The sequence below is a fragment of the Paenibacillus sp. VTT E-133291 genome, from assembly GCF_002264395.1.
GTDB lineage: Bacteria > Bacillota > Bacilli > Paenibacillales > Paenibacillaceae > Paenibacillus_AQ > Paenibacillus_AQ nitricinens.
Genome location: NZ_NFVA01000035.1, coordinates 1 through 57671, shown reverse-complemented (window position 1 = coordinate 57671; position 57671 = coordinate 1). Strand labels below are relative to the sequence as shown.

At 44.9% G+C, this 57671-nt stretch carries 47 protein-coding genes (1 of these 47 running past the window's edge); 42 read left to right on the top strand and 5 right to left on the bottom strand.

Annotated elements, in window-relative coordinates:
- The 23 genes from CA598_RS15490 to CA598_RS15380 all read left to right on the top strand — a co-directional run.
- Positions 1-208 carry the 3' end of a methylglyoxal synthase gene (locus CA598_RS15490; protein ID WP_042129517.1) on the top strand. It extends 215 nt beyond the left edge of the window, so only the last 208 of its 423 coding nucleotides appear in the window; its start codon lies beyond the left edge, outside the window; the stop codon is at positions 206-208.
- Positions 205-915: a bacillithiol biosynthesis deacetylase BshB1 gene (gene bshB1, locus CA598_RS15485; RefSeq protein ID WP_094877092.1), complete on the top strand. Its 711-nt coding sequence runs from the start codon at positions 205-207 to the stop codon at positions 913-915. The genes CA598_RS15490 and bshB1 overlap by 4 nt, the downstream gene beginning before the upstream one ends.
- A gap of 20 nt (positions 916-935) precedes the next feature.
- Positions 936-2093: an N-acetyl-alpha-D-glucosaminyl L-malate synthase BshA gene (gene bshA / locus CA598_RS15480; RefSeq protein ID WP_094877091.1), complete on the top strand. Its 1158-nt coding sequence runs from the start codon at positions 936-938 to the stop codon at positions 2091-2093.
- A gap of 10 nt (positions 2094-2103) precedes the next feature.
- Positions 2104-3465 carry a CCA tRNA nucleotidyltransferase gene (locus CA598_RS15475; RefSeq protein WP_094877090.1) on the top strand — a complete coding sequence of 454 codons (1362 nt, stop codon included), beginning with the start codon at positions 2104-2106 and terminating at the stop codon, positions 3463-3465.
- Positions 3455-4255 carry a biotin--[acetyl-CoA-carboxylase] ligase gene (locus tag CA598_RS15470; protein WP_094877089.1) on the top strand — a complete coding sequence of 267 codons (801 nt, stop codon included), beginning with the start codon at positions 3455-3457 and terminating at the stop codon, positions 4253-4255. Before CA598_RS15475 ends, CA598_RS15470 begins: the two co-directional genes overlap by 11 nt.
- Positions 4256-4601: 346 nt before the next feature.
- Positions 4602-5468 (top strand): 3-methyl-2-oxobutanoate hydroxymethyltransferase, encoded by an 867-nt coding sequence (gene panB, locus CA598_RS15465; RefSeq protein ID WP_094872550.1) that lies wholly within the window; start codon positions 4602-4604, stop codon positions 5466-5468.
- Position 5469: 1 nt separating this feature from the next.
- Positions 5470-6360, top strand: coding sequence for a pantoate--beta-alanine ligase (panC, locus tag CA598_RS15460; protein ID WP_094877088.1), 891 nt, complete (start codon positions 5470-5472; stop codon positions 6358-6360).
- Complete coding sequence (gene panD / locus CA598_RS15455) at positions 6353-6736, top strand: aspartate 1-decarboxylase (protein ID WP_094872553.1); 384 nt, start codon at positions 6353-6355, stop codon at positions 6734-6736. The genes panC and panD overlap by 8 nt, the downstream gene beginning before the upstream one ends.
- Positions 6737-6847: 111 nt before the next feature.
- Positions 6848-7489, top strand: coding sequence for a tetratricopeptide repeat protein (locus tag CA598_RS15450; RefSeq protein ID WP_042190119.1), 642 nt, complete (start codon positions 6848-6850; stop codon positions 7487-7489).
- A 136-nt stretch (positions 7490-7625) separates the two neighbouring features.
- Positions 7626-10487 (top strand): ATP-dependent DNA helicase DinG, encoded by a 2862-nt coding sequence (dinG, locus tag CA598_RS15445; RefSeq protein ID WP_094877087.1) that lies wholly within the window; start codon positions 7626-7628, stop codon positions 10485-10487.
- Positions 10488-10618: 131 nt separating this feature from the next.
- On the top strand, positions 10619-11272 hold the full coding sequence (locus CA598_RS15440) for a redox-sensing transcriptional repressor Rex (protein ID WP_094872557.1): 654 nt from the start codon (positions 10619-10621) through the stop codon (positions 11270-11272).
- Positions 11259-12560 carry an amidohydrolase gene (locus CA598_RS15435; RefSeq protein ID WP_094872559.1) on the top strand — a complete coding sequence of 434 codons (1302 nt, stop codon included), beginning with the start codon at positions 11259-11261 and terminating at the stop codon, positions 12558-12560. Before CA598_RS15440 ends, CA598_RS15435 begins: the two co-directional genes overlap by 14 nt.
- A 169-nt stretch (positions 12561-12729) precedes the next feature.
- Complete coding sequence (locus CA598_RS15430) at positions 12730-13248, top strand: cell wall elongation regulator TseB-like domain-containing protein (protein ID WP_094872560.1); 519 nt, start codon at positions 12730-12732, stop codon at positions 13246-13248.
- Positions 13249-13653: 405 nt separating this feature from the next.
- Positions 13654-14196: a hypothetical protein gene (locus tag CA598_RS15425; protein WP_094872562.1), complete on the top strand. Its 543-nt coding sequence runs from the start codon at positions 13654-13656 to the stop codon at positions 14194-14196.
- Complete coding sequence (locus CA598_RS15420) at positions 14189-15691, top strand: AAA family ATPase (RefSeq protein WP_094872564.1); 1503 nt, start codon at positions 14189-14191, stop codon at positions 15689-15691. The genes CA598_RS15425 and CA598_RS15420 overlap by 8 nt, the downstream gene beginning before the upstream one ends.
- Before the next feature lie 133 nt (positions 15692-15824).
- Positions 15825-16697: a 3-hydroxyacyl-CoA dehydrogenase family protein gene (locus tag CA598_RS15415; RefSeq protein ID WP_094872565.1), complete on the top strand. Its 873-nt coding sequence runs from the start codon at positions 15825-15827 to the stop codon at positions 16695-16697.
- Complete coding sequence (locus tag CA598_RS15410) at positions 16694-17902, top strand: acetate/propionate family kinase (protein WP_094872567.1); 1209 nt, start codon at positions 16694-16696, stop codon at positions 17900-17902. Before CA598_RS15415 ends, CA598_RS15410 begins: the two co-directional genes overlap by 4 nt.
- Before the next feature lie 21 nt (positions 17903-17923).
- Positions 17924-19222: an asparagine--tRNA ligase gene (gene asnS / locus CA598_RS15405; RefSeq protein WP_094877086.1), complete on the top strand. Its 1299-nt coding sequence runs from the start codon at positions 17924-17926 to the stop codon at positions 19220-19222.
- A gap of 23 nt (positions 19223-19245) precedes the next feature.
- Complete coding sequence (locus tag CA598_RS15400; RefSeq protein ID WP_094877085.1) at positions 19246-19995, top strand: DnaD domain-containing protein; 750 nt, start codon at positions 19246-19248, stop codon at positions 19993-19995.
- A gap of 148 nt (positions 19996-20143) precedes the next feature.
- Complete coding sequence (locus CA598_RS15395) at positions 20144-20677, top strand: RNA polymerase sigma factor (RefSeq protein WP_094872572.1); 534 nt, start codon at positions 20144-20146, stop codon at positions 20675-20677.
- Entirely contained in the window at positions 20674-21162 is a 489-nt protein-coding gene (locus CA598_RS15390) for a hypothetical protein (protein ID WP_094877083.1), read from the top strand. Before CA598_RS15395 ends, CA598_RS15390 begins: the two co-directional genes overlap by 4 nt.
- Before the next feature lie 18 nt (positions 21163-21180).
- Positions 21181-22284 (top strand): hypothetical protein, encoded by a 1104-nt coding sequence (locus CA598_RS15385; protein WP_094877082.1) that lies wholly within the window; start codon positions 21181-21183, stop codon positions 22282-22284.
- Positions 22281-23012, top strand: a complete 732-nt coding sequence (locus CA598_RS15380; RefSeq protein ID WP_094877081.1) for a hypothetical protein — start codon at positions 22281-22283, stop codon at positions 23010-23012. The genes CA598_RS15385 and CA598_RS15380 overlap by 4 nt, the downstream gene beginning before the upstream one ends.
- Before the next feature lie 79 nt (positions 23013-23091).
- Here the strand turns inward: CA598_RS15380 and proC are convergent, their stop codons facing one another.
- The 5 genes from proC to CA598_RS15355 form a co-directional block, all read right to left on the bottom strand.
- Complete coding sequence (gene proC / locus CA598_RS15375) at positions 23092-23961, bottom strand: pyrroline-5-carboxylate reductase (protein ID WP_094872578.1); 870 nt, start codon at positions 23959-23961, stop codon at positions 23092-23094.
- Positions 23962-24010: 49 nt separating this feature from the next.
- The gene (locus tag CA598_RS15370; protein WP_094877080.1) at positions 24011-25258 is read right to left on the bottom strand and encodes a glutamate-5-semialdehyde dehydrogenase; all 1248 of its coding nucleotides are present in this window, start codon (positions 25256-25258) and stop codon (positions 24011-24013) included.
- 36 nt (positions 25259-25294) lie between these two features.
- A complete protein-coding gene (gene proB, locus CA598_RS15365; RefSeq protein ID WP_094877079.1) occupies positions 25295-26398 on the bottom strand; it encodes a glutamate 5-kinase in 1104 nt (367 codons plus the stop codon).
- Positions 26399-27010: 612 nt separating this feature from the next.
- The gene (locus tag CA598_RS15360) at positions 27011-27922 is read right to left on the bottom strand and encodes a LysR family transcriptional regulator (RefSeq protein WP_076284590.1); all 912 of its coding nucleotides are present in this window, start codon (positions 27920-27922) and stop codon (positions 27011-27013) included.
- A 189-nt stretch (positions 27923-28111) separates the two neighbouring features.
- Positions 28112-29461 (bottom strand): FAD-binding oxidoreductase, encoded by a 1350-nt coding sequence (locus CA598_RS15355; protein ID WP_094877078.1) that lies wholly within the window; start codon positions 29459-29461, stop codon positions 28112-28114.
- Between the two features lie 258 nt (positions 29462-29719).
- Here CA598_RS15355 and leuC point away from each other — a divergent pair, with 258 nt between their 5' ends.
- The 19 genes from leuC to CA598_RS15260 form a co-directional block, all read left to right on the top strand.
- Positions 29720-31144 carry a 3-isopropylmalate dehydratase large subunit gene (gene leuC, locus CA598_RS15350; RefSeq protein ID WP_094877077.1) on the top strand — a complete coding sequence of 475 codons (1425 nt, stop codon included), beginning with the start codon at positions 29720-29722 and terminating at the stop codon, positions 31142-31144.
- Positions 31145-31173: 29 nt separating this feature from the next.
- A complete protein-coding gene (gene leuD, locus CA598_RS15345; RefSeq protein ID WP_094872585.1) occupies positions 31174-31776 on the top strand; it encodes a 3-isopropylmalate dehydratase small subunit in 603 nt (200 codons plus the stop codon).
- Between the two features lie 186 nt (positions 31777-31962).
- Positions 31963-33531 (top strand): N-acetylmuramoyl-L-alanine amidase family protein, encoded by a 1569-nt coding sequence (locus CA598_RS15340; protein ID WP_094877076.1) that lies wholly within the window; start codon positions 31963-31965, stop codon positions 33529-33531.
- Between the two features lie 147 nt (positions 33532-33678).
- Entirely contained in the window at positions 33679-35118 is a 1440-nt protein-coding gene (locus CA598_RS15335) for an N-acetylmuramoyl-L-alanine amidase family protein (protein ID WP_094872588.1), read from the top strand.
- A gap of 114 nt (positions 35119-35232) precedes the next feature.
- Positions 35233-35892 carry a GerMN domain-containing protein gene (locus CA598_RS15330; protein ID WP_094877075.1) on the top strand — a complete coding sequence of 220 codons (660 nt, stop codon included), beginning with the start codon at positions 35233-35235 and terminating at the stop codon, positions 35890-35892.
- A gap of 87 nt (positions 35893-35979) precedes the next feature.
- Entirely contained in the window at positions 35980-38712 is a 2733-nt protein-coding gene (locus CA598_RS15325) for an S-layer homology domain-containing protein (RefSeq protein WP_094877074.1), read from the top strand.
- Positions 38713-38931: 219 nt separating this feature from the next.
- Positions 38932-39612 carry an endonuclease III gene (gene nth / locus CA598_RS15320; RefSeq protein ID WP_094872592.1) on the top strand — a complete coding sequence of 227 codons (681 nt, stop codon included), beginning with the start codon at positions 38932-38934 and terminating at the stop codon, positions 39610-39612.
- Between the two features lie 25 nt (positions 39613-39637).
- Complete coding sequence (locus CA598_RS15315) at positions 39638-39904, top strand: hypothetical protein (protein WP_042129455.1); 267 nt, start codon at positions 39638-39640, stop codon at positions 39902-39904.
- Between the two features lie 294 nt (positions 39905-40198).
- The gene (locus CA598_RS15310; RefSeq protein ID WP_094877073.1) at positions 40199-43885 is read left to right on the top strand and encodes a dynamin family protein; all 3687 of its coding nucleotides are present in this window, start codon (positions 40199-40201) and stop codon (positions 43883-43885) included.
- Positions 43886-44034: 149 nt separating this feature from the next.
- Entirely contained in the window at positions 44035-45225 is a 1191-nt protein-coding gene (purT, locus tag CA598_RS15305; protein ID WP_094872595.1) for a formate-dependent phosphoribosylglycinamide formyltransferase, read from the top strand.
- Entirely contained in the window at positions 45215-45679 is a 465-nt protein-coding gene (locus tag CA598_RS15300) for a GNAT family N-acetyltransferase (RefSeq protein WP_256989949.1), read from the top strand. The genes purT and CA598_RS15300 overlap by 11 nt, the downstream gene beginning before the upstream one ends.
- 345 nt (positions 45680-46024) lie before the next feature.
- Positions 46025-47677, top strand: a complete 1653-nt coding sequence (locus CA598_RS15295) for a response regulator (protein ID WP_094877072.1) — start codon at positions 46025-46027, stop codon at positions 47675-47677.
- A 2-nt stretch (positions 47678-47679) separates the two neighbouring features.
- Entirely contained in the window at positions 47680-49509 is a 1830-nt protein-coding gene (locus tag CA598_RS15290; protein WP_094872598.1) for a sensor histidine kinase, read from the top strand.
- Entirely contained in the window at positions 49506-50528 is a 1023-nt protein-coding gene (locus tag CA598_RS15285) for a substrate-binding domain-containing protein (RefSeq protein ID WP_076284597.1), read from the top strand. Before CA598_RS15290 ends, CA598_RS15285 begins: the two co-directional genes overlap by 4 nt.
- A gap of 248 nt (positions 50529-50776) precedes the next feature.
- Complete coding sequence (locus tag CA598_RS15280; RefSeq protein ID WP_094872599.1) at positions 50777-51853, top strand: galactose ABC transporter substrate-binding protein; 1077 nt, start codon at positions 50777-50779, stop codon at positions 51851-51853.
- A 145-nt stretch (positions 51854-51998) separates the two neighbouring features.
- Entirely contained in the window at positions 51999-53510 is a 1512-nt protein-coding gene (locus CA598_RS15275; RefSeq protein ID WP_094872600.1) for a sugar ABC transporter ATP-binding protein, read from the top strand.
- Positions 53511-53562: 52 nt separating this feature from the next.
- The gene (mglC, locus tag CA598_RS15270; protein WP_094872601.1) at positions 53563-54570 is read left to right on the top strand and encodes a galactose/methyl galactoside ABC transporter permease MglC; all 1008 of its coding nucleotides are present in this window, start codon (positions 53563-53565) and stop codon (positions 54568-54570) included.
- A gap of 588 nt (positions 54571-55158) precedes the next feature.
- The gene (locus CA598_RS15265) at positions 55159-57123 is read left to right on the top strand and encodes a WG repeat-containing protein (protein ID WP_094877071.1); all 1965 of its coding nucleotides are present in this window, start codon (positions 55159-55161) and stop codon (positions 57121-57123) included.
- Positions 57124-57380: 257 nt separating this feature from the next.
- Positions 57381-57671 (top strand): hypothetical protein (locus tag CA598_RS15260; protein WP_373455832.1); only part of this gene is annotated, 291 nt, incomplete at its 3' end.

Sequence of the window (57671 nt, the reverse complement as noted above, 5' to 3'; positions counted from 1 at the left end):
ATTGGATCTTATTATTTTCTTGCGCGACCCATTAATGGCACAACCACATGAACCAGATATTACAGCTTTACTTCGTCTATGTGACGTATATGGTATCCCTGTAGCAACGAATATCGCAACAGCTGAGGTGCTTGTGAAGGCGATTGATCGTGGTGACTTTGCTTGGCGAGAACTCGTCCATAAATACAAACCAGGTGTTGATGAATGAAGCTGGACATTCTTGTATTTGGGGCTCATGCGGATGATGCGGAGATCGGAATGGCAGGTACGATTGCGAAGCATACCGCTGCAGGACTAAAAGTAGGTCTGTGCGATTTAACAGCTGCGGAAATGTCCTCGAACGGTACTGTAGAGCTACGCAAGGAAGAGGCACAGCAAGCTGCTGATCTACTTGGCGTGTCTGTGCGGACGAATTTGGGCTTATCTGACAGAGGGCTGTTTATAACAGAAGAGCATGTGGCCGCTGTGACAGCAGAAATTCGCCGGTTTGCTCCTGCGATTGTTTTTGCTCCTTATTGGGAAGATCGTCATCCCGATCATATTGCGTGCAGTAAGCTGGTAGAGGAAGCTGTGTTTAATGCCAAACTACGTAAATACATGTCGGACAAGCCGGCAGTTCCGGCTCCACAGCTGTTTTTTTATTTTATAAATGATCTAGGACGTACGGATCTTATTGTAGATGTTACTAAACAATATAGGCTGAAAGAACAGGCGTTGTCCTGCTATCGCTCCCAGTTCACCAAGCCGCTCGGTGCCGATGCTGTATCCACACCGCTGACAGAAGGTTACATTGAACGTGTCCGTTCCAGAGACATGTTGCTTGGACAGCGGAGACTCATTCCCTATGCGGAAGGGTTTGCAACAAAAGTGCCTTATGCAGTAGATTTGTTTACTGCAGGGGATCAAACTATATAAGGTATAGAAGGGGACGGAATATGGACCGTTTGAAAATAGGCATCACTTGTTATCCGTCTCTTGGCGGCTCAGGCGTAGTAGCGACTGAATTAGGAAAGCTCTTGGCCGAAAAGGGACATGAAGTTCATTTTATTACACACAGCATCCCGTTTCGGTTAGGGAAATTCCAGAAAAATATATTTTACCATGAGGTAGAGGTTAATGATTATTATGTATTCAAATATCCTCCTTATGATTTAGCGCTCGCTACGAAAATGGCTCAGGTTGCCAAAATGCAGAATTTGGATTTATTCCATGTTCATTACGCCGTTCCGCATGCTGTTTGTGCTTTCCTTGCTAAGCAGATGCTTGGTAATGATATAAAAGTTGTGACGACCTTGCATGGTACGGATATCACGGTACTGGGACAAGATGAATCTCTAAAGGATCTAATCCGTCTTGGGATTAATGAAAGTGATGCAGTAACAGCTGTATCGAAGGATCTCATTAGAGAAACTCGAGAAGTGCTGGATATCACGCGCGAGATCGACCTCACTTATAATTTTGTTGACCATCGTGTCTATTACCCACGGGATGTTACGAATTTACGGGATGATTTTGCTTCCCCTGAGGAGAAGATCCTGATGCACATCAGTAACTTCCGCCCAGTTAAAAGGGTAAGTGATGTTGTGGATATCTTTGCTAAAGTGAATCGTGAAATCCCTTCACGTCTGCTGCTTGTTGGCGAAGGGCCAGATCTTCCTAAGATTCAAGCTAAGATCAGTGAAATGGGTCTGGATGATAAAGTCCGCTTCTTAGGAAGACAGGATGAGATTGCTCAAGTTATATCGTTGGCTGATCTTCTTCTGTTACCTTCTGAGAAGGAAAGCTTTGGACTGGTGGCCCTGGAAGCAATGGCATGTGGCGTTCCGACTATAGGTTCTCAAACCGGAGGCATTCCAGAGCTCATAGAACACGGCAAGACAGGATTCATTGCTCCAATTGGGGATACAGATAATATGGCGAAATATGCAATCAAACTCCTTTCGGATGATCGTATGATGGAGCAGTTCAGACAGGCTTGTCTGGAAACGGCCTGCAAAGACTTCTGTAAGGATTCGATTACAAGTCAGTATGAGGATATATATTACCGTGTGCTCGGGCGCAAGGTCCCTAGACTGGATACAGTCAGGGGGTAAGGAGTTAGTAATGAAATGGAAAATGGCGCCATCTGCTATGGCTGTTGCGGCGGAAAATGTAGTTTCTGAGCTAACTCAAAACGGCCATGAGGCATTTTGGGTCGGAGGCTGCATTCGCGATGAGCTATTGGGTAGGCCAGTGCATGATATGGATATTACAACTTCAGCAGTGCCGGAGGAAGTAATTGCCATCTTCGCACGCAGTATTCCAACAGGGCTAGCGCATGGGACGGTCACCGTGCTTCAGGATGGGCATGGATTTGAGGTGACGACATACCGAACTGAAAGCGGCTATGTCGATCACCGTCGTCCGGACCATGTTGAATTTGTTAGCGATGTGAAGGAAGATCTTCGTCGTCGTGATTTTACGATTAACGCGATATGCTGTGGGCTGGGTGGAGATTTGATTGATCCCTTCGGAGGCGAGAAGGATCTAGCTCTCCATGTGATCCGCTGTGTGGGTGATGCAGAGGAACGGTTCGATGAGGATGCGCTTCGTATGCTTCGCTGCATTCGTTTCGCATCGGTGTTAGATTTCTCCATCGCTAAGAACACGTGGAGGGGGCTACTGCGCCAGCGAGATAAGCTGGCGCATATTGCTGTGGAGCGTGTCCGCGCGGAGCTGGACCGCATCATAGAGGGGCCGCATCCTCGGCGCGGCCTTGCTATGCTAGCGCGCTGCGAGCTGCTAGCGCGCGGCAAAGCCCCGTTCCCCTGGACCGGAACCGATATGGCGGCAGCTGCCGCCTTAACGGCCGGGATAGGGGAACTGGAGAGCGCCCACCTGCGGTGGGCGCTTCTCCTCCATGCCCTGAAGCAGTCGGCCCAGGAGGCCGACGAGCTGCTGCGGGCATGGACGTTCTCTGGGACGACGCGCGTAAGCGTCGTCCGGGTGCTGCGGGTCCGCGAAGCTTGGACCGCTGCCCTTGAGGCCGTGCCGCCGGGGGAAGTGGGCGGCACGGATCTACTGCGGCGGCGCTGGATCGCCGCCGTGCTGACCTTCGGCGTAGAAGCCGCCGAAGGTTGGCTCTCGCTGCTGGCGATCTTGCCAGCAGCAGCCCTTCCCGCTGCGAGCTTGCCAGCGGGCTCGAAAGACTCGCGCGCTGTCACTACTCCAGCGGCGCCAGATCTTGTAAATGGTCTGATCTATTTACAAGCTGCAAGAGAGTGGATCGCACAAATGCCGCTGCAGAGCCTCTCAGAGCTTGCTGTTACAGGGAATGAGTTGGCGGAAGCGATTGAGAAACGTCCGGGGCCTTGGCTGGGTAATATGCTTAGTGCTCTGCTGCAAGCGACTGCTGCGGGTGATCTGTTAAACAATAAACGAGAATTGTTGCTTGAAGCAAAAAGGATGGATGGACATGAGCTATGATAAGGCATTGTCTCTAACTGAATTGAAGCAGGAAGCTTCTGATTCGAATTGGATAGACAGCGTTCAGCTCCTGGAGTCTGTCGCATCTACTCAGGAGGAAGCCAAACGATTGGCAGAAAGCGGTGCGCCAGAGGGAACAACCGTAATCGCTGAAGAACAAACCGGAGGTAGAGGCAGAATAGGTAGGAAATGGTACTCACCGCGTGGCAAAGGGATTTGGATGAGTATAGTACTGCGGCCGAATTTACCCCTGTTACAGACCCCTCAGTTAACACTGCTTGCTGGAGTTGCTGTTTGTAAGGCCATTCGCCAGGTAACCGGAGTAGATGCCGGGATTAAATGGCCGAATGATCTGCTTGCGGGCGATCGTAAGATATGCGGGATTTTGCTTGAGTCTTCTCTAAGAGAAGGAGAGCTTCATTATTGCATCGCCGGGATTGGAATTTCTGCGAACATGACTGAAGACGATTATCCTGATCATCTGAAAGAAGTAGCGACCTCCCTGCGAATTCAGCGGGGCGGTGTCCCTGTTGACCGTTCCGAGCTGGTAAGAGCTGTAATGGATGAGCTGGAGAGGCATTACATTCTATACATGAATCAAGGGTTTAAACCTATCAAAGAGCTGTGGGAGTCGATGTCAGTTACTTTGGGGCGCCAAATCGCTCTGAATAGCCCTCAGGGACGCTCTGAAGGAGTTGTAGTAGGTCTGGATGAATTAGGTGGACTACTACTTAAAAATAGTTCTGGAGAGATTTCTAGCGTGTGCTCTGGTGAAATCGAGCTTTTATAAATCCTTTGTGAGTCTTTTCAATATGGCAGGGTGTCATCCCCTGTCATATTTTTTTCGTGTATTTCCGTGTCCTTTTTGTTATACTATGGGGCAGAGGCGGTATCGTTTTGCGAACTGTACTCTTGATTTGATGAACTTATAATGGTTTTATTATTGGAATCACCTTCATAACTGCGTTAGACGGTTACGTTGGATTCTGCTCTGAGCCGTAAGGACCGAGACAGAAGGGACGATCGCGAGTGACTCTTTTTTGCCCTTCGGACCTTTTTAGCAAATTATTGCTAAAGGGTTTTTTTGTTGCGATTTTTACGGGGATGTAATTTCAAAAAGGAGGACGAAGAGAGAAATGGCAAACAAACAAGCACTTAATATTGTGAAAATGAAAAAAATGAAAGCAGATGGGGTGCGGTTAAGTATGTTGACCGCTTATGATTACCCGTCGGCATTACTTGCTGAAGAAGCCGGTATCGACCTTATCCTGGTGGGTGACTCCTTAGGAAACGTGGTACTTGGATATGATACAACTTTACCTGTTACAATTGACGATATGGTTTATCACACTCGTTCAGTAACCCGGGGTGCACAGAATACGTTCATTGTGGCAGATATGCCATTTATGACCTATCACGGAAGTATAGATGAAACTCTGCGTGGTGTGCGCAGACTAATGCAGGAAGGGCGGGCTCATGCCGTCAAAATGGAAGGTGGTCTCGAAATTTGTGAGACAGTCACTGCGGTTGTAGCTGCAGGCGTTCCTGTGCTCGGACATATTGGGCTTACACCACAATCGGTCAATATGATTGGTGGCTACCGTATTCAAGGTAAGGATGCCAAAGATGCAAAACGTCTGATGGATGAGGCTAAAGCGCTTGAAGCCGCCGGTGCTTTTGCAGTGGTACTGGAACTAGTGACTGAAGAAGTAGCACAAGCGATTTCTGAGGCACTGAGCATACCGACCATTGGGATTGGTGCAGGTCGTTATTGTGATGGACAGGTATTGGTTTTCCATGATTTGTTGCGTTATGCCTCACCCTACCGTGAGAAACGTTTTGTCAAAACTTACGCGGATGTGGGTAGTCTGATTCGTGAGGGTATCAGTCAATATGTGAAAGAAGTGAAGGATCGCTCGTACCCAGATGAAGGTCATGTTTTTAAAGCAGATGAAACCGTTCTGGAATCTTTATACGGCGGTGCCGGAAAGGATGGGGAATAAGATGAGAGTCGTCAGAAGCATTAAGCAACTGCGCGAAGCTTTGGAATATATGAGACAAGGTGGGCACACTCCAATTGGGTTTGTTCCAACGATGGGATACCTGCATGAAGGACATGCCAGTCTGCTTCGGCGGGCAGGCGAAATGAGCAACACGGTCGTTATGAGCATATTTGTGAACCCGCTGCAGTTCGGACCGAATGAGGATTATGATTCCTATCCGCGCGATGAAGAGCGTGATTTGGAGCTTGCGGAACGCGAAGGTGTCGATATTGTATTTATCCCCAGTGTGGAAGAAATGTATCCGCAGCCTACCCGGACTACAGTCTCGGTATCTGAGCTTACCACTCGACTCTGTGGGGCATCACGTCCAGGACATTTTAATGGGGTAACGACAGTCGTTAATAAACTATTCAATATTGTGCAGCCTGATTATGCCTTCTTCGGACTAAAGGATGCTCAGCAAGTAGCAGTGCTCCGCCGAATGGTGTCTGATCTAAATATGAATGTTGAAATTGTTCCTTGCCCTATCGTTCGTGAAGGAGATGGACTTGCGCTTAGCTCACGTAACGTATTCCTATCTCCGGAGGAACGTAGCCAGGCTCTGGTGTTATCTCGTTCCCTGCGTGAAACGCGTGAGGCCATCGAAGAAGGAAAGGTAAGAACTATAGCTGAAGTTCGGGATTTGTTGACATCCGTTATTTCTAGCTCACCTTTGGCGGTTATTGATTATGCGGAAATCCTGACCTTTCCTAATCTGGAAGGCTTGCGGAACGAAGTTGTATTAACGGATGTAGATGGGGAAATGATTATAGCGCTTGCCGTGAAGTTTGGCAGAACGCGCTTAATTGACAATAATGTATTTATTCCAAAGGAGGTTGCCGCTCTTGTTTAGACATATGATGAAGTCCAAAATTCACCGCGCGACGGTGACAGAAGCGAATTTGAATTATGTAGGAAGTATTACCATTGATGAGAACTTAATGGAAGCGGCAGATATTCTTGAGAATGAAAAAGTACAGATCGTCGATAACAATAATGGTTCCCGGTTAGAAACTTATGTTATTCCTGGGCCTCGCGGCAGTGGTGTGATCTGTCTGAATGGTGCAGCTGCTCGTCTGGTTCAGCCGGGAGATACAGTAATTATCATTTCGTATGCGATGCTGTCCTCAGAAGAATTGGAGTCGCATAAGCCAACAGTGGTATTCGTGGATGAGAACAACAAACCCGTGAAGCTGGCCGATCACGAACTGCATGCTACAATCGCTTAAAGGATGGACTTACGCCATGTAATGAATGGCAGGGATGAAAGACCCCGATCTCGCAGAAAATGAAGTCAGGCAAGCTGAACTGATTTCATCTTCAGTAAGGGGGGATAGCCCATGTTTCAACATTTGTTTGCTGAAATGAACAAGGTGCTTCAGGAGATCGTTACAGATTACCCTACAGCGGAGGGTGCCCGCCGGAATGAGCTTTTATGCAATTATAATATGCTGCATCGACTTAGCGATAAAGTCATGGATGAATGGCTGGCCTTTGCAGAGAAGCTAAGCCACTTTCGTGAAAGTGTAGATTTTACGACTGTGGTCGAAGAGGAAGTGCCAGAGCAGGAAGCACCCGAGCTGTGCATGGATACTTTTGTCAGAGGTCAGGGGTATTATAAGCTCTTGATGTATGGAAAATGTATTGAGCAGTTTAAGGAAGTTATTGTGCAATATCCGGATAGCCTGGCTGCTCGATTATATTTAGCCATCTCTTACCTTCAAGAAGGGGAAGGGGAGGCTGCTTGGAGTCATCTGAACCATATGCTCGGTTTGATAAGGGAAACCAAGCTCAAAGCCATGGTGTATAATGCTTTAGGCTGTATCCGGGCCTCACAGGAACGTTTCAATGAAGCACAGGAGCTGTTTGGCCTTTCTTTGCAACTTGACCCGGCTCTTCCTGAACCGACTGTGAATTTGGAGGTTTGCCGCCGCCGAGGAGGTAAGCTTCATTTCGGAAATCAGCTTGTTTCATTATTGTAAATTATTACGTTTACGGTTTATTATTCCGCATTTTCATTCAAGCGATGCATCCCCTGAACCAGTGGTGTGCATCGCCTTTTTTCGCAACTTCTGTTATGCTGATTAAGAGTCTCAATTGAAAGGGAATAGAATTATAATGAAATTTGCCGTGCTTGATTTTGAAACAACGGGAACCCAATCCGTGGGTGAAATCATCCAGGTTGGCCTTGCAATTATAGAAGAAGACCGGTCCATCTCCCGGGTATATGGTTCCTACGTCAAGCCCGGAACGCCGATACCTCCTTTTATAACTGGTCTAACGGGGATTACCGACGATGATGTAAAGGATGCACCTGAGCTGGATGAGATGATGATGGAGCTTGTTCCACTCTTGGATGATGTTGTGCTTGTAGGGCATAATGTCGCATTCGACTTCCATTTTTTGCAAAATGCTTTAGACCGATGTGGGTATTTACCATTTCAAGGACGGATTTTAGATACGATTGATTTTCTGAAAATCTGCTTTCCTTCCCTCACATCCTATCAACTAGGATCAGTTAGTGCACATTTTGGTGTGACGCATGAGCGTCCGCATCAGGCAGACAGTGATGCACTCGCAACTGCTCTTGTATTGCTGAAATGTCTGGAGGAGCTCTACGATTTGCCTCTGCTGACGATCCAGAGACTCTGTGAGCTGTTTACGGAAGAGGATAGTGATCTTGGTTGGTATTTCGATGGTCTGCTGCGTGAACGGGAAGCGGAGACGCTTCAGCCCGAAGGTGATCTGACTTTTTATCGTCAATTAGCGCTTGCTGTAGGAGACTGGAACGAATTAGCTCCACCTCGAGACGAGCATGCTGAGAATCCGCTACAGAATTTATCTTTTACAGATTATATGGATGAAGTAACGAAACGACTTAAAGAAACTTTGCCGCAGTATGAAAGCCGAGAAGCTCAGGATATTATGATCAATGAGGTGATGACGGCACTTGCCGAAGACAAACATCTATTGATCGAAGCAGGGACAGGAACCGGCAAATCACTTGGTTATTTGTTGCCTGCCATATACCAAAGCGTTCGCACGAATGAAAAAGTTATGGTCAGCACTCATACTATTAATCTGCAGGATCAATTGCGTGAGCGGGATATTCCTTTATTAACACAGGTAGTTCCATTTCCATTTAAAGCTGCAATTTTTAAGGGCAGAGGGCATTATTTGTGTCTTCGTAAGTTCGAACATAAAATTAATAAAAAAGACTTTGTCAGTCCGAGGGAAGATGCGCTTACTGCGGCTCAGATGATCGTTTGGCTGACGCAAAGCGAATCAGGAGATGACGAAGAGCTCAACTTAAGCGGTCGTGGAGGAGATTTCTGGGAGACGGTGGCTAGCGATACCGATTCTTGTCTGGGGCGCTCCTGTCCTTGGTTCCGTAAGTGTTATTACCATCGGGCAAAGCATGAAGCTGGTATTGCAGACGTAGTCATTACGAACCACTCTAAGCTTTTCGCAGATGTTAAGGCTGGGCACCAGCTACTTCCGGCTTATGAACATCTTGTAATTGATGAGGCCCATCATCTGGAGGACGTGGCTGGCAAGCATTTAGGCATGCATATGAAGCATTTCACGGTGGCACATACACTATCGCGTCTTTATAAGGATAGTCGAAATGGCCAACTTCCTACGCTTCGCCAAATGCTTCAGTCATCAGGCAGTGAGGAAGCTTCTGAATGGAGCGGAGTGATCGATAGAATCTATCCGGACCTGCTTACCATAAAAGAAACCTGGGATCTGCTTAGTGATAAACTATTCAGCCTCTTGCCGGAACGCAGCGATGCAGCAGCGGGAGAAGCTGGCCAGTTAGTCATGCGGCTACTTCCTACCCGTAAACCGAAAGATTGGGATGAATTGGTTGCTTTAGAGAATACTATGAATCTGACATTAAGCGAAATTATCCGTAAAGGTGATAAAATGCTTAATGAAATGCGAGATCAAGAAGGTCAATCTTCCTCAGATAGTCTAGTTACCGATATTAGCGGCTTATTTAAGGATTTAGCTTCAATACGTGAGCAAGTACGGTTTTTTATGGGATTAAACGATGAGAATGTAGTATATTGGCTGGAGGCGAATGGAAATTATCGCAGTAAATCGCTACAGCTGTATGCCGTTCCTGTTGATGTCAGTACTCAGCTTAAGGAGCTGTTTTTCGACAAGAAGAAAAGTATCGTGCTAACTTCGGCGACACTCTCTGTTGATAAATCGTTCCAGTTTATGATTGATAATCTCGGACTTAATGAAGCTGCGGAAGAGGGGGGTCTGATGACATCACTCCTGCCTTCTCCTTTTAAGTATCGGGAGCAGGCGCTGTTAGTTATTCCACGGGATTTCCCTAGTGTGAAGGGCAGTGTGGGCGATGCCCGATTTGTTGATACACTCGTACAATCACTAGCAGAAGCAGCGACTACAACACGCGGGCGGATGCTTGTCCTGTTTACATCTTACAAGATGCTACGCCAGGTTTATGATCCTTTGAAAGAGGCTCTAGCCTCACAAGAGATCACGGTGCTGGGTCAAGGCGTGGAGGGGGGCAGCCGTAGCAAGCTGATCCGCCGTTTTCAGGACAGTGCAGCCTCTGTACTGTTAGGAACAAGCAGTTTTTGGGAGGGTGTTGATATTCCGGGTGAAGCATTAACATGCTTGGCCATCGTGAGGCTCCCGTTTCAACCGCCAAACCATCCCCTAGCGGAAGCGAAGTCTGAGTTATTACAAGCCCAGAAAAAGAATCCGTTCATGAAGTTGTCTGTTCCTCAGGCGGTTATTCGCTTTAAGCAAGGATTTGGAAGGCTGGTGCGGACAGCGCAAGATCGGGGTATTGTTATTGTGTATGACACCAGGGTGATCGAATCTCACTATGGGAAATATTTCCTCTATTCGTTGCCTGGCCCAAAAATGGAGCATATGCTTACGGATCAAATGGTTCCTCGTATAGCGGAGTGGTTGGAAGACGGAGGCGTTTCTTAAAAAGAACGTCATCGATCATATTAATCACTCTACAATGAAGGGCGGTATAAGAATACCGCTCTTCATTGAGACGAGGTACACGAATTAGTATAAGGTTAGTAAAGAATATTACTTACATTAGGAGGTAAATTATGAAATCGGAAAAAATATCAGAAGCCGTTGTTCGCAGACTTCCTGTGTACTTACGTTTCCTAAATGATCTACAGAAACGTGAAATATTAACCGTTTCCTCTCAAGAGCTAGGACAGAAACTTGATTTGAATCCCGCTCAAATTCGCAAAGATTTAGCTTATTTTGGAGATTTCGGCAGAAAAGGTATCGGGTATGACGTAACTTATCTTATTGAGAAAATCCGTCATATTCTGAAGCTGGATCAACAACTGAATGTGGCTTTAGTGGGTGCCGGTAACCTTGGACATGCATTATCTAATTATAATGCTTATTTGAAAGATACTATGAAGATTACCGCTATATTTGATTCCTATGCGCCTAAGGTAGGGCGGAAAATCAACTCACTTACCGTTCAACCGATGGAGGAGCTTGGTCAGACGGTTCGTGAGCAAGGTATTCGAATTGGGATAATTACAGTACCTGATTCAGAAGCGCAGAATGTAGCGGATATTCTCATTGAGTCTGGCATTGAGGCGATTTTAAATTTTGCACCAGTGATTCTAAAAACACCATCGAATATCCGGGTTCATGCTGCTGATTTTACAACAGATTTGCAAAGCCTTGCTTATTATTTGAAGGATGGAAAGGAAGAAAGCAGAAATGAAGAGCAATAAAACGATTATCAAGGGCGGGCGTTTTCTTACTCCGGGAACGGATGAGCCGGTTCTTAGTGGATATATGACTATTGAAGATGATTTGATCACTTACATAGGAAAAGAAGAGCCTTTAATAGAAGACGATGTGCAAGTTGTTGATGGCAGTCGTCTGTTGTTTATGCCAGGTCTGGTAAACACGCATGGCCATGCCGCAATGTCATTGCTTCGTGGTTATGGAGATGACTTAGCGCTTCAGGTGTGGCTTCAGGAGAAGATGTGGCCGATGGAAGAGAAGTTCACCGGAGAAGATGTATACTGGGGAACCTCCTTGTCTGTACTTGAAATGCTGAAAGGTGGCACTACAACCTTCCTGGATATGTATGATCATATGGACCGAGTAGCGGAGGTCGTCGAATTATCAGGTATTCGTTCCGTACTAATGAGAGGCGTAATCGGTCTATGTCCAGAAGAAGTACAAAATCAGAAGCTTGCGGAAGCGGTTTCTTTTGCGCGTAACTGGCATGGTAAGGCTGAAGGTAGAATTACGACAATGATCTCGCCACATGCCCCATATACATGCCCACCAGACTTCTTTGTTAAGTTTGTGCAGGCGGCTCATGATTTGAATTTACCGATGCATACCCATATGTCCGAAACGAAACGCGAAGTGGAGCAGAATGTGGTGGATTACGGACTGCGGCCAGTAGCGCATTTAGAGAAGCTTGGAATGTTCACACGTCCGTCTATAATCGCTCATGGTGTTCATTTGAATGATGAAGAGATCGAGATACTGGCTCGTCATGATGTAGGTGTATCCCATAACCCTGGAAGCAATCTTAAGCTGGCTAGTGGAGTTGCTCGAGTTACGGATCTTCTAAAGGCCGGAGTGAAGGTGTCACTGGGTACAGATGGAGCGGCAAGTAATAATAATTTGGATATGTTTGAAGAAATGCGTCTTGCAGCACTCATCCATAAAGGTGTAAGTGGTGATCCTACGGCTGTTCCGGCTCCGGAAGCTCTACGTATGGCTACGGAGTATGGCGCGAAGTCTATCTTTTTAAATGATGTGGGTAGACTCGCTGTAGGTATGAAAGCTGACTTTATTGCTATTGATATAGACCAGCCGCATTTGCTCCCACACACAGATCTGTTGTCTCACGCTGTTTATTCTGCCAGTGCCAAGGATGTTGAGCATGTATGGGTGAATGGTAAACAGGTTGTTAAACATGGACAATGTGTAACGCTAGATGAGGAAGCCATCCGTCGTAAGGCGCAAGAAGCCTTTGATGGACTGCTTAAACGATAGTCTAAGATCATAACAAATAACTGAAAGGCTGTGACTTTCTGCAATTGCAAAGTTACAGCCTTTTGTGTTTCTGATCATTAGATCATTGAAAGAGATATGAAACTTTGGATAAACACACGGGTGTGTTATATAATCAAAAAAGATATATTACTAGAAAGGGAGCTGTACCTTGAAGAAAAGGAAAAAATGGATCCTCCTGGGGTCAGTTCTGATTCTGCTCCTTCTGTTCGGACTCATCCAGTTCTATGCTTATATTATGAAAGATCAATGGAACGAGCGAGATATCGCTAAGGATGTCGCCAAAACCAGCGCGGGTCTAACAGAGGTAACTAAAGCACAGAAATCCGTGTGGGATGAAAATGCAGTCTACTGGGTCTTAACAGGGAAGAATGAATCCGGGACCGAGTTGATGGTTTGGGTACGCTTTACTGTAGATGGGAAGTTTGCCGAAGGCGCCGACGCAGTATTCGCCGAGGAACTAAGTAAAGGGACCTCTGAAGAAAAAATGCGTAGTCTTATAAAAGCCGATCTCCCGGATATTAGCATTGAACGGTTGTTACCGGGGGTGTATAACGGAGAGTATGCTTGGCAGCTTTTTTATAAACAAAGCGGTCGGTATTATTATCAATTTTATCGGTTCTCAGATGGGGCTCGAATGGGTGAAGGATACAGTTTACCTAGCCGCTAAGTTAAACAAAATTACTTTAGGAGAAACAAGCGGACTATTTATGGTTCGCTTGTTTTTATATAACATATTAGATTGATACACTAAAAGTATACGTAATGTGATATACTATAAGAGTAGTTTTTATATATTGTCGTCAAAACCGCATACGAAAATAGGCCTGTTAATTAGAGATAAAGGCCTGTTTTTGTCGAAATAAATCAATATTTTTAATGAAATGGAAATATTTAAAAAATAAAATTTTAAATATATTCACACTTTTTATCATTTTCGTATATACACCTGTGATATACTACTGTTTGTAATTAGAAGAGTAGTAGTAGAACGTTAGGCTCTGATGAGCATTAACGGCTGTGATTTTGGATCATCCTGTTTATCGTTTTGTCATCTTTGAGAGGAGGACGTTTCTTGAAATTACGTCTTGTACCTGTACTGATAACGTCTCTACTGTCCGCTACGCTATTATTCGGAGGATTCTTTTTATATCGTCAGTTTGCTTTACAGGAACCACTCCAAAAGATAGTATCAGGCTATGAAGGAGTGAATACTTCACATATTAGTATTAACCGTGATGAGGTCACTTTGAAACTTGAATTACAGCCGGGCACGAATTTACGTGATCTGGTATCGTATGTTTCCAAAGAAGGAAAATCAGTGATTGAGGGACGTAAACTTAAACTGGATGTGGAGCAAAACTCCAGTGAATTATTGGATAATTACTGGGATAAAGCGTTGTTCTCTGTAGCTGAAGCGATGGAGAGCCGTAAATATACTCTTATACCTGCTGAACTTGATAGATTGAAAGAGCAGAATACCGACTATAAAGATGTGATAGCAACAACTGAAATCGACGACACAAACGTGTATGTAAGCTTGAGTAACGGGAAAGAAAGCAAATTTATAATTTTACCACGCAAACCTGCGACCTTGGGGGTATGGAATAATGCCTAAATACCTTAAAGAAATTTTAATCGGATTTATTCCTGTACTGTTTATTTTCATGGCTTTTTTAGGTATTAATATATTCCCTATAGTTATAGCAGCTGGGATGCTTACTGCACTACTTATCATTGCTCATTTACGTGGCGGGCTTACGGTGAACGCCGGTGCTGGAAAGAAACGCAAGAAGGAAGGACCTTCAAAACTCACTTTTGAAGAAATTGGTGGGCAAGACAATGCAAAGCAGGAGCTCCGTGAAGCACTCGATTTCTTGATCCGGCATGAGGAAATCAGTAAATTTGGGATTCGTCCTTTGAAAGGGATTCTGCTTACAGGCCCTCCAGGAACAGGTAAGACCCTTATGGCTAGAGCGGCAGCCCATTATACAAACTCAGTATTCGTAGCTGCATCAGGCAGTGAATTTGTGGAAATGTATGTGGGTGTCGGTGCTGGCCGTATTCGTGATTTGTTTAAGGATGCACGTACCCGTGCCGCTAAAGAGAACAAGCAAAGCGCTATTATTTTCATAGACGAAATTGATGTAATTGGCGGTAAGCGTGAAGGTGGGCAGCAGCGTGAATATGATCAGACCTTAAATCAGCTGCTGACTGAAATGGATGGTATTTATAATAATGAGACACCGCGTATTCTGTTGGTAGCTGCAACGAACCGCAAAGAGATGCTGGATTCGGCATTGCTACGTCCTGGACGGTTTGATCGTCATATTCAAGTGGACATGCCTGACAAGAAGGGCCGCAAATCGATTCTGGAATTGCATGCTAAGAATAAACCTCTTCATGAAGAAGTGAGTCTCGATAAAATCGCAGAAGAAGCCTATGGCTTTTCCGGTGCTCAGCTTGAAAGTGTCATGAATGAGGCTGCGATTTATATGATGCGTGAGGACTTGACGAAAGTTGAGCAGCGGCATCTGTCGATGGCAATTGACAAGGTAATGATGGGTGAAAAAACGGATCGAGAAACCAATCACGAAGAGAAAAAGCGGGTCGCCATTCATGAATTGGGACATGCCATTATGGCAGAGCTCCTGCGTCCCGGAAGCGTCAGTCAGGTTACATTGACTCCACGTGGGCAAGCCCTTGGTTATGTGCGGCATAATCCTCAGCAAGAGCAGTATTTGTACACCAAAGATTATTTGGAAGATCAGATTATGATTGCACTTGGTGGAGCGGCGGCTGAAGAGATGTATTATGGCGGACGAAGCACAGGTTCGCGGGGTGACTTTGATCAGGCGCTGAATATTGTGGAAACGATGATGAAGTCAGGTTTAACTTCGCTGGGTATCGCCAAGCTGGAAATGGTTACCACTGAAGAGCTTATGAAGGAAAATAGTAAGATATTGGATGAACTGATGGTTCGTACTCATGAGCACCTTGAAAAGCAACGAAATGTATTTGATTACTCTCTTGACATTTTAATGAAGGAAGAAGTACTCTCTGGAGAGCAATTTCGATGTCAATTTCGTGACAGCGTCCTTTTACCAGCATAAATATTTATGCTGGTTATTTTTTTTTACTTTTCAGGCATGCTAAGATATCATTATATGTCGGGCTTTATAAATTTTTGCGACAGACAAGGTACAATACAAAAGTATAGATACCTGAAAGGATGGAGACTTTTTTATGAATTTCAAAAAAATAGGTGTCATCGGCGGTGGCACAATGGGACAAGGTATTGCTGAAATGTTAGCAGCCAAAGGCCTGGATGTATTGCTGGTGGAGAAAACCGCAGAGAAACTGGACTACTCTTACGAAATGATCGAGACAAGTCTAGATAAGCAACTGGAGAAATGGGCGATCACTCAAGCTGAGAAGAAGTTGATTCTTAGCCGCATTCAAAAAGTGACACATTTCGCGGAGCTTAGCTCTTGTGACATGGTTATCGAAACAATCGTTGAGGATTTGGAAGAAAAGAAAAAGATTTTGAATCAACTGGATCAAGTATGTCCAAACCACATTATTCTTGCCAGCAATACGTCAACACTTAGCTTGACTGAACTTGCAAGTTCTACAATGTATCCGGAACGCGTTATCGGTATGCATTTCATATATCCTGTAGCTAAAGTAGATCTTGTTGAAATTGTACGCGGTCTGAAAACCTCAGATGCTACTTTTGAAGATACAAAAGCCTTTGTTGATGAGATTGTTGAGAAAAAAGGTGTAATGATTTATGAATCCCCAGGATTTGTAACATCACGCCTCATTTGCTTGTTCATCAATGAAGCTATGCATGTGCTGCAAGAAGGCGTTGCCTCTGCACAGGATATTGACGATGCTATGCGTATTGGTTATCAATTCCAATATGGACCGCTTGAAATGGCTGACAGATTCGGCCTGGATTCGGTACTTGCTGCACTCGAAAATATGTTCCGTGAATACGGAGAACTGAAATACCGTCCTTCTACTATTCTTAAAAAGATGGTACGTGCAGGACAACTGGGTATGAAATCAGGAGAAGGCTTCTTCAAGTACGACAAGGATGGTGACCGTGTATGAATATTCTAGTTATTAACTCAGGTAGTTCTTCATTGAAATATCAGCTGTATAACATGACTGATGAATCGGTTTTGGCTAAAGGTCTGGTTGAACGTATTGGAATGGATTCCTCCATTCTGAATCATAAACCGACTGGCAAAGCGGAAGTGACAGAAGTAAGCGAAATTCTGGAACATAATACTGCAATCCGTAAAGTCATTGCCTGTCTTACAGACAAAGAGCATGGTGTTATTGAATCCATTAAAGAAATTGATGCTGTAGGTCACCGTGTAGTACATGGTGGTGAGTTCTTCAAGGCCTCCGCTCTTGTGGATGCTGACGCAAAAACGAAAATTCGTCAATTGTTTGACCTTGCACCACTGCATAACCCGGCAGCAATGATGGGGATTACGGCTTCTGAAGTAAATATGCCGGGTGTACCGCAGGTTGTTGTATTCGATACTGCATTCCACCAAACTATGCCTGAAAAAGCTTATATGTACGCTATTCCTAGAGTACTGTACAATAAATATAAAGTTCGTCGTTATGGCGCACACGGTACATCACACGACTTCGTAAGCAAGGCTGCTGCGGAGTACTTGGAGCGTCCGCTGGAAGATCTGAAGATCATTACTTGTCATATTGGTAACGGCGGTAGTGTAACTGCAGTTCAAGGTGGAGTGTCCGTGGATACTTCCATGGGTATGACCCCTCTGGAAGGTTTGATGATGGGTACTCGTAGTGGTGATCTTGACCCAGCAATTGTCCCTTACGTGATGAACAAGGAAGAATTGTCCGTAGGTGAAGTGAACTCCATGTTGAATAAACATAGTGGTCTCTTAGCCATTTCGGGCGTAAGCAGTGACATGCGTGATATTATTGATGGTATGGAAAAAGGTGAGCCTAATTCCACGCTAGCTTTTGAAATGTATGAGTACCGCTTGCGCAAGTATATCGGTTCATATACGGCTGCGATGAACGGTGTAGATGCGATCATATTTACTGCCGGTGTTGGTGAAAATGCTTCATTGCTTCGTGAGAAACTGCTAAATAACCTTACTTTCTTGGGTATTGAGTTGGATGCTGAAGCTAACAAAGTTCGTTCCGGCGATCCACGTCGTATCTCTACGGTAGATTCTAAGGTACAAGTGCTAGTAGTTCCGACAAACGAAGAACTTGTCATTGCACGTGATACACACCGTATTGTGCAAGGAATTAACGGCTAAATTAGAGGAGAGATTGAAGGCATGGCTAACAAGAGTGTAATTAAGAACGTGAATGAACATGTTGGAGAGAGTGTTGTTATCGGTTGTTGGGTAAACAACAAGCGCTCCAGTGGTAAAATTCAGTTCCTGCAGCTTCGTGATGGTACAGGTTATATTCAGGGAGTTGTAGTGAAATCTGAAGTACCTGAAGAGGTATGGGATGCAGCTAAGAGCCTCACACAAGAAAGTTCTTTGTATGTGACCGGAATTATTCGCGAGGAACCTCGCAGTCAATCAGGTTTTGAAATGACTGTAACTGGAATTGAAGTCCTGCATCTTACAGAGAATTATCCAATTACTCCGAAAGAGCATGGCGTAGATTTCTTGATGGATCACCGTCACCTCTGGCTACGTGCCTCGAAGCAACGGGCTGTTCTGGTAATTCGCGCGGAAATTATTCGTGCAATTCAACAGTTCTTCAACGAGAGTGGATTTACAAAGGTTGATCCTCCGATTCTGACGCCAACGTCAGCAGAAGGAACTACTAACTTGTTCCACACGAAGTACTTCGATGAGGATGCCTATCTAACACAAAGCGGACAGTTGTATATGGAAGCTGCGGCAATGGCCCTGGGCCGTGTCTATTCCTTTGGACCCACTTTCCGTGCGGAGAAATCAAAGACTCGCCGCCACTTAATCGAGTTCTGGATGATCGAGCCAGAAATGGCTTTTACAGATCACGAAGAAAGCTTGAAAGTACAGGAAGAGTTCATTAGCTTCGTAGTGCAATCCGTATTGAAGAATTGCCGTGCAGAGTTGGAAACGGTAGGTCGCGATATTTCCAAACTGGAGAATATTAAAGCCCCATTCCCACGTATTACTTATGACGATGCAATTAAGTTCTTGAACGATAAAGGCTTTGAAGATATCTCTTGGGGCGATGATTTCGGTGCACCTCACGAAACAGCAATCGCAGAAGCATACGATAAACCTGTATTTATCACTCATTACCCTGCTTCTTTCAAAGCGTTCTACATGAAGCCAGATCCAAATCGTCCGGAAGTCGTGCTGTGTGCTGATATGATCGCTCCAGAAGGCTACGGTGAGATTATTGGTGGTTCTCAGCGGATCGATGATCCTGCACTGCTTGAAGAGCGTTATAAAGAGCATAACTTGTCAATGGACTCTTACAAATGGTACATGGATCTGCGTACTTACGGATCAGTACCTCACTCTGGTTTTGGACTTGGACTTGAGCGTACTGTAGCATGGATCTGTGGTCTTGACCATGTACGTGAGACTATTCCATTCCCGCGTACACTGTACCGTCTCTACCCATAATTTATATTTAAAGGGGGACGTTCATGGACGGCAAAGGATGGAGTACCTGGGGCGAAGGCGTCTCCTTCGGTCTGGAGAACGGAATGGCCGTCATACCTTACGCATTACTGAAGTATTACCGGAAGCTCAATTTAAGCGGAAGTGAAGCGATGCTGCTGATACATCTGCTTTCTTTCAGGCAGGTGGAAGGGGTTGATTTCCCTTCTCTTGAGGAGCTTCAGGTTGTAACAGGCCGTAGCATTTCTGTTCTAGCAGGAGAATTGCAGAAGCTTATGAAGGAAGGTTTTATTAGCATCGATGGAGACAACGATGAGCTAAGAGACATCCATTATGAACGCTACAATTTCTCAGGGTTATACGGAAAGCTTGGTGCTTATCTAGCGACAGTTGTTCAAGAACATGAGCAAGATAAGCACGCAGGTGGCTATGCAACGTCGGCACCGCGGGCTGCTTCAGGGGGCGGATTCGGAACGCCTCCCTCATCTCCTTCTCAACTTGGAGCTGAAGAGGAAAGCCGGAATCTGTTCAGTATTTTCGAAAAGGAATTCGGTCGTCCGTTATCTCCGATGGAGTGTGAGACGATATCTAGTTGGGTGGATCAAGACCGGTATCCCGAGGAGCTGATTCTGTTAGCACTGAAGGAATCTGTATTTGCAGGAAAGGTTCATTTCCGTTATATTGATCGAATATTGCTGGAATGGGCCCGTAACCGGGTCAAGAACGCTCAGGATGTTAAGGACTATACACAAAAGTTCCGCAATGGCGGAAGATAGATCATTTTGGAGAGAACCGTATTGCTTTAGCCCATCGCTAAAGTCAGTACGGTTCTTTTTAATATTTTATAAAAAAAGTGCAGGGGTAGTTATAATTGAGAGCGTCTATTGCTGTGGGAAGGAGGGGAGAGTCATTGAAGATGAGTTATTGATCAAGCGAATTTGCCAAGGAGACGAAGAGGCCTTCCGCCAATTTGTGAATACATACAGTCAGCAAATATACAAAGTTACTTATTCTGTATTACGCGATGTCAGGATGGCTGAAGATGCTGCTCAGGAAGCTTTTTTACAGATGTACAAATCTCTCCCTGACTACCGTTATCAAGGCTTGAAGTCATGGATTACACGGATCGCCTTAAATAAGGCAATAGATGCTAAGCGTAAACGAGATCGACTCAGAGAACTACCCGTTGACTATGAGCTTGTACTGAGCCAGACCGCTTCCAACGAGGAGGATGTGTTGTCAGGTGTTATACGCCGTGATCGGATGGATCGGCTGCTGGGTGAAATCAATAGCCTGCCTGAAACTCATCGTGAAATTATGGTGGCTTATTATCTGGAACATAAAAAATATGATCAGATTGCTGCAGAGCAGGGAATTAGCCTGAAGACGGTAGAGTCCAGATTATATAGGGCAAGACAATGGATTCGAAATCATTGGAAGGAGGACGAATGGCTATGATGAAGCATGGAGACGATCCAATCCAACGGGAACAAGCAAAAGCTTATATTGAAGGTCATATGGAAGAGGCGGTGAGAGAAGATTGGGAACAGTTACTGCTGGAAGATGAAGAAAGTCTTACTTCATATATGGAAATGTTGGATGAGCTACAAGAGGAACTGCCTTCATTGGAGAATTCGTCTGCTTTTACAGAGAGAATTATGGGAGCATGGGTTAAACCAATGGCGGAATCTTCAGCATTATTGGAACAAGTGGCGGTTGAAGAAGGTGGACGGCGATATCGCTGGTATGAAAAAACAATCTTTCATTATGCTGTTGCCGCGTCACTTACGCTGTTGATCATGTCCTCTGGCATGTTTGATAAGCTGCACACAGGTCAAATGGAGCTTATGATCCCTAAAAAAGATAATTTACCGTCATTTAGCGAGCAAGTCATACAGGCAACTAGCGGATGGTTGGATCAGCTAATGGGCAACAGAAAGTGATGAGAGGAGAAATGAAACATGCAACAGCAGCGTAGTAATTTAAAGGCCTTTTTTCTTAATTTGATTCCTGGAGCAGGTCATTATTATATCGGAAAACGTCCACAAGGCATTGTTTATCTTCTGTTAAGCTTTGGCATCTTATTTATGTCATTCTTGATAGCTGTGGCTGAAGGCGCTGAGGATATTTTAATAATGGGTGTGATGGGGTTCCTACTTATTGGGACAGTTTCTATGGTGCATCTGGTGGTAAAAATGCTGCAGATGCCTGCTCCGGCGATGGCTCCAGATGGATCGAGGGTTGATTTTATTTCGGTGCCCGTTAAAACTGCGGATAATGAGCGTGTCCATGTAATCTTATTATCGTTCATTCCAGGATTAGGTCATTTTCATATGGGGCTGATGCAGCGAGGGTTATCCTTCCTCATTTCTTTCTTCGGTTTTATGACCGTGATGTTATTCCTGGCTGGAATTACGTCTAGTGACGCTTTTCTTCTCTTGTTTGGCGTATTACCCGTTATCTGGTTGTATTGCATGTTTGATGCGGTTCAGTTAATCCATCGCAAGCAAGCTGGAGAAGAGATGGTAGATCGGACTTTATTCGAAGAGATGGAGGCGGGTCGTGAGGAGGGGCGCCGCAGCAAAGTTTTGGCAACGCTGCTTTCTGCTTTTCCAGGTGCTGGACAAATGTATCTAGGGCTGCAAAAAAGAGGTTTACAGCTCATGCTGCTATTCCTGGGAAGTATTTATGTCATGGATCTACTGCGATTAACATTGCTCTTCTTCCTGATCCCAGTCATTTGGTTCTACAGTTTGTTCGATGGCTTACAGCTTGTCAGCCGACATGGTCGGGAGCCCTTGCAGGATAAGCCAGTTATCGAAGGATTCTTAAATCATCAAGGGTGGCTTGGAGCTGCATTATTGTGTCTAGGATTGTATTACATTGTAGTGAATGTCGCAGTTCCTGCGCTTGATATCAGATTTCCTGAATGGCATTTGGAGTATATAGTCAATGAATATTTCAGAACCATTATCGTATCTGTGCTATTAATTGGCGGTGGTTTGAAGCTGATGGCGGGAAGTAAGAACAATAAAGGGAGAAAAGGGACAGGTGGTCATTCTTGAATAATCCGACTGAATTACAGCAGGGAGTCATTGTTCCAAGCGAGCGTCCAGTCACTGAAGATAAATCAAGACGCTGGCGTGTAGGGACATTATCGATGGGACTGAGCCTTTTATTTCTGGGGGCTTTAATTATGGTCTCGCAGTGGAAGGGAGCGGAAGTGTTTGAGACGACGCTTGCTTGGTGGCCGGTCATTTTTATATTGTTAGGTTTGGAAATAGTGATATACACTTTATGGTTTCGTGGAAAAGGAAAAATGTATTATGACGTGTTAAGTATTCTTTTCGTAGGGTTTATATCTGTATGTTGTCTGATTTTTGCGGGATTTAGTTCCTTAGGATTAACTCAGGAATTTCGCCGTACCGTCTCAGCTGTGGAGGAAAGTTATACATTACCTGATTGGCAGGGAACCGTTCCAGACGGCGTTAGTACCATCATTGTCCAAGCTGCCGAGCCTTACGGGATTAAAGTGGATCAAACGGGTGGGCACGAGCTGAATGTATTTGGAAGTTATTCTACAAATAAAGGGAAGCTAAAAGAAGCACAAGAGCAACAACTGCTTCAGACTAAGCATGTCGGGAATACGCTATACATCATTTTAGGGGAAACTCCTAGAGATTTGCTATTTGATAATTCTAGGAACAACCTTGACGTGACTGTTGGGGCTCCGGCTAATGTTAAAGTGATTGTTCGAGATACTTATGGAAATGTCGTATCGGGCAAATCATAGCCTTAACTTCAAAAAAAGATCGCTTCCTGACCAAGTTGGTCTGGGAAGCGATCTTTTTTGAAAGATAAGGAATTTTAGGTTACGAATGCAGCTCTTTTTCAAGCGCCGCGCCCATTTCGCGGGAACGTTCGGCACATCGGTTGACTGCCGCAATGACAGTTTCAAAGAATTCTCCGTGCTCCAGCACTTCTATTGCTGCTTGTGTAGAGCCATTCGGGGATGTGACCTTCTTACGAAGTGCAGCTGGCTCCTCACCCGTTTGTTGTACCATTCTGGCAGCGCCTAGCACTGTTTGGACAGTTAGCTGTGTGCTTTGTTCAAGCGGCAATCCACCACGGATACCTGCGGCGATCATTGCTTCCATCATGTAATAAATATAGGCAGGTCCACTGCCGGAGATACCTGTCAAGGTTTCCATGCGTTCTTCATCAATGACGGTTGTAAGTCCAACAGCTTCAAAGATGTTGAGTGCAAGGCGTCGGCCTTTCTCATCAACTTCTTTGGAGAAGGCTATGCCAGTGGCACCGAGACCAATGGAACTGGAAGTATTCGGCATTGTACGGACGATAGGTTGCTCTTTGCCAAGCAGTCCTTGCATCGTTCGAATAGACAATCCAGCGATTACAGAGACTATGATCTGATCAGGAGAAAGAAGAGGACCTATTCCTCGTAGCGCTTCTGCAGCGTCTTTTGGTTTCATAGCTAACACGATTACTGGTGAATTCTTTAGATAATCTATTTTTTGCTCAGGATCATTTGTACCCATTACACCGTATCGGCTTCTTAATTCTGCCAGGCGTTCACTACTGCTGCGATTAAGCATAATAACATGATCGGATTTCACGATACTGCGGCTAATCATCCCGCGAACGATGGCTTCTGCCATGGAGCCTGCGCCATAAAATACAATATTATGATTCATAAGTGGAATGGAAGGTTGCTGACACATGGCTAAAATCCTCCTAAAAGTTGTGAGATTGAAAACAGAAGCGTGGACACTAACCCCGAATTTGACCTGTTCCGTAAATCTTATACTTAGTTGAAGTAAGGGCAGGCAGACCCATCGGTCCACGGGCATGTAGTTTCTGTGTACTAATGCCGATCTCTGCACCGAATCCAAATTCAAAGCCATCTGTGAAACGGGTTGAGGCATTGTGATAAACAGCCGATGCATCAATTTCTTGTAAGAAGCGTGCAGCATTTCCTTGATCTTCTGTTACGATACATTCCGAATGTTTTGTTCCATACTTAGCAACATGCAACATGGCTTCGTCCAAATTGCTCACAATTTTGATATTCAAGATATAATCGTTATATTCTGTGGCATAGTCTTCTAAGGTTGCAGGTAATGCCCATGGGACAAAGGATAATGTTTCCTGGCAGCCACGCAATTCAACATTAACATCACGGAAAGCTTCGGCCAAAGAAAGCAGATACTCATTTGCGTAATCCCGATGAACGAGCAGTGTCTCCATAGAATTACATACTGAAGGTCGCTGTGCTTTGGCATTCAAGCTTATGTTCTTTGCCATTTCTGGCAAGGCACTTGCATCGAGATAGGTATGGCAGATGCCTGCTCCCGTTTCAATGACGGGTACTGTTGCGTTAAGCACTACATTTTGAATAAGTGAGCTGCCTCCGCGTGGAATGATCACATCCAAAAGTCCGTTCAGCTTTAGCATTTCATCTACCGAAGAACGATTAGGGTCTTCAATCAGCTGAAGGGCATTAGGTGGCATTGAGGTCTCAGCAAGAGCGCTGTGCAGAACCTCGACAATCTTACGGTTGGAGGATAGGGCAGAGGAGCCACCGCGCAGCACTACGGCGTTGCCTGTCTTGAGACATAGACCAGCAGCATCTACAGTCACATTTGGACGTGCTTCATAGATAATGCCGATCACACCAAGCGGAACGCGAAGCTTCTGGATGCTAAGGCCGTTAGGGCGTTCTATGCTTTCTAGTGTATCACCGATAGGATCAGGTAATACTGCGATTTGTTGCAGACCTTCAGCAATGCCGTTAATTCGGCTTACATCTAACGCGAGACGGTCAAGCATGGACTCAGGGGTCCCGTTAAGTCTTCCTCGTTCCAGATCCTCCACGTTGGCTTCGATAATGGCGGGAGCTTCACGGCGTAGTGCATCAGCCATAATTAGGAGTGCTTCATTTTTTTGGCCAGTTGTTAGACTAGCTAATATTCCGGTGGTTTCTTTGGCTAATTTTGCTTTATTGACAACTTCACTCATGACGATTCCTCCTTAAATTTATATGGACAAGATTTCTTACCTCAGGGTAATCCATTCGTCACGGTGAATGACCTCCAGCCGGTGAACTTCGCCCAGCTTCGGTACAATCTGACCGCTTGGCAAACCTTGAATACTGCGCAGCTGAGCATCATCGTAATTCACAATCCCGCGTCCAAGTAATTTGGAGTCTGGACCTAGAACCTCTACGACATCACCTGCATGAAAGTTACCTTCGGTCTGCTTGACGCCGACAGGCAGCAGACTATGGCCGCCATGGAGCAGCGCTTCAACAGCTCCTTCGTCTATATACAGAGAGCCCAGTGGGGTGGACATGAAGCCAAGCCATTGCTTTTTGACTGGGAGTGACGATAACTTGGTTGCAAAATAAGTACCTCTACCAGTTCCAGCGGCCGCGAGCTGCAAATCTCCCGGTTCGGTAGCTCTCCCAACAAAGACAGGTACACCGCCTCGCGTAGCGATCTTGGCAGCATCGATTTTTGAACGCATGCCACCTGTTCCCACGCTAGATCCAGCACCACCAGCAATCGCATAAATCTCCGGCGTAATATCATCTACGAACTGATAGCGAACAGCATCGGGATGTTTCCGAGGATCTCCACTATATAAGCCATCCATGTCAGTTAAGACGAGCAATCTAGACGCTTTTAGCAGGTTAGCCACAAGCGCGGACAACGTATCGTTATCGCCGAATTTCAACTCATCTACGGAGACGGTATCATTCTCGTTAAATACGGGCACCGCTCCTTGACGAAGCAGCTCTTCTACCGTCATCATAGCGTTGTTCATCGCTCTGCGACTACAAAAGTCGGTACGGGTTAGCAGGATTTGTGCTGTGGTTATTCCATGCTCGGCAAAAGCTTCCTGATACGCCTGCATGAGCAGTACTTGGCCTACAGCTGCTGCTGCTTGCTTCTCATGCAGCAGCTTCGGACGTGTAGGATAACCGATACTGCGAAAGCCTGCGGCTACAGCACCGGAGGTTACTAATAACACCTCGCAGCCGTTTCTCTTCAATTCGGCAATCTCTGAAGTAAAGAAGGACACGGCTTCGCGATTCAATCCGCCTTCCGTTCCAGTCAGTGAGCTGCTGCCTATTTTGACTACGATTCGTGCCGTCATATCTGTTCACTTCCTCAGTATTTTTATAGATGCTGAAAACGACAAAAAGCCCCCATCCTTAGACTTAGCAAAGGACGAAAGCTTGTAAACTTCCGCGGTACCACCTTCATTGATGAGGGATCATCCGACTTCATTCTCGTAACGGGAGGATCCGTCCTGCTTAGCACAGGCCGCTCGGGGGTAGGATTCGGAACGAAAACCGCGGTAAATTCTTTCAGCCTGTCGGAATTCACTCTCTAGGCGCGGTTTGACTCATTCTTACTGGTCCCGTCTGCACGTTTCACTTATTTTCAATAGAATACCATGGAGATGGTTGCTTTGCAAAGGAAAAACAAAGGAACTATTTCACCCATTAGAAAGCTTTGATTATTCTGTTTAACCTCTAAGCAAGGGGTCGGAACACTTATAATCTGTTGCAAAGAGGTGGATTTAATTGACGAAAGACAACAATCCTGAGCAGATGCAGAATCAAGACCTAAACGAAAAAGCAGAGATCCAGAATAGTGTGACTCGGGAATTTTTTGGATATCATACTGGGAATCCGAACAATAATAGGCCAGTTAATGAAAGTGCGGCTCGGGTGTCAGATGATCAGAACAGCCTTCCACGGGTCTATTCTTCGGTTAATTCAGATACCGTAGATTTAAAGGTTTCAACAAAAGCCTTAGCGGCTTTAGATAAATAACGTCCACGTCGATAGGCTACGACAAGTGTTCGGCTAGGGGCAGGATCAGTGAGCGGTAAGTAGACAGGAACGAATTCACTCCGCGGTGCACGGGCAATAAAATGAGGCACAAGAGTTACACCCATTCCAGTGGCGACCAGAGACTGAACTGTTTCCATGTTATTGCTCTCAAAAACAATTTTTGGCTCGAAGCCAGCGTTTCGGCAAAGATCCATAGTCATTTTACGGAAGCCTTGACCTTCTTTAAGTACGATAAATGGCTCGTCCTTTAGTTCTTCCAAAGAGGTCTTAGTTCCATCTAAGCTACGTTTAGCTAGCGGGTGTTCGGGTGGAACTGCAAGATCGATCCTTTCCTCACCCAGTTCTTCGTAAGCAAGAGCCGGGATTTCGAGCGGCAATGAGAGCAGACTTAAATCAGTCTGACCACTCGCAGTGAGCTTTTCTAGGTTCATGGAGGAGTCTTCGAGCAGTGTGATTTCTACTTCCGGGTAATTTTGTTTAAAAACCGGAAGCACATGCGGTAGTAAATGTGCACCAGTGATCGGCATACTGCCTACAACGACGCGCCCGGTACGCAGTTCAGAAATATCAGACATTTCTTGTCGCAGCAGTTCTACGCCATCAATGATGATTTGGGCTTGCTCTACAAATTTAGATCCAGCATAAGTCAGTTCAACAGAGCTGGTGTTTCGCTGGAACAGCATTACACCGAGCTCTTTTTCCAGCTTGGAAAGCTGCTGACTGAGTGATGGTTGGGCAATGTGCAGCTTGTCCGCTGCACGGGAGAAGTTTTTTTCGGCTGCGATCTGCAGTACATATTGTAGTTGTCTCAGTTCCATGTATAAACTCCTTTGGGAGATTGTTTTTACTTATAAGTATAACCTATGAAACTGGAGTTTTATATAGGTTCGAATGTAAGTTCGTGCACGAACGCACTGACCGGCAAATAGGAAGGTGTGGTTTACCAGTATCCGCTGGAGCCCTTTATGTTTGCCGGTCTAATTTCGATGCTACCCTATTACGTCTTACTATACTTTGCGGGCTGGAGAGATGCTTTGAGGGTTGTTAAATATATTTCCCGGGTCATATTTAGCTTTGACTCTCCGTAATCTAGGATAGTTCGCTCCATAATATACGGGTCCGGAATTTTTAATTCCCTGGTCTGGGACGTTGATGTAGCTCCCCACGATAAATGGCTGCAGCTTCCGACGTGTATTTCGTACTAGGAATATATTTCTGGCAGCTTCCGATTTCTTGATCCATGAGCTATTCCACTCAACATAGAATTTCGCTTTACGCCAGTAAAAGGCTGTTGATTTGGGTGACTTACGGCTCACAGCTCCACCCCAGTTGAGGAAAAAGAAACCTGCGAACTCTCCCTCCACTTTTTCTAAGAATTCACGCATGGACTTAATTGCCTTGTCCGGGAAGGGTTTTCTTACGAAACCGCTGGAGAACTGGTTGCTGACTCTTTGAGTTAGCACTGGATCGGGCGCTAACATAAAACTCACTACTTTTGTATAGGGAAAAGAGCGGATGATTTGATTCGTAGGCGTTCCAATGCTCGTAACGGGCTTTAAGAGGCGGGAAGCCTCTGCTTTTGACCCGAGGAACAGCCCCGTCATAGTGACATTACCGCCTTTTTTCGGACCAATGGATAATTCACTGCCCAATTTGGTATTCACGGAAGGAGCCCAGAGTTGCCAAGCTTTGAATACCTTCTCGAACTGATTCCAAGGCCAGGTGATACGAAAAACGGTAGCTGAAGCTGGAGCTGGACGTACTTTGAATTTGTAACTGGTGTAAACTCCGAAATTACCCCCGCCACCTCCGCGGGAAGCCCAGAGAAGATCAGAGTTACTATTCTTATTGGCATGAATAATTCTCCCTTTGGCATCAACCATTTCGAGTCCGATTAGATTATCACTAACAAGGCCCACGGTTCGCTGGAGCGGCCCGATACCCCCGCCTAGGGTGATGCCTCCGATTCCAACCGTAGGGCTATCGCCGAATGGAGCCATATATCCTCGCCCAGCAAGCGTGTGTGCAATTCTCCCCACTGTATTTCCGGTACCTACAACAACAGTTCCAGATTTTTTATTTAGTTTGATTTCCTTCATTTCACTCACATCGATGACAATTCCTCCGGTGATTTGTGAAAGATTAACCTCCAAAGAATGTCTGCCGCTTCTTGCACGGATGGGGACTTTATTCTCGTTAGCCCATTTTATGGCGTTCGCAACATCTTGTGTTTTTTGTGCAAAGACAAACACTTTCGGGAATTTGTCAGTATGCGGATCCCAATTCTTGCGTGCCGTTTCATACCCTTGATCACCTTTGAAAATAACTCGCCCGGTAAGTCTCGTTCTTGACTTCAATTGTTCCAACTCCTTCTGAGATAACAAATGCACTGCATTTCAACAACCAGGACCCGATATAGTATGAAGGACATTCGTCTAAGGAGTGGGCTGACTAGGGTCTCAGCAAAAAAATCGTCTTCAATCTTATAGGTTAAACCTATCAGTTCTATAGATATCATATCTTGGAATTATAAAGACGGTGATGTTATATTTAGATCATTCAAGAGAGACTCCACGCTCTCTTCCAATGAACGATTCTATTAATGAGGTGAAATTATGAGCAACAAGACAATGTTTGAGAAGATTTGGGATAATCATGTTATTCATCAAGAGGAAGGTAAACCTAGCATTATTTATATCGATCTGCATTTGGTTCATGAAGTAACTTCTCCACAAGCTTTCGAAGGACTTCGCCTTAGTAATCGGAAGGTTCGCCGTCCTGAGCTGACTTTCGCTACAATGGATCACAACGTTCCTACCAAGGATCGTTTTAACATTAAAGATCCAATTTCCAAACAGCAAATTGATACACTTTCTAAAAATTGTGCTGATTTTGGTGTTAGATTGTTCGACCTGAATGATATCGATCAAGGCGTTGTACACGTAATGGGACCTGAGATCGGCTTGACGCATCCTGGTAAAACTATCGTTTGCGGCGACAGCCATACCTCCACACATGGAGCATTTGGTGCGCTGGCTTTTGGTATCGGAACTAGTGAAGTTGAACATGTAATGGCTACCCAATGTTTGCAGCAATCCAAAGCTAAGACTATGGAAGTTCGTTTCACAGGTAAACGCAATCCTGGTGTAACAGCAAAGGATATGATCCTTGGTGTTATTGCTAAATATGGTACTGATTTTGCCACAGGTTATGTAATTGAGTACACAGGTGAAGCTATTCGTGAGCTGTCGATGGAAGAACGTATGACCGTCTGCAACATGTCGATCGAAGGCGGAGCAAGAGCAGGCTTGATCGCTCCTGACGAAACTACTTTTAACTATCTGCGTGGACGTCAATATGTGCCGCAAGGGGAAGCTTATGACGCTGCTGTTGAAGGATGGAAGAGTCTTGTTAGTGACGAAGGTGCTCAGTATGATACAGTAGTTGAATTCGATGTGGAGACATTGATTCCACAAGTGACTTGGGGCACTAGCCCGGGTATGGGTACAGATATCAACTCTAGCGTGCCAAATCCGGCTGACTTCACCACTGAAAATGAACGCAAAGCTGCTGAAAAAGCACTTGAATATATGGATTTGATTCCTGGAACACCTATTTCTGAAATTCCAATCGATTATGTATTTATCGGTTCTTGTACTAACGGACGGATCGAGGATTTGAGAGCAGCAGCTGTGGTAGCAAAAGGCCATAAGGTCTCTGACAAGGTTACTGCCATTGTTGTTCCTGGATCTGGTCGTGTTAAAATGCAGGCTGAGAAGGAAGGGCTTGATAAAGTCTTTACTGACGCGGGTTTTGAATGGCGCGAAGCGGGATGCAGCATGTGCCTTGCAATGAACCCTGATGTACTGCAACCTGGGCAACGCTGTGCATCTACCTCGAACCGTAACTTTGAAGGACGGCAAGGTCGCGGTGGACGCACGCATCTGGTATCCCCAGCTATGGCTGCTGCAGCTGCGATAAAAGGCCGTTTCACTGATGTACGTGATTGGAACTATAAGACGGAAGCTGTCAGCTCATAGAACTAGAGAGAACACGGGAGGATAAAACTATGGATGCTTTTAAAAAATTAACAGGAATTGTTGCACCAGTAGATCGGGTGAATGTAGATACGGATGCAATTATCCCAAAGCAGTTCTTGAAACGGATTGAACGGACGGGATTTGGACAATTTTTGTTCTATGAATGGCGTTTTGATGAAGCGGGTAACGATAACGCAGCTTTTGAAATGAATAAACCGCGCTATCAAGGTGCTTCTGTCTTGATTTCACGTGCTAACTTTGGATGCGGTTCTTCACGGGAGCATGCACCTTGGGCGATTATGGATTATGGGTTTAAAGTTGTCATTGCACCTTCCTATGCAGATATCTTCTACAATAACTGCTTTAAGAACGGCATTTTGCCAATCAAGCTATCGGAAGAGCAAGTGGATGAACTGTTCAACCGGACAGCACAGCACGATGGCTACCAGTTGACTGTAGATCTGGAGAGCAACACACTCCATGATGAATATGGACTGAGCATCAGCTTTGAGCTGGATGAGCACCGTCGACAGTTCTTGCTGCAAGGTCTGGATGATATCGGATTAACCCTTCAGCATGCAGATGAAATTGCTGCGTATGAAGAGCGTCATGCAGCTAAGTTATTCTCTTAATAATAGGATATAAGTGGTTTCATTCTTAAATTTTACAAAAATTACGCAAAACTTCTATTTCCGGGTGTCGGAAATAGAAGTTTTTTTGCTATAATCGAAATATTGATTGGTGATAAAGGAAACATTTGGTGATTTCTGTCGTCTTAGTATTTATCTAGATCTATTACTTGCAGAAGGAGCGGGAAAATGAGAAGAGTTGGGTATCGAAAGTTGCTGCTATTGTTGCTGCCATTATTATTACTATCCTTTACTGGACGTGAAGCTGCCGCGGCTGGTAGCAGCTCAGGCAGAATTATTATGGACAATCAAGAGCTTGCTTTACCAAAAGGAATTAAACTTGAGAACGTCAATGGTAGCGTTATGATTCCCGTCAGAGTGGTAGTGGAGAATCTTGGATTTGAGGTATTATGGGAGCAGCAGGCCCGCAAAGTAACGGTTCACCAAGATGGAAAAAGCATTGAGCTGGCTGTAGGAAAAAAAACAGCTGATGCGGATGGAGTAACGTTTGATTTAAACGCAGCACCCAAGCAAAGCGGTGGTACAGTTCTCGTTCCGATCCGTTTCGTAAGTGAGCAGTTCGGTCTAAAGGTTGGCTGGGATAATAGCGATAAAACGGTCTATTTGACGGGTGGACAAGCTTCGGTGGCTACATCTGAGGGAACCGTTACTAGTCCAACAGCAACAAGTACACCTTCTCCAACTCCAATGACTACACCCGGCATAGATAATGGCACAAGCGCTGGAAGTGTTTTACCCTCTCAGACACCACAATCATCCTCAGTACCAGGAAGCACTGGTGTGAATGCAGCAGGTCCGCTTGTAAATGGGGCAGTCTTTACTGAGAATCGATTAATCATCGCTGTTTCTGGAGCTCTTAAACCTAGCATCACAAAAATGAGCAGTCCAGATCGAATCGTTGTAGATTTTCCCGGTGCAGCTTTTGCTCCTGATTTCGTAGGCGGCCTACCGAGTATTACCACAAACGGAACTCCGCAAGGCAAGCTGGATGTTACTGGTTACCCTCTAGTTTCTGAGATCCGGTATGCGTTGTTCAGTGTAAGTCCTTCTACTATTAGGTTCGTGATTCAAACGATCGGTAGCCAGCCTTATCAATTAAGTACGGATGAAAGTACTGGACTGGTGACACTAGATTTGAATGTTACAGGCAGTGAAGGGAACCCCTCAGGTGGTAGTGGAATGACAGGAAAGCCAGTTGTAGTTCTCGACGCGGGTCATGGAGGGACGCAATCAGGAGCAGTCAGTCTCACGGGTAAGCTGGAAAAAGACTTCAATCTGGCAGTTATCCGTAAAGTACAAACACTACTTATGCAGGAAGCTTTGGTTGACGTTGTATTTACTAGAACTGAAGATATTACGCTGGGACTTCAGGATCGAGTAAATATCGCAGAAGCGGCAAAGGCTAATCTATTTATCTCAGTGCATGGAAATTCACTGGAGCTGGGTTATCCGAATAGAGACAAAATAAATGGCAGTGAAACGTACTATTCGCGTAGTGGGAGTCTGCCGCTTGCTCAGATCATGCACAAACATCTGATTGCAGGTACTGGATTTAAGGACAACGGAGTAAGAACGAAAAGTCTGCATGTGACAAGAGAAACCAGTATGCCTGCAGTACTTCTGGAAGTGGGGTATCTTACTAATTCAGGAAATGAATCAGGGATGTATAATGAGCAGCTTCAAGACAAATTAGCGAGGGAAATTGTAGCCGGTATTAAGGAATATCTAGGCCTTTAATGCTTGATGTTGGTGAGATTTCTCAATTTTTATGGAATATATTCGCAACCTTTATAGATTATTAGCGTCTAATAGAGGTCTGAGGTTGACGTAGACAGGCCATCACGATCGCCATTCACAGGCGAATACTAGATTTAGAGGTGAAGAATGAAGAAATTCAGTTTGATGTTGTTTTTGTTGCTCTTAGTATTTGTTTTGCCTGAAAACGGACATGCTGCTGCCGGAAATAGCAAGATTTATCTGGACGGCAAGGAGCTGACCGCAGGGCAAAATGTCCCGGTTGAAAATGTGAATGATACAATCATGGTGCCGTTAAGGTTGATCTCTGAAAGCCTTGGATATAACGTGGGTTGGGATCAGAAGAGCAAGACGGTAACGATTGAACAGCAAGGAAAGGTCATCAAACTGGTTGTGAATCAAAAGATAGCCTCCGTTGATGACAAGACAGTAACACTTACCACAGCACCTGTCCTTCGTAGTAATACGACACTTGTACCGATCCGGTTCATTAGTGAACAGTTTGGATTAAATGTCTCGTGGGACAACGTGAAGAAGAGTGTGTATCTTATTACCCCAGGATCCTCAAATGATAACGGTAGTTCAGGTGGAAATACTGAAAATGGTGGATCTGAGGTTGTACCGCCGGTAGATCCTTCTAAGAATTTAACGATGGTAAATGGTGTGAGCTTTAGTGAAAATCGTTTGAGCATTGCCATGGAGGGTAGTTCAGTACCAAAAGTGACAGTGATGACTGGGCCGAATCGGTTAGTTGTTGATTTACCTAATGCCACCTTCTCAGACCTATTTGGCACAGGACAGATCCTTGATCCTGACCTAAACGGTAGCTTGGAAGTGAAAGATTATCCCGATGTATCAGGAGTACGTTACTCCCTTTATAGCACGAATCCTTATACAGTACGTTTTGTAATCGATTTGAACTATGCTAAGAATTACAACGTTACCGTAACTGGAGACGATTCTAAGCTGGTTGTAATCGATCTAAATGCGGAAAGTACTGATGATACTACAACACAACCGGGGAATAACGGCAGAAAGCTAGTAGTATTAGATGCAGGGCATGGAGCTAAAGATTCGGGAGCAGTGGGTGTTACAGGTAAATACGAGAAGAATTTTAATTTGGCCATCGTACTTAAGACAGCTGAATTGCTGAAAAAAGAAAGCAATATTGACGTTGTGCTGACACGTAGTAATGATACTTTCTTGGAGCTCAAGGATAGAGCAGCTATGGCTAATAATCTAAAAGCTGATATATTCATATCTGTACACGCCAATAGCTCAGGATCCTCTGCGGCTAGTGGAACAGAAACGTATTATCAACGGGAAGCCAGTAAAGCTTTGGCGAACGTGATGCATAAATATCTTGTTCAAGCTACAGGACTTAGCGATCGCGGTGTACGTTATGGGAATTTCCATGTTATCCGCGAAACGAAAATGCCTGCAGTATTACTTGAAGTGGGATACCTTAGCAATAAAAAAGATGAGGCATTGCTTTTTACAGATGCACTTCAAAACAAAGTTGCGGCTTCAATAGTGAGTGGGATTAAGGAATATTTGGGTATAAAATAACAGACCAGTGGCAGACGAGCGCCGCAAAGTCAGCTTTCTGCTTTTATTTTAAAAGGCAAGAAGTGGTTTTGCGGTACCTGTCTGCCCGTATTCATCTAGAGGAGGCGTTTATTAATGATGAAACAAAAATGGAGTACAATTGGAATCGCTACACTGCTTCTGCTAGTGATTGCTGGCTGTGGAGACAAGCCTACTGCGGCTCCAGCAAATGGTGTGGAGCAAGAACCTTCAAATGTTGTAAGTGGTGCGGGAGAAAGTACACCGGCTCCAAGCGATGAATCAGGAAACGAAGTGGCTAGCACTCCGCAACCGACAGCAGATAACAGCAACACAGAAACTCAGGCAACTGCAAAGCCAGTAGCAGATGAGAAACAAAAACAGAGCCAGAGTATCGATGCATATTATACGGATTCACAAGTTATGGATTTGATTCCTGCTAAGACTAGCATCAGCTTCTCTGACGATGCCCAGAAATATACAGAGACGTTCAAAGCATTGCAGAGCAACGAGAATACGGACCTTGTATCGTTATGGGGCAAGATTGAACTGAAATCGTTAAAGTTTGTTGATGGTCAAATTGTAATGGATATTCATAAACCGGATGAAGCACAGCTGGGTGCTGGTGGGGAGTCCTTAGCGATTTCATCACTTGCCAAAACCTATTTTCAATTTGAAGAAGTAAAAAGCATCGAAGTTTTGGTGGATGGTGAAAAGGTTGAAAGCTTGATGGGTCATGTTGACCTAATGCATCCTATGACTAGAGATAATAGCTAATTGTTATTACAACAAAGGATAAAAGCATCTAACTGACGAACTTTAAACTATACTATTTATTTGAGTCATAGAGAGGGGAATAATCTATTGTCCGCGCAAAAAAGGTCAAAACGTCTATTGAAGGCTTATTCTACGAAAGCAGTATCGGCTGTTATGGCTGGAACCATGATTTTTAGTGGCGCAAGCGCAGTGTTTGCAGATACAGCCGCTACCGCAGCAACAACTACTACACAATCTGTTGGCATTTTTAGCGATGTGAAGACAGGCTTTTGGGCTGAAAAGCATATTTATAAATTAGCATCACAAGGAATTGTAGTTGGTAATAATGGTTTGTTCCGCCCTGGGGATTCTGTCACTCAACAGGAAGCTGTGCTTATGGCATTACGTTTTATGAAGTTGCAGGATAAAGTGGATACTTCTTCAACGGTTGCCTTACCTAATGATTTTAAGGTTACGAATTATTACAAGGATTATGTAGTGTTGGCCTTTCAACAAGGCCTACTTGATAAGGCAACTGAAATGGCTCCAGATAATCTGAAGACTTCTTGGGGAGAGCGTAAAGCCTCCCGCGAATGGATTTCTGAACTCTTAATTCGTGCACTAGGAAAAAGTGCAGATGCTGCTGTAGCAGCTAGTGCGCCGACAGGCTTTGCGGATGATGCTAAAGTGTCTGCAAACAAAAGAGGGTATATCAACGTTGCTGTTGATCTGAAATTAGCTAATGGTCTTGACGGTAATCGCTTTGATCCACAAGGGGCTGTGACCCGTGCTCAATTGGCGACTTTTTTCAGCCGTGCGGAAGCACACAATACGGTTGAATACGACAACACAGTATCAGGAACAATCAGTCAATTAGCAGATGGGAAACTATCCGTTTATAATAACGGCAAGACTTCTACATATACCCTGGGAGCCAGCACCGCTTATTACACAAGCGCTTCTGAAAGCAGAATAAATCTAAGTGATGTCCAACCTTATACAAAGGTTACTGTTATTGGAGCGACATATAACGCAGCCTATGTTGAAGTGACTGATCCTACACAACAAGTGGAGAGCCTTTCCGGAAGCTTCGCAATGGTAGCACCTGGTAATAAGCTATGGCTCAAATCAGCTACTGGGTTCACTGAGTATTATTATGATGAAACGACTACCTTTGTAGATGCAAACGGGACATCAATTGAACCTGCTTCCCTGGTAGCAGACAGTGTAGTTACTTTGCAACGTGAGACTTACAGTGGATCACACAGAGTGGTCAGTGTTCAAGTGACTTCAGGGGTAGTTAACAAAACGACAACAGGTACCGTTCAAAGCATAGATCTTACTGGGAAAAGCATTACGTTTAAAAATGCTGCTGGTACGGTGGAAACCTTTAAATGGGAAGATGGAACTTCATTATTCAGCTCGCAATCATCAGTGCTGCAGCCAGCAGATTTAAAGACAGGTGCTGCTGTTAAATATACGATTAAGGAAAATGTGATACGTACTGTAGAAGTGACAGAAGGTGTTGAACGGACAGTTCAAGGTGTACTTACCGAACTGAGCAATTCAACAGTTGTGTATAAAAAAACGGACGGAACACGTGAAGTTAAACTGTTAGGCACGAAGCCGGTGATTGTTATTCCTAATATGAATAGCGCTGTGGCTGATGACCTTATAGCTGATGCAATAGGTGGGGACAAAATTCAGCTTACGTTGAACAGCAGTGATCAAGTCATAAAGATTGAAGTGTTAAGCCGTCAAATTGAGCAGTATAGTGGAGCGACGGTTATTGACTATAATAATAAAACGCAACTATTGACAGTTATGGATACTGATAAAAAGGCACATGTCGTTCAGTTGGATGAAAAAACAAAATTGTTGATTGAAGGCGTACTCCCTAATTTAAGTAATGTCGGTACGAAACTTGTTGAGAACCGTAAAGTGAATTTAACGGCAATAGGTCAACGGGCTCTGTCTTTGGAAATTGTCACAAAGTATGAAGGAACCCTGTCTGCTGTTAATTCTTCTTTTAAAACAATTGTATTGAAGCTTAAGGACAGTGGGCAAACTATAACAATGCCTTATCCACAATTAGTTGATTTTTTTGGGAAGACTAATCCAACCTTAAGTGATGTTCCTGTTGGTAGTAATGTGACAGCTTCACTGACAACTAGTCAGGATCTAATAGCAGTATTGAAAGTAAAGACCGTTCTTCAGGTTGAAGCAGCAACCGTTAATTCTGGAACCAACCGTATAAGTATTAAATGGAATGGGGGGACCAGTGAGATTAATACTGCGGCGCTCCCAATAACAAATGAAGCCGGTGAGAGCATTAAGCTAACCGCTTTGAAATCGGGAGATTATCTGAATGTGACTTTTGATGGAAGCACACCGCTCGCTATTCAGGCAGTTAAGCTTACAACGGGTCAGATTAGTTCAGTAGGAGCAGCAACGAATAGCTTAATTGTGAAGGAGTATGCTGGAGCAGCACAAAACTTTACTGTAAGCGGTGGGGTTAGAATCATACGTGATGGCGCCACAACAACTGCTCTTAGTAACTTAACAACAGCGGACAGAGTGGAGATTCGTAAAGACACGGATGGAGCGACAGTCATTCGTGTGTTACCACAGTTAACTCGTTCATTCTCTCGCTATGACAGTTCGACGAACTCATTGGTGACTAAGAGAGCTAATCTGAACGATAAGTATCAGTTCACGCTTGCTTCAAATGTATATATTCATCAAGGAGATACGACATTGTCCGTGCAATCTCTGAAAGAAAATGATAATATTATAATGTATTTCAATAATGATATCGTGGTTGAAATTGTGAAACAATAGTAGCAATGGTGGATTTCTGAGTGAATCACCGTCTTGACACAGGAGCTTTGCCTGCGTCAAGACGTTTTTTTTGAAATATAAGAAAGTATAAGAGTTGTATTTTCTTGAAATGTATGAAACCATACGTTATAATACAGACTTTGCTTATATTTCTTTACATTAGAGAGGACACGCTCATGTGAGTTTTAATGAGCGTAATCGCTCCGTGGAGGGGACACTATGAAAGTTGCAGAGGTCCGCCACATTTTGGATACGATTGGAAACTTGTTCCCTGATGCTCATTGCGAGTTAAATCATAGTAACGCTTTTGAATTAACGATAGCGGTACTGTTATCAGCCCAATGTACGGATGCAACGGTGAACAAAGTGACCGTGGACCTGTTCCAAAAGTACAAAGCCCCCATCGATTATATTTCTGTACCGCTGGAGGAATTGGAGGGGGATATCCGGCGCATCGGCCTTTATCGTAACAAAGCTAAGCATATCCAAAGCCTATGCTCTATACTCATAGAACAGTATGGTGGCGAGGTGCCTGAGGCTCATGACTTGCTTGTAACTTTACCCGGTGTAGGTCGTAAAACTGCAAATGTAGTAGTATCCAATGCTTTTGGAGTTCCTGCCATTGCAGTGGACACGCATGTGGAGAGGGTTGCTAAACGACTTGCATTAGCAGGCTGGAAAGATTCTGTGCTGGAAGTGGAAAAGAAGCTGATGAAGGCTGTGCCACGTGACGAATGGACGATCACTCATCACCGGCTTATCTTTTTCGGACGATATCACTGCAAGGCACAGAACCCAAAATGTCAAGTTTGCCCGCTCCTTGATGTATGTCGAGAGGGCAAAAAACGTATGAAAACAGCTGTTGTCAGGAAAGCTAAAGGTCATACGCCAAAAAGTTAGAGTTGAAGAAGAGGATGGGATAGAGATGAAATGCATTTCTGTATACACAGATAATTTTGAAGTGTTCTCGGATATTTTTGACCGCGTAGTGGAAAGCCCACTCGAAGAGAACGAAGAGCAAGAAGTAGAAGGAATCACGATCAGTCATTCCGGTGACGTTCCTGAACACTATTTTGAGCGTATGTCAGTGAAACCTGAAGTTGTTGTAATGAGAGATAAATCTCGTGGTTTGACTATTCTGCAGCACGGAAAAGTATTCGAAATTCTGTTGCCTGTTTCGGAAACTGCATAAATTTAGAAGTGATAAAAGGAGTCGGCCCTAGGGCTGGCTCCTTTTTTGCTTCTGACTTTTCTAGCGATAATAGCAGAAAGATGTTTGAATAACCTCATTTCGTAAGAGATGATAGGTTATTTTGTAAGTAGTGTGTATTTAATTTGTGTCAAACTGGTGATAAACTGTAATTATTATTTATAAAAAAAGGTTCTGCGTGACATCAAAGAAATTACACCTGTATAAACATTGCATAAGCATAAACGTCTACGGATCAAAGCATGATTAGATGGTAACAGTGGAGGTGGAGAGTCAGTGAGAGCGGAACAGGTTAGAATCGAGAAAGAGACATTAAGTGAAACGGCATCGCTGCTTTTCCAGTTGCGTGGATTAATGCATCGCTGGGGTGATGAAGGCTCTGAACGTATATATGAAGATTTACAACATAAAGAGGGTGGGAATGAGCTGACCCTTGCTTTTTGCGGACATTTTTCGGCAGGGAAATCCAGTATGATTAATCTTCTTTGCGGCAGTTCAGTGCTGCCTTCTGGACCTGTGCCGACTAGTGCGAATATTGTCTCTATTCGCAGTGGAGTTCCACGAGTGCTTATTTATCCTAGAGTTGAAGGAAGTAAAAATGATCCTGCTCCTATAGAGACAACTCCAGAAAGATTACAGGAATACTGTCGGAATGGTGGTGAATATTCCGCAATTGAAGTGTGGAATGAGATACCATTGCTAGGCAAGGATGGCGTACTATTGGATACACCTGGTGTAGATTCGACGGATGATGGTCATCAGGCGGCGACCCGCTCCGCGCTGCATTTAGCTGATGTCGTATTTTATGTAATGGATTATAACCATGTACAGTCAGAGAATAATTTGGCCTTTGCCAAAAATCTTAGTGACTGGGGTAAACCTTTGTATCTGATTGTGAATCAGATCGACAAGCACAGGGAACAAGAGATTTCCATTGAGGAATATAAACGTCAGCTTGAAAATGCTTTTGAACAATGGGGGATTCATTGTGCGGGAATTCTATTCACCTCTCTCAAAAAGAAAGAGCATCCTCTTAATCATTGGGATCATCTGCTCAGCCTTATAACTGAACTGTTGGTACAAAAGGAGCAGCTACTTCAATATAGTCTGTCTCGTTCCATTCATCATACAGCGGATTCTTCTCTAACTGCATTCCGTGAAGATCAGCAGGAGGAAAGAGCAGTTCTCCTTGAAGAACTAGAAGGTACGAATGCAGAGACAGTGACGAATGAACTGAAGTCACTCGAAGAAGAGAAGGAACGACTTGAGGGGTTGCCTCAGCAGTCACGGGCGAGCTTGCGAACTGGCCTCGACACCTTACTTAATAATGCTAATCTAATGCCTGCGGATGTTAGAGAGGCGTCGGGTAGTTATATGGAAAGTGCCAGCCCTACGTTTCGGTTAGGGTTATTCTCTACGGCTGCACGGCGGGAGAAGGAACAAAGTAAACGACTGGCAGTCTGGCAAGGACTGTTGACCCGAGAGGTTTCCGCCCAGCTGGAATGGCATTTGATTCAGCTGGTGCGTGATTGGGCGGAGAATCTCGGGCTCTGGGAGGAGGAGGCAGAGACGACTCTGAAGCAAGGGTTCCCGGCGGTGAGCCAGGAGTGGCTGGCGGCTGCAGTTAAGCCGGGAACGGGGTATAGCGGCGAGGCGCTGCTCAATTTCTGCCGCACACTTGCGGCTGATATGAAGAGCCAGTTCCGCCGTGCCACGTTAGCGGTGAGCGATGATCTGTTAGCGAAGCTGCCACCGCTCATGGATGAGCAGCGTGCCGAACTCCAGCGCCGCGAACAGGCGCTTTCGCGGCAGGCGCGCGCCGTTGACGCGCTAGCTGCGCTGGACCGCGCGGCAGACGCCCGCGCGCGTGAGCTCGCGGCGCTGCTGCCGCCGCGCCGGCCCCTCACCCCCGGCATCCTGCCGGAGGTGAGGGTCACCCCGCGTGCGGCTGCGCAGAGCGCCGCACCGCGGGAGGCCCAGCCGCTGCAAAGCGTCGCGGCTGGAAGTGCCGCCGCCGCAAGCTGGGCGGCGGGTACGGCTTCGCCGGCGGGCGGACGCCGCCGGCTATCGGCAGCCGCTGACGCGCTGGCGGCTGCGGCAGAGCTGCTGCGCCGCGAGCCAGCGATGGCATCGGCGGCGCGGAGCCTGGCCGCACGGGCGGAGGATCTCGCCGGCGGCCGTTTTACCCTTGCGCTGTTCGGTGCATTCAGCGCGGGTAAATCTTCCTTCGCCAACGCTTTGCTCGGCGAAGAAGTGCTGCCCGTGTCTCCACATCCCGCCACGGCTGCGGTCAACCGCATATTGGCGCCGGAAGGTGACTTCCGCCATGCCACCGCGGTTGTCACAATGAAGACCATGGCAGATTTCTGGGATGACATCTGCCATTCCTTCAGTGTGCTGCAACTAGGCGAACCACAGCAAAACTCATGGACAACAGTTCTGGCAAGTTTGCCAGCACGGGGAGTTCATCCCTCTGCGTTGCCACACGCTGGATTTCTAAGAGCAGCAGCGGCTGGCTGGGCAGAAGCTGAGCCCTTGCTGGGAACGGTGCGAACTGTTGATTTAGAAGAATACCGGGGCCTTGTAGCAGAGGAGACCCGGGCCTGTTTTGTGCAGGGGATTGATTTGTATTATGCCTGTCCATTGACCGAAAGCGGAATTGTACTCGTGGATACACCAGGAGCCGACTCATTGCATGCTCGTCATACCGGCGTAACCTTTAATTACATGAAAAATGCAGACGCGATTTGTTTTGTTACCTATTACAATCACGCCTTTTCAAAAGCAGACCGAGGTCTGCTTGCGCAGCTGGGGCGAATTAAAGATAGCTTTGCACTTGATAAAATGTTCTTTATTATCAATGCTTCCGATCTTGCTTCAGGCGAAGATGAACTGGAAGAGGTTCGAGAGCATGTTGCTCAAAATTTACGTGCAGGTGGCTTACGCTCGCCGAGAATTTATGCACTCTCTAGCTTGCTTGCTTTGGAAGGCAAAACTCAGCATGATTATGATCGCTATGAGGCTTCCCGTTTCCATCATTTTGAGCAAGCCTTATCAAGTTTTGCGGGAGATGAACTTCCTCAGCTTTCACTTAAGCGCGCGGAAGAGAGCATCGCATCTGTTCGCCGCAGGGCGGAAGAGTGGCAGAATCTCGCTTCCATGGCGGCTAACGAGCGTGAAGCAGGATTAAAAGAAATGCAAGAACGTCGTCAGCTAGCTATGAAGAGACTTTCCCTATTAGAGACAGAAGAACGTCCTGGCAGAGATCTTGTTCATGAAGGTGAGGAGCTGATCTATCATGTCTGTCAACGGATTAGCTTCTCCTTCACCAGAAATTTTCAGGAATCTTTCCACCCCTCATTATTACGTGAGGACGCAGGGAATTTAAAAGCTATCTTCGCTGCGTGTGGTGCAGAGCTGATGCGTACCACTAAGCGTGAATTGGAGCAAGAGCTATGGGCGACAACGCTGCGACTAGAAAGTACCGGGCGCAGACTTGTTCATGAAGCGGCTGAAGCGGCGGCTACTGAGCTGTTTTTCTCTACTCAAGAGTTTCATCTGACGGAGAATGAAGAAGCAGCATGGCCTTCTCCTAGTGAGCTGGAATGCCAGCTTCAGGGCGTGGAATGGTCAACCTTATGGGGACATTTCAAATCTCCTCGCTATTTCTTTGAGGGGGCCGGTCGGGAGCAAGTCAAAGGTGCGGCCGAGCCTCTTGTGAAAGAAGCTGTTAATGTTGCGGCGGCAGAGCAGAAGAAAAAATTGCTTGCGCATTATGTCGATTGCATAGCCAGAGAATTAAAGGTTGCTGCAGTTCGCCTACAAGAAGGGTTAGCGGAGCAAGAGAAAGCGATGTTAGATCTCCTTAAAGGGGGTGAATCCGCAGATCATTGGGGTCAACTAGGTCACCAATTATCTATCTTGGAACAATCTTTCGTTGATAGATTAGACAAAAATCTTTGAAATTTGTAGGAAATTGTCGAAGAACACTTGCAATCTGGCGTATGATGGATGAAAATAAAGAAGCCTGAAAATATACAATGAAACTGTTTTGTTTTCAGAAATTTATGGAAACGAGATAGTCAATTTGCCGAAAGAGGTTGAAATCGACAATGTGGGGAGCTCCTTTTTCAGCTCAAAGCCGCAAGCTGCTGCTACTGGGCAGCGGGGAACTGGGTAAGGAAGTCATAATCGAAGCTCAACGTCTTGGCGTAGAGACCGTAGCTGTAGACCGTTATAGCGATGCACCAGCGATGGGTGTAGCTCATCGTTCACATGTTATTGATATGCTGGATGCAGAAGCGCTTAAAACGCTTATTCGCTCAGAGAAACCGGATGTTATTGTTCCGGAGATTGAAGCAATCGCTACTCATGCTCTTCAAGAGCTTGAAGAGGAAGGTTTCTTCGTTGTTCCGACCGCACGAGCGGCTCGTTTAACCATGGACAGAGAAGGCATTCGCCGACTTGCTGCTGAGGAACTTGGATTGCCAACAGCGGATTATCGTTTTGCAGATAGTCTGGAAGAACTTCGTCAAGCCGTTGCAGAACTAGGTACTCCTTGTGTCATCAAGCCGATTATGAGTTCTTCCGGCAAAGGTCAGAGTGTTTGCAAAAGACCGGAGGATGCGGAAGAATGCTGGAACACTGCTTTGGATGGAGCGAGAGCTAAAGGGACTCGTGTTATCGTAGAGGCATTCGTTACCTTTGAAAGCGAGATTACACTTTTGACGGTGCGGTCCGTGGCTGGCACGATATTTTGTCCACCTATTGGGCATATTCAGAAGGATGGGGATTATGTCGAATCATGGCAGCCTCACTTTATGAAGGCGGAACTTCTTGATGAAGCTCAGTCTATTGCCAAGGCAGTTACCGATCAGCTCGGAGGTTTCGGTATTTTTGGAGTGGAGCTTTTCTTGACGGATCGAGGCGTATTGTTTAGTGAAGTGTCCCCTAGGCCTCATGATACGGGGATGGTAACGATGGCCACGCAGGATTTATCTCAATTTGCAGTGCATGTCAGAGCTATTCTTGGTTTTCCAGTCCAGTCAGTACAATTATTGACACCAGGTGCCTCAGCTACGCTGAAGGCTGAAGGAGAAGGACGAGCTTTTGTTGTGACCGGAATTGGTGAAGCTTTGGAACTACCTAGGACTCAGGTTCGGGTGTTTGGTAAACCAGAAGTCCGTCCAGGGCGGCGGATGGCTGTAGCGTTAAGTGCGGCGGAAAATGTGGAAATCGCGCGGACGGTAGCCAAGCAGGCAGCGTCTATGCTAAAAGTGGAGGTAAATGAGGATGAACAGTAGTACCATGGCACCTGTACTGGAAATTCGCAAATGCGGCTTGAATGATCTGGAGAGAGTGACAGCGCTTCTGCGTGAATTCGGCTATCCAACAACGCTTAGCGTGATGAAAGAGAGACTTGAAAGCATGGAGAATAACCATCTCCAATGCACGCTTGTTGCAGAACTAAACAATGAAGTTGTGGGAATGGTCGGTCTTAGACAGGTAATCTCGTATTACAAACAGACAGATTGTATCACTGAGATTACTGCACTTATCGTATCAGAAGAACTCAGAGGAAACGGACTCGGTAAAAGACTTGTGGCCGCAGCTGAAGAATGGGCACGTGAGCAAGGTTGCTGTCAGCTCTTCTTGAGAAGTGGTAACCGCGTAGAGCGCGCACCGGCACATTCCTTTTATCGTCATCTAGGTTTCGAAAAGACAGCAGGCTATCGCTTTAACAAAGCGTTGCTATAATACTTATAGGTTCCGATCATCCCCATCCCAGCTACGGCGGGATGGTTTTTTTTATGTAAATATAAGGAACGATCAAGGATATGAGCCGAGAACATAATCCCTCTAATCTTCATACCCAGTTTTTATATCCATACGACGCTAACTTTCATGTCGCTTTTATTCCGGATTTCCGCTCTCTTATACTCTGAATTTTATAATCCTCTGACTGCCTTATGCAGTTAATAGACCAATTCTTTTAATTTATAATAAATCGATCTAAATAACTAACCATAGATGGAATAGTTTGAATCATATAGAATGAATTTTATGACAGTTAAATAAATCGTTTTCAAAGAGGGATGAGAGATGTACAAGTTAATTCTTGCTGAAGATGAAGAAGATGTAAGGGAAGGGGTCATCAGTCAGATTGATTGGGAGCACTTTGGCTTCGAAATTGTAGAACAGGCGGAGAATGGACGAGAGGCAGCGGATGCGATAGATCGTTTGCTCCCGGATGTAGTGGTGACTGATATTCAAATGCCTTTTATGAACGGGCTGCAGCTGGCGGAATGGATTCGCGAGCGGCATCCTAATACCAAGATCATTATTTTGACAGGGTATGATGAATTTGAATATGCACAGAAGGCGATTAAACTGCAAATCGATGAATATATTTTGAAACCGTTTTCTTCACAGGAGTTGATTGATGTTCTGCTAAAGGTCAGGGGTACTATAGAGGCTGAAATCGCAGAGAAAGAGAATGTTTTTGTACTCAGTGAGCATTATCGAAAAAGTCTGCCTGTGCTGCGTGAGCAGTTTTTATCTTCACTAGTTTCACGCAAGTTACGAATGAATGAAATAAACGAGAAAAGTTCGGAATACGGAATAGATCTACATGGGAAATGGTTCCAAGCCTCGGTAATTAGTGTGGATTATATTCGTCCAGAACGGGAAACCGTTAACCTTACCGGAGGTAAGCAAATTTCTTTGCGAGATACGGGAGAGAGAAATTTACAGCTCTTCGCTGTGCTGAATATTGCGGAAGAATTATGTAATAAGCATAATTTTGGCAGGGTGTTTATCCATCGTGATGAGGTAGTGCTTCTTTCCATTTGTGATGCAGGAGAAGAAACTGAAATCACGGGGAGAACTTTTGAAATTCTAGAAGAAATCCGCCACAATGTGCAGCGGTTTCTTAAGCTAACGGTTACCGCTGGTTCTGGAACGGTTTGTCACTCGCCTGCTATGCTATTTAACTCCTTTGGAGATGCCATGCAAGCGTTAGATTATCGCCTCATTCTTGGCAATAACAGAGTCATTTGGATCGAGGATGTGGAGTCACGTTCGAATACACTCTTGGCCTATGATGAATTGACCCAGCAGTCCTTAATCCGAACGATTAAGATGGGAACCGTACAGGAGCTTAAGGAGGTCGTGGAGGAGTTATTTGGCGGATTGAATGCTGAGCAGGTATCTACTCAGGATTATCAGATTTTTTTGCTGGAGATTATTACATCTATCCTGCGTGTAGCCAAAGAGTCCGGTAGTGATGCTGCTAAGTTCGTTGGATCTGGCATTTCCTCATTAACTGAGATGAATAAATTCAATAGTATGAGTGAAGCCAAGCAGTGGATTATTACCATCTGCAGCCGGCTAATGGACTCCATTGCTTTAGAACGCCAATCTAGCTATAAGCTGCTCATTGATGAAGCTAAAGATTACATCCGTAGCCATTATGAGGAATCGGATATTTCTATCGGAAAGGTCTGTCAGCATTTACATATCAGTACAGGCTATTTTAGCAGTATTTTTAAGAAGGAAATGAAGATGACTTTTGTTAGTTATCTCTTGCAAATCCGATTAGAGGCAGCAAAGGAACTTTTACGCTCCACGGAACTTAAGGCTTTTGAAATCGCCGAGAAAATTGGCTTTGCTGATCCTAACTATTTCAGCTTCTGCTTCCGTAAAAAATATGGTCAGTCTCCCAAAGAGTATAAAAATAGCTCCAGAGGAGGGTAGTTATGCGGCAAGAAAAGCCCTATTCTTTTCGACTGCGGCCGCAGCATTCAAAAGGGGGGAAACGTCGATTGTCCTCTAAGCTGCGTAGTATTCAAGTAACGATTACGCTCACTTTTACATCCGTTGCCGTTCTTGTAGCCGTCGTTGTCAGCCTTATGCTGTATAACAAGTTTGCGAAGACAGCAGAAGAGAATGCCAATATGAATATGCAGCAGATTATTGAGCAAGTGAACTACAATTTGGAGCTTTATGTTAAAGGAATGCGAAATATTTTTGAAACTGCAGAAGATCAAATTACGAATAGTCCCTCCGTAGACTCTGCTTTATTGATGGAAAGAATGGCCATGTTAATGGGAAGTAGAGAGGATCTGGTTTCTGCAGCGGTTTTTACACCACAGGGGAAATACGTCGTGGGTACAGCAGGACAGAAACTGCGCAGCAACACACAGTTAGAAACCCAGAGCTGGTTTACAACGGCCAAAAGAACATCTGAGATCTCCTATTCGGCTCCACATATTCAGAACTTGTTTAAAGGTCAATATATTTGGGTCGTGTCGATCAGTAAACTCATTCAATATCAGGAGAAGGGAGTACTAAAAACGGGTATCCTCCTTATGGATTTTAACTTTCGCACCATAGATGAGCTGAGTAAGCAGGTTAAGCTTGGTAAAAGAGGATACGCTTACATCCTCGATCAATTAGGCAACATCGTGTATCATCCGCAGCAGCAGCTTATTTATGCTGGTTTAAAGTATGAGAATGTGGAGCCGGTATTGGAATATGCTTATCGTAGTTATTTGGATGAATCTACAGGTGAAAAACGATTTATTACAGTACGAACGCTAAAACAGACTGGGTGGAAAATAGTAGGTGTTGCTTATTATGACGAGATCGTGACCACCAAGCGTGATCTGAACACCTTTTTATCCTGGTTCTTAGCGGTAGTTATTTTATGTGTAATTATCGTATCTGTCTTTTTGTCTGCGCGGATTGCCCGCCCGATCCGTAAGCTGGAACGGACACTTCAGCAGGTAGGAGAAGGGGATCTTAATACTCGAATCGATGTAAGTGGCGCCTATGAGGTAGAACAGTTGTCTAAACGCTTTAACCTCATGCTGCAGCGTATTCGTCAATTGATGGATCAAATTATTTATGAACAAGAGACGAAACGTAAGGGTGAGCTTGAAGTTCTGCAATCCCAGATTAATCCACACTTTTTGTACAATACCTTGAACTCTGTGATCCGGCTTGCTGAGCGTGGTAAGACGGAGGAGGTCGTTACAATGATTCAGTCTTTATCTAAGTTTTTCCGGATTAGTCTAAGCAAAGGGAATAATATGATTACCGTGCAGGAAGAGCTTGATCATATTCGTCATTATCTCGTCATTCAGAGCTTTCGTTTTAAAAATAAATTCCGCTACGAGATCATTGCACAGGATGAGGTACTGCAGTGTCAGACGATTAAGCTGATTTTGCAGCCTATTGTAGAGAATGCCTTGTATCACGGAATAGAAATGATGCCTGATGAAGGTTTTATCTCTATCCAAGCAGAACTGAAGGACAATCTTGTCATCATACGGATTAGTGATAATGGATTAGGAATGTCCAAGGAGACTATGAAGGTTATTTTGACAGGCGGCAGTAAGAGTATGAGTGGTTCCGGGGTAGGCGTAAGAAATGTGAACGAGCGTATTGAGTTGTACTATGGCCGTGAATATGGACTTTCTTTTGAAAGTGAAATTGAAGAAGGCACTACGGTTACCTTTATCTTCCCGGCATTAGCAAAAGTCGAAGGCAGTGAAGGGCTTAAGGAGGATGAGACATCGTCATGAAAACCTTTCGTTTTTGGCTAACTTTGTTAATGTGTGCGGTGTTATGGACTACAGTTACCTCTTGTTTTAATTCAGCACCCAATTACATCAATACAAATAAGACCCGTAATATTCATCTCATTGTGAAAATGAACAGGGGCGATTACTGGAATACGGTTAAATTGGGAGCAGAAGCTGCAGCACAGGAATTCAACGTTAAATTAACCTTTAAAGCCCCGGACTCTGAGAGTGACATCACAGAACAGGTGAAAATGGTGCAGGACTCCATTAAAGAAAAAGCAGACGTGATTATTTTAGCTGCAAGTAGTTACATGGGGCTTGCTCAGGTTGTAGATCAGGCTGCTTATTCTAAAATCCCTGTGATATCCGTAGATGCGGAAGTAGGTTCAGCAAGAGTAAGGACATATATTGGCTCGAACGGCTATGAGGCGGGTCAAAAATCTGCAGAACGGCTGATCAAGCTGTTAAAAGGTTACGGCGAGGTGGGCATTATTAACTTCACCAATTCAACGCAGAGTGAGAAGCTGGAGTCTTCTAACGGCATTGAGTATGGGGCAAGAGACGCGGAGGAGCGGGAGAAGGGATTTTTAAATTACACTGCGCGTTATCCGAATATACAGGTGGTTGAGATTTCATACACGACCTCCAGTATTAAGGATGCAGAAGATCTTACACAACTGATGCTGCTGAAGCATCCGAATCTTCGAGGAATTGCGAGCCTGAATGAAACTGCTTCACAAGGGGCTGCAATGGCTATCCAAAGTCGGGGGCTGCAAAATATTAAAATGGTAGCCTTTGATAGCTCTCCTTCCATGATGGAATTGCTGCAGGACGGTACTGTTCAAGCAACAGTGATACAGAATCCTTTTAGCAACGGGTATTTGGCTGTAAAACATGCCGTTGAAGTGATCGAAGGAATCGATGTACCAGAACGCGTCGATACAGGAACAAAGCTAATTGATTTGGACAATATGTTGTGGCCTGAGAATCAAAAGCTGTTATTTCCATTTGTTAGATAGATGTTGATTTAACGTGAAACGGATACCATCCTTGAATGGGGCGGTATTCGTTTTTTATTTTAGAAGATAAGAAAGTATAAATTTTAAATGAAAATCATCCTTATATTTCTTCTTGGGTTCATTAGAATTTTTATAGTAATGAGTAGGATTTTATATTCGCAAGCGTTTTCAGGTGTTGCATAATATGGATGTACCCGAGACGATCAGGGGCAAATAAAAAAGAAGTATAAATAGGAGGTCAATGAATTATGAAAAAAATCACTTCCGTTCTATTAGCTAGTGCTTTGCTGGGTGCTGCTCTGACAGGCTGTGGTGGCAACAACAAAACTACAGATAGTGCTGCAGACAAGGCAACTAACGCTCCAAAGACTGAGAACTCGGGCACTACAACAGAAACGCCTAAAGTTGGGGTCGCCATTTACAAATTTGACGATACTTTTATGACAGGTGTTCGTAACGCTATCGATAGTGCTGCTAAAGGCATCGCTACAGTAGATATCGTAGATAGCCAAAATTCACAACCAACACAAAATGATAAGGTTGACTTATTCATCACTAAAAAATATAACGGAATGCTGATTAACCCAGTTGACCGTACAGCTGCTGGCGTCATTATCGAAAAAGCAAAAACAGCAAACATTCCAGTGGTATTCCTTAACCGCGAACCGCTTCCTGAAGATATGAAGAAATGGGATAAGGTTTATTATGTAGGTGCGAAAGCAGAAGAGTCCGGTACAATGTCCGGCCAACTGATTGTTGACTACTGGAAAGCGCATCCTGAAGCGGACAAGAACGGCGACGGAGTTCTCCAATATGTAATGCTAAAAGGCGAACCAGGACACCAAGATGCTGAGCTTCGTACTACTTACTCTATTCAAGCTATCGAAGATGCAGGAATCAAGGTGGAGAAACTGGCTGAAGATACAGCAATGTGGGATCGCGTAAAAGGACAAGAAAAAATGGCTGCATTCCTTGGCTCCCACGGCGACAAAATTGAAGCTGTTCTTGCTAACAACGATGATATGGCCCTCGGTGCAATCGAAGCTCTGAAAGCTTCAGGTTACTTTACAGGTGACAAATTTATGCCGGTAGTAGGTGTGGATGCAACTGCTCCTGCGATTCAAGCGCTGGAAGATGGAACAATGCTTGGAACGGTGCTGAATGATGCGAATAACCAAGGTAAGGCTGCTATCACAGTTGCCGCTCTGCTTGCTAAAGGCGAAACGCCTACGAAAGATAATGTGGGTTTTGATATCACTGATAACCAATACGTATGGATTTCCTACAAAAAGATTACGAAAGACAACATAGCTGACGCTAAGTAATTAACCTCGGCTACAGAGTTACTCATGATCATATGACAGCACGGGGAGCGGATAACCGCTCCTCGGTATTTCTTTTAGGCAGGGAACAGGATGGAACCGCTGTGCCTCTCATAAAAAAGAAAAAAAGCGTAGGGGGCGTAACAACATGGAAAAAGCTGAGTTTTTGCTGGAAATGAACAATATTACGAAAGAATTCCCCGGCGTCAAAGCGCTGGATGATGTTAGTTTAAAGGTCAGACCGGGTTCGGTGCATGCCCTTATGGGCGAGAATGGTGCAGGTAAGTCTACACTTATGAAATGTCTCTTTGGTATTTATTCACCGGATGCCGGTGAGATCTTTTTGGATGGCGAGAAGGCTTCCATCAGCAGTTCAAATGATGCGTTAAAAAGCGGTATATCGATGATTCACCAGGAGCTGCATCCCGTGCCGTTCCGAAGTGTTATGGAGAATATCTGGCTAGGACGTTTTCCAACGAAGGGAATCGGCCCCATTCAGTTTATCGACCATAAGAAAATGTTCACTGACACGGAAAATTTGTTTAAAGATCTGGATATCGATCTGAATCCCGAAACATTAGTGGGTAAGCTTTCCGTATCCAAAATCCAATCCATTGAAATTGCGAAGGCTGTCTCTTTTCACTCCCGAGTTATTGTAATGGATGAACCCACTTCTTCCCTAACCAGTGTGGAGGTGGAACATTTATTCCGGATCATACGGGATCTCAGAAGTAGAGGCGTAGCTATTATCTATATATCTCACAAAATGGAAGAGATTCTTGCAATCTCTGATGAAGTTACTATTATGCGTGACGGTAAAAAAATCGGAACCTGGCCAGCAGAGGAATTAACTACAGATATTATCATTTCCAAAATGGTGGGCCGTGATTTGACCAGCCGTTTTCCTGAGCGCTTCAACGTACCTGGTGAAGTATACATGAAGGTGGAAGGCTTAACCTCCCCTGAGGAAAGATCATTTAAAGATGTGTCTTTCGAATTAAGACGTGGAGAGGTCCTTGGTATTGGGGGTCTGGTAGGTGCCCAGAGAACTGAGGTCATTGAGGCGTTGTTCGGTCTGCGAGCCTTGAAATCCGGAACGATCTCTATTAAAGGCAAGGAGGTTACTATCAATTCTCCGAAGGATGCTAAGAAACACGGAATGGCTTTGCTTACCGAAGAACGTCGTGTAACAGGAATTTTCCCAGTTTTATCTGTCCATGAGAATGGTGCGATTGCTAATCTACATCGTTACCAAAAACCGTACCTCCTGCTGAATAGCAAGAAGAAAAAAGTTGAAGTAGATAAAATGATTGAAAAATTACGAACTAAAACACCTACAACCAAAACGCTAATCATGAATCTTTCTGGTGGTAATCAGCAAAAGGTGCTGCTCGCCAGATGGTTGCTTACTGAGCCCGAAATCCTGCTTCTGGACGAGCCGACTCGCGGTATCGACGTAGGGGCTAAATTCGAGATTTACTCCATAATTGCTGACTTGGCCCAGCAAGGGAAGAGTATCATTATGATCTCCTCTGAAATGCCGGAGCTGCTCGGAATGTCTGACCGTGTAATGGTCATGTCGGAAGGACGGCTTACAGGAATATTAGAAGGCGAGCAAGCTACGGAAACCGAAGTTATGCGTCTCGCTGCACAGCATTAAGGAGTAAGGATAGGAGAATATGCTTGCGTAATTTTAAGGGGGATCACTACAAATGAACGTTAAAAAAGCTCAATCCTTTGTGACTCAAAACGCGATTTACATCGTGCTGGTACTGCTGATTATGGGGATCATCATATACGATCCAAACTTTATGTCCATCAACACCTTGCGTGACGTACTGATTCAGTCGTCTACACGCGTTATCATCGCGCTTGGGGTTGCCTTTATCCTTATTACGGCAGGTACTGACTTGTCCGCCGGACGGGTGGTTGGTTTTACGGCGGTTATCTCCGCTTCGATGCTGCAAATCCCAGACTATTCCCGTCGTTTTTTTCCAGATCTTCCGCAAGTGGAAGTAATCCTTCCTATAGCAATTGCTATCATTGCTGGTCTTCTCTGTGGACTTATCAATGGTATTGTCGTTTCCAAGCTTCACGTTCCGCCATTTATAGCTACCCTGGGTACAATGCTCATCGTGTACGGGCTGAACTCCCTGTACTTCGATATGGACCCGAACCAATCCCAGCCAATCGGCGGTCTGCGTCCTGATTTTACCAAAATCGGGTCCGGCTTCATCGGGAGCGGCAAATATTCAGTACCATACATTGTTCTCATAGCCCTGGCGGTCGCCGCCATTGTTTGGGTGGTATTCAATAAAACCAAGCTGGGTAAGAACATGTACGCTATTGGCGGAAATATGCAGGCGGCTAAAGTATCCGGTATCGATGTTTCCAAGAACCTGATTTATATCTATGCTATTGCTGGTGCGCTATATGGTCTGGCAGGCGTTCTGGAAGCTGCTAGAACAGGTGGAGCAACTAATAACTACGGTAACATGTATGAACTTGATGCCATTGCAGCTTGTGTAGTCGGTGGCGTATCTACAACCGGGGGCATTGGTACTGTGCCGGGTGTTCTAGTGGGGGTTATCATCTTTACTCTCATTAACTACGGTCTGACCTTTATCGGCATTAGCCCGTACTATCAGTTAATTATCAAAGGTTTGATCATTATAGCCGCAGTCGCATTTGATATGCGGAAGTACTCTTCGAAGAAGTAGTCATGGTCGCGGGGTGATTAAGGGCTAACTCCGGGAAATATTGGGCTTACGATCGCTGTTATTCTCAGATTCCTTGATTGATACCGCGTTAGCGGCTGGAATCTGAGAACAAAGGTGACCAATTTGTTTCTACAGCTCCAAAGTTCCTCTCTGTTCTCATTATCACCTCGCTGGGGTAAGACAGAAGAAGCGTTTGCTAGTTACCGCAAACGCTTTTTGGCATGTCTCTTTCAATGGCTTTGCACTGTCACAACCAATATCGCACAAACATTATCGCCTACTGCCGCCGATAGTCCTACCCCGACTTCCACGGTTAAGACCAACCTATATTATACGCTGACACTGTACTCGTTTTTGTTTGAAATGTAGTAAATGAACGGTATCAATCCCGTATAATCGACTGAATTGAGCTAAATGAAGTGTAATTGTTTTTGTTCCCGCCTAATACCCACCGTGCAACCAGTATCGACACATCTAACTCGCTTGATGCGTTTTCAACTTCATCAACATCTAAAAGATCAAAATCACATAAACCAACATTCTCCCATATTCTATAGGCAAATGCCTTTGTTAAAGGGGAGCGACTGGATGTTAAGGATTAGATTGAATGAGCTGGGGAAAGGGAATGACAATGGTCCGTTGCAAGCGGATGTATGGAGATGGGACGGCATTGGCTGGAACGAATATATTACGCAGCAAGAAGAAGATTTCATACGTACAGAAGAGGAGCTGTTCGTTACGATCCCAGCAGAGGCGGGATTATATCGTGTAGACTACTCTAATAAGCCTTATGAGACGCCGTATGTATTACCGGAGTGGGTTGACGACGAATTAAGAAATACTGGGCTGCATCCGGCGCCCTTTAATCTTAAAGAGGGTACGCTTTGGGGATATATTAACGACGAAGGTCGTGTTCAGATTGAACCTAGATACGAATATGCTGAGGATTTTCAGAAAAATGGGCTAGCAATTGTACAACGAAAAAACAGTAGCGGACTGATCGACAGCTCTGGACGGGAGCGGGTGAAGCCCATTTACTCGTTTATTGCCCCTTTTTCGGAAGGACGCGCAGTAGTATCAGATGCGAAAGGGTACACATTTATTGATGAAAAAGGTAAAGAGGTGACTCCAGCCCGTTATGATTATCTAAACTCATTACATGAGGGACTTGCATTATTTTCGAAACAAAACACAACGGGTGGTCAATCCCTATACGGGTATGTAGATGCGCAAGGCAAAGAGGTTTTGCCTGCAATTTATTTGGATGCCAATGATTTCATGAATGGTGTGGCTTTAGTCAAGATTAAAGAGGGGGATTACGCACTCATTGATCCTGAAGGGAAGATTCTGCATACGTACAATCATCCATTCGTAGGGAGTCCGGGTGATGGGCTGCTCTCCTATCAAGCGACTGAGAACGGTAAGTACGGTTACTTAAACACTGATGGAACAGTAGCTATTCAGCCACAATTCACTTCTGCCTTACCTTTTTCGGAGGGGCGTGCAGTGGTGAACACCGCGGAGAACTATGGCAACGCCTATGGGCTGATTGATAAACAAGGAAAAATGATCATCCCTGCGAAATATTATGAAGTCCTGCAGCTTGGTGAGGGCAGAGCAGCCATAGGAACACCAATATTCCCTAGTCAACCTTATCGAGGCTCACGTTACATTATCGCTGATGCAGAGACAGGAGCGATTCTGAGCAATCATACCCTGCTTGGTGTGAATAATTATCAGGACGGACTGGCGTCTGTGTATGATGCTAAGGAGACTTTTTTTATAGATCGAACTGGAAAAAGAGCAGCTCAGCCTCCAGTTATTCAAGGGACGGGAACACTTACCCTCAGTGGGCGCCTAATTAGAGCAGATATAGATCAACGTACAGCATATTATGATCGTCAAGGGAAACAGATTTGGAGGCAAAATGGAGTCATCCCACTGAGACCGCCATATTCCGTAGTAGAGAAGAAGTACAAACCGAACAGGGATTATCTGGTTTACTATCCGGTTGTTGAGGGAATTGCAAGTGCGGAAGTTTCTAGAGAGGTTAATGATAAATTACGGAAGCTTTCGCTAGTCGAAGACCCAGGTAGTAATGGAGCAACACAGGATTTCAGTTACAATGGTGATTTTTCAGTGTCCTTTTTCCGCAAAAACCTTCTAGTGCTGGAATTAACGGGTTATCGATATCCTTTTGGAGCAGCCCACGGTATGCCTACCAAAATCTATACCCATACTAATTTGCGAAATGGAAGGTTCTATAAGCTGGGTGATCTGTTCAAGCCAGGAAGCAGATATGTGGAGAAGCTAAGTAAAATCGTCGGAAAGCAGATTGAGAATGACCCTCAATACTCTTATGTTTTTCCGGATACGTATAAAGGAATTACCTCGGATCAGCCTTTCTTTGTAGATAATGAAGCGTTGTATCTTTATTTTGCTCCTTATGAGATTGCTCCTTATGTTGCGGGTTTTCCCACTTTCCGTATTCCATACGCGGAAATTATGGGACTTATCTCTACTGAGGGAGACTTTTGGCAGTCGTTTCACTAGTTCCCTCATATCCATTAGCACTTAGAAGTTGCTATTCTCTCGAGAATGGCGACTTTTTTTGTTTTTTATCGTGAAAATCTAATGCATTCAGACTCAGAAAACTTACAGTCAAGACTATTAAATGTTAAAAATTAGAAGAGCACAGCTGATAGAATTATGCTACAATGACTGAGGAACAAATTACAACTTTGTAACATTTGTAGCTGGTCACTCTAAGCAGAAACATATATTACACACAAGAAAGAGGAGATGGCAGAATGAAGAACAAGAGATTAAGAGCAATTATTGGTGGTAGTGTAGCAGCTGTTATGGCCCTTAGTATTTCACTTCCACTCGAAGCGAATGCGGCCTCAACTGAAGTAACAGTAATTAAATCAGGTACTAGCTATGAGCAAGTTTTACAATATCTAAAACAAGCCAACCTACAGGGATTCCCTATTTTTAATAGCACAATCGTGGTGTCCAAGCCTCAAACAGGAACGGTTCCAAATAAAGATACATCTACCGCAACTCCGGTTACTAAGCCTTCGGATACGACTACTGTAACT

Coding starts and splice junctions, on each gene's coding strand:
- CA598_RS15415 (WP_094872565.1), top strand. CDS start 15,825: ATGAATTTCAAAAAAATAGGTGTCATCGGCGGTGGCACAATGGGACAA.
- nth (WP_094872592.1), top strand. CDS start 38,932: ATGAAAGTTGCAGAGGTCCGCCACATTTTGGATACGATTGGAAACTTG.
- leuD (WP_094872585.1), top strand. CDS start 31,174: ATGGATGCTTTTAAAAAATTAACAGGAATTGTTGCACCAGTAGATCGG.
- bshB1 (WP_094877092.1), top strand. CDS start 205: ATGAAGCTGGACATTCTTGTATTTGGGGCTCATGCGGATGATGCGGAG.
- CA598_RS15295 (WP_094877072.1), top strand. CDS start 46,025: ATGTACAAGTTAATTCTTGCTGAAGATGAAGAAGATGTAAGGGAAGGG.
- panB (WP_094872550.1), top strand. CDS start 4,602: ATGGCAAACAAACAAGCACTTAATATTGTGAAAATGAAAAAAATGAAA.
- CA598_RS15390 (WP_094877083.1), top strand. CDS start 20,674: ATGATGAAGCATGGAGACGATCCAATCCAACGGGAACAAGCAAAAGCT.
- proB (WP_094877079.1), bottom strand. CDS start 26,398: ATGACGGCACGAATCGTAGTCAAAATAGGCAGCAGCTCACTGACTGGA.
- CA598_RS15440 (WP_094872557.1), top strand. CDS start 10,619: ATGAAATCGGAAAAAATATCAGAAGCCGTTGTTCGCAGACTTCCTGTG.
- CA598_RS15265 (WP_094877071.1), top strand. CDS start 55,159: ATGTTAAGGATTAGATTGAATGAGCTGGGGAAAGGGAATGACAATGGT.
- CA598_RS15370 (WP_094877080.1), bottom strand. CDS start 25,258: ATGAGTGAAGTTGTCAATAAAGCAAAATTAGCCAAAGAAACCACCGGA.
- dinG (WP_094877087.1), top strand. CDS start 7,626: ATGAAATTTGCCGTGCTTGATTTTGAAACAACGGGAACCCAATCCGTG.
- CA598_RS15335 (WP_094872588.1), top strand. CDS start 33,679: ATGAAGAAATTCAGTTTGATGTTGTTTTTGTTGCTCTTAGTATTTGTT.
- leuC (WP_094877077.1), top strand. CDS start 29,720: ATGAGCAACAAGACAATGTTTGAGAAGATTTGGGATAATCATGTTATT.
- CA598_RS15290 (WP_094872598.1), top strand. CDS start 47,680: ATGCGGCAAGAAAAGCCCTATTCTTTTCGACTGCGGCCGCAGCATTCA.
- CA598_RS15450 (WP_042190119.1), top strand. CDS start 6,848: ATGTTTCAACATTTGTTTGCTGAAATGAACAAGGTGCTTCAGGAGATC.
- CA598_RS15435 (WP_094872559.1), top strand. CDS start 11,259: ATGAAGAGCAATAAAACGATTATCAAGGGCGGGCGTTTTCTTACTCCG.
- CA598_RS15475 (WP_094877090.1), top strand. CDS start 2,104: ATGAAATGGAAAATGGCGCCATCTGCTATGGCTGTTGCGGCGGAAAAT.
- CA598_RS15315 (WP_042129455.1), top strand. CDS start 39,638: ATGAAATGCATTTCTGTATACACAGATAATTTTGAAGTGTTCTCGGAT.
- CA598_RS15385 (WP_094877082.1), top strand. CDS start 21,181: ATGCAACAGCAGCGTAGTAATTTAAAGGCCTTTTTTCTTAATTTGATT.
- CA598_RS15275 (WP_094872600.1), top strand. CDS start 51,999: ATGGAAAAAGCTGAGTTTTTGCTGGAAATGAACAATATTACGAAAGAA.
- bshA (WP_094877091.1), top strand. CDS start 936: ATGGACCGTTTGAAAATAGGCATCACTTGTTATCCGTCTCTTGGCGGC.
- CA598_RS15280 (WP_094872599.1), top strand. CDS start 50,777: ATGAAAAAAATCACTTCCGTTCTATTAGCTAGTGCTTTGCTGGGTGCT.
- proC (WP_094872578.1), bottom strand. CDS start 23,961: ATGTGTCAGCAACCTTCCATTCCACTTATGAATCATAATATTGTATTT.
- CA598_RS15360 (WP_076284590.1), bottom strand. CDS start 27,922: ATGGAACTGAGACAACTACAATATGTACTGCAGATCGCAGCCGAAAAA.
- CA598_RS15285 (WP_076284597.1), top strand. CDS start 49,506: ATGAAAACCTTTCGTTTTTGGCTAACTTTGTTAATGTGTGCGGTGTTA.
- asnS (WP_094877086.1), top strand. CDS start 17,924: ATGGCTAACAAGAGTGTAATTAAGAACGTGAATGAACATGTTGGAGAG.
- CA598_RS15410 (WP_094872567.1), top strand. CDS start 16,694: ATGAATATTCTAGTTATTAACTCAGGTAGTTCTTCATTGAAATATCAG.
- CA598_RS15400 (WP_094877085.1), top strand. CDS start 19,246: ATGGACGGCAAAGGATGGAGTACCTGGGGCGAAGGCGTCTCCTTCGGT.
- purT (WP_094872595.1), top strand. CDS start 44,035: ATGTGGGGAGCTCCTTTTTCAGCTCAAAGCCGCAAGCTGCTGCTACTG.
- panC (WP_094877088.1), top strand. CDS start 5,470: ATGAGAGTCGTCAGAAGCATTAAGCAACTGCGCGAAGCTTTGGAATAT.
- mglC (WP_094872601.1), top strand. CDS start 53,563: ATGAACGTTAAAAAAGCTCAATCCTTTGTGACTCAAAACGCGATTTAC.
- CA598_RS15300 (WP_256989949.1), top strand. CDS start 45,215: ATGAACAGTAGTACCATGGCACCTGTACTGGAAATTCGCAAATGCGGC.
- CA598_RS15420 (WP_094872564.1), top strand. CDS start 14,189: ATGCCTAAATACCTTAAAGAAATTTTAATCGGATTTATTCCTGTACTG.
- CA598_RS15330 (WP_094877075.1), top strand. CDS start 35,233: ATGATGAAACAAAAATGGAGTACAATTGGAATCGCTACACTGCTTCTG.
- CA598_RS15470 (WP_094877089.1), top strand. CDS start 3,455: ATGAGCTATGATAAGGCATTGTCTCTAACTGAATTGAAGCAGGAAGCT.
- CA598_RS15340 (WP_094877076.1), top strand. CDS start 31,963: ATGAGAAGAGTTGGGTATCGAAAGTTGCTGCTATTGTTGCTGCCATTA.